This is a genomic window from Rhodococcus sp. AW25M09 (genome assembly GCF_000333955.1).
GTDB lineage: Bacteria > Actinomycetota > Actinomycetes > Mycobacteriales > Mycobacteriaceae > Rhodococcoides.
Window position 1 is genome coordinate 1 of the sequence record NZ_CAPS01000060.1, and the last position, 57,671, is coordinate 57,671.

Annotated in this window: 33 protein-coding genes and 1 pseudogene (1 of these 34 running past the window's edge); 25 read left to right on the plus strand and 9 right to left on the minus strand. The window is 61.2% G+C overall.

Going from position 1 to position 57,671, the window contains the following annotated elements; genetic code table 11:
• A partial coding sequence (locus tag RHODMAR_RS11570) for an IS110 family transposase (RefSeq protein WP_008714671.1) occupies positions 1-960 on the minus strand: 960 nt, incomplete at its 3' end.
• 277 nt (positions 961-1,237) lie between these two features.
• On the opposite strand from RHODMAR_RS11570, the gene RHODMAR_RS11575 reads away from it, so the two are divergent.
• The 3 genes from RHODMAR_RS11575 to RHODMAR_RS11585 are packed head-to-tail and all read left to right on the plus strand — an operon-like array spanning position 1,238 to position 5,042.
• On the plus strand, positions 1,238-3,688 hold the full coding sequence (locus RHODMAR_RS11575; protein WP_042938861.1) for an AAA family ATPase: 2,451 nt from the start codon (positions 1,238-1,240) through the stop codon (positions 3,686-3,688).
• Positions 3,685-4,041, plus strand: coding sequence for a hypothetical protein (locus tag RHODMAR_RS11580; protein ID WP_042938864.1), 357 nt, complete (start codon positions 3,685-3,687; stop codon positions 4,039-4,041). The genes RHODMAR_RS11575 and RHODMAR_RS11580 overlap by 4 nt, the downstream gene beginning before the upstream one ends.
• Entirely contained in the window at positions 4,038-5,042 is a 1,005-nt protein-coding gene (locus RHODMAR_RS11585) for an HNH endonuclease (protein WP_008714678.1), read from the plus strand. The genes RHODMAR_RS11580 and RHODMAR_RS11585 overlap by 4 nt, the downstream gene beginning before the upstream one ends.
• Before the next feature lie 212 nt (positions 5,043-5,254).
• Here RHODMAR_RS11585 and RHODMAR_RS11590 read toward each other — a convergent pair whose 3' ends face one another.
• From RHODMAR_RS11590 to RHODMAR_RS11605, 4 genes are all read right to left on the minus strand, one after another.
• Entirely contained in the window at positions 5,255-7,081 is a 1,827-nt protein-coding gene (locus RHODMAR_RS11590; protein WP_008714680.1) for a membrane protein, read from the minus strand.
• Between the two features lie 280 nt (positions 7,082-7,361).
• Positions 7,362-10,490 (minus strand): helicase, encoded by a 3,129-nt coding sequence (locus RHODMAR_RS11595; protein ID WP_008714683.1) that lies wholly within the window; start codon positions 10,488-10,490, stop codon positions 7,362-7,364.
• Positions 10,487-12,271: a phospholipase D family protein gene (locus RHODMAR_RS11600; protein ID WP_008714684.1), complete on the minus strand. Its 1,785-nt coding sequence runs from the start codon at positions 12,269-12,271 to the stop codon at positions 10,487-10,489. The genes RHODMAR_RS11595 and RHODMAR_RS11600 overlap by 4 nt, the downstream gene beginning before the upstream one ends.
• Positions 12,258-13,472 carry a DUF6361 family protein gene (locus RHODMAR_RS11605; protein ID WP_008714686.1) on the minus strand — a complete coding sequence of 405 codons (1,215 nt, stop codon included), beginning with the start codon at positions 13,470-13,472 and terminating at the stop codon, positions 12,258-12,260. Before RHODMAR_RS11605 ends, RHODMAR_RS11600 begins: the two co-directional genes overlap by 14 nt.
• 443 nt (positions 13,473-13,915) lie before the next feature.
• Between RHODMAR_RS11605 and RHODMAR_RS11610 the strand changes: the two genes are divergently transcribed.
• From RHODMAR_RS11610 to RHODMAR_RS11625, 4 genes are read left to right on the plus strand one after another with little or no spacing between them, the layout of a single operon-like run.
• Positions 13,916-17,095, plus strand: coding sequence for a helicase-related protein (locus RHODMAR_RS11610; protein ID WP_008714688.1), 3,180 nt, complete (start codon positions 13,916-13,918; stop codon positions 17,093-17,095).
• A complete protein-coding gene (locus tag RHODMAR_RS11615) occupies positions 17,092-17,865 on the plus strand; it encodes a DUF4391 domain-containing protein (RefSeq protein ID WP_008714690.1) in 774 nt (257 codons plus the stop codon). Before RHODMAR_RS11610 ends, RHODMAR_RS11615 begins: the two co-directional genes overlap by 4 nt.
• 26 nt (positions 17,866-17,891) lie before the next feature.
• Complete coding sequence (locus tag RHODMAR_RS11620) at positions 17,892-19,886, plus strand: site-specific DNA-methyltransferase (protein WP_008714691.1); 1,995 nt, start codon at positions 17,892-17,894, stop codon at positions 19,884-19,886.
• Position 19,887: 1 nt separating this feature from the next.
• On the plus strand, positions 19,888-23,040 hold the full coding sequence (locus RHODMAR_RS11625; protein WP_008714693.1) for a restriction endonuclease: 3,153 nt from the start codon (positions 19,888-19,890) through the stop codon (positions 23,038-23,040).
• Between the two features lie 713 nt (positions 23,041-23,753).
• On the opposite strand, the gene RHODMAR_RS11630 is transcribed toward RHODMAR_RS11625, so the two are convergent.
• Positions 23,754-24,965 carry an N-acetylmuramoyl-L-alanine amidase gene (locus RHODMAR_RS11630; protein ID WP_008714695.1) on the minus strand — a complete coding sequence of 404 codons (1,212 nt, stop codon included), beginning with the start codon at positions 24,963-24,965 and terminating at the stop codon, positions 23,754-23,756.
• Positions 24,966-25,408: 443 nt separating this feature from the next.
• Between RHODMAR_RS11630 and RHODMAR_RS11635 the strand changes: the two genes are divergently transcribed.
• The 7 genes from RHODMAR_RS11635 to RHODMAR_RS11665 all read left to right on the plus strand — a co-directional run bounded on the left by RHODMAR_RS11635 (position 25,409) and on the right by RHODMAR_RS11665 (position 34,794).
• Complete coding sequence (locus RHODMAR_RS11635; protein WP_232433638.1) at positions 25,409-28,141, plus strand: PD-(D/E)XK nuclease family protein; 2,733 nt, start codon at positions 25,409-25,411, stop codon at positions 28,139-28,141.
• A gap of 1 nt (position 28,142) precedes the next feature.
• Positions 28,143-29,801 carry a UvrD-helicase domain-containing protein gene (locus tag RHODMAR_RS29035; protein ID WP_008714700.1) on the plus strand — a complete coding sequence of 553 codons (1,659 nt, stop codon included), beginning with the start codon at positions 28,143-28,145 and terminating at the stop codon, positions 29,799-29,801.
• Entirely contained in the window at positions 29,728-31,392 is a 1,665-nt protein-coding gene (locus tag RHODMAR_RS29040) for a 3'-5' exonuclease (RefSeq protein WP_232433634.1), read from the plus strand. Before RHODMAR_RS29035 ends, RHODMAR_RS29040 begins: the two co-directional genes overlap by 74 nt.
• Before the next feature lie 117 nt (positions 31,393-31,509).
• Positions 31,510-31,872, plus strand: a complete 363-nt coding sequence (locus tag RHODMAR_RS11645) for a hypothetical protein (RefSeq protein ID WP_157226070.1) — start codon at positions 31,510-31,512, stop codon at positions 31,870-31,872.
• Positions 31,869-32,495 (plus strand): DUF6308 family protein, encoded by a 627-nt coding sequence (locus RHODMAR_RS11650; protein WP_008714706.1) that lies wholly within the window; start codon positions 31,869-31,871, stop codon positions 32,493-32,495. Before RHODMAR_RS11645 ends, RHODMAR_RS11650 begins: the two co-directional genes overlap by 4 nt.
• Before the next feature lie 665 nt (positions 32,496-33,160).
• Positions 33,161-33,607 carry a hypothetical protein gene (locus tag RHODMAR_RS11660; RefSeq protein WP_008714710.1) on the plus strand — a complete coding sequence of 149 codons (447 nt, stop codon included), beginning with the start codon at positions 33,161-33,163 and terminating at the stop codon, positions 33,605-33,607.
• A gap of 584 nt (positions 33,608-34,191) precedes the next feature.
• Complete coding sequence (locus tag RHODMAR_RS11665; RefSeq protein ID WP_008714712.1) at positions 34,192-34,794, plus strand: restriction endonuclease; 603 nt, start codon at positions 34,192-34,194, stop codon at positions 34,792-34,794.
• Positions 34,795-34,812: 18 nt separating this feature from the next.
• On the opposite strand, the gene RHODMAR_RS11670 is transcribed toward RHODMAR_RS11665, so the two are convergent.
• Entirely contained in the window at positions 34,813-36,831 is a 2,019-nt protein-coding gene (locus RHODMAR_RS11670; protein ID WP_051047967.1) for a hypothetical protein, read from the minus strand.
• Between the two features lie 960 nt (positions 36,832-37,791).
• Here RHODMAR_RS11670 and RHODMAR_RS11675 point away from each other — a divergent pair.
• From RHODMAR_RS11675 to RHODMAR_RS11720, 11 genes and pseudogenes are all read left to right on the plus strand, one after another.
• Positions 37,792-38,661, plus strand: coding sequence for a hypothetical protein (locus tag RHODMAR_RS11675; protein ID WP_042938871.1), 870 nt, complete (start codon positions 37,792-37,794; stop codon positions 38,659-38,661).
• A 134-nt stretch (positions 38,662-38,795) separates the two neighbouring features.
• Positions 38,796-39,371, plus strand: coding sequence for a TerD family protein (locus tag RHODMAR_RS11680; protein WP_008714719.1), 576 nt, complete (start codon positions 38,796-38,798; stop codon positions 39,369-39,371).
• 124 nt (positions 39,372-39,495) lie between these two features.
• On the plus strand, positions 39,496-39,900 hold the full coding sequence (locus tag RHODMAR_RS11685) for a hypothetical protein (protein WP_008714721.1): 405 nt from the start codon (positions 39,496-39,498) through the stop codon (positions 39,898-39,900).
• Complete coding sequence (locus RHODMAR_RS11690; RefSeq protein WP_008714723.1) at positions 39,897-42,722, plus strand: VWA domain-containing protein; 2,826 nt, start codon at positions 39,897-39,899, stop codon at positions 42,720-42,722. The genes RHODMAR_RS11685 and RHODMAR_RS11690 overlap by 4 nt, the downstream gene beginning before the upstream one ends.
• Positions 42,723-42,777: 55 nt before the next feature.
• Positions 42,778-46,380: a tubulin-like doman-containing protein gene (locus RHODMAR_RS11695; protein WP_008714726.1), complete on the plus strand. Its 3,603-nt coding sequence runs from the start codon at positions 42,778-42,780 to the stop codon at positions 46,378-46,380.
• The gene (locus tag RHODMAR_RS11700) at positions 46,380-49,082 is read left to right on the plus strand and encodes a hypothetical protein (RefSeq protein WP_008714728.1); all 2,703 of its coding nucleotides are present in this window, start codon (positions 46,380-46,382) and stop codon (positions 49,080-49,082) included. The genes RHODMAR_RS11695 and RHODMAR_RS11700 overlap by 1 nt, the downstream gene beginning before the upstream one ends.
• Position 49,083: 1 nt before the next feature.
• Positions 49,084-51,516, plus strand: a complete 2,433-nt coding sequence (locus RHODMAR_RS11705) for a hypothetical protein (protein ID WP_008714730.1) — start codon at positions 49,084-49,086, stop codon at positions 51,514-51,516.
• A pseudogene (locus tag RHODMAR_RS29590) lies at positions 51,516-52,265 on the plus strand (GAP1-N2 domain-containing protein); the annotation flags it as partial. The gene RHODMAR_RS11705 and the pseudogene RHODMAR_RS29590, both read left to right, overlap by 1 nt.
• 441 nt (positions 52,266-52,706) lie before the next feature.
• Positions 52,707-54,230, plus strand: a complete 1,524-nt coding sequence (locus RHODMAR_RS28240; RefSeq protein ID WP_157226071.1) for a hypothetical protein — start codon at positions 52,707-52,709, stop codon at positions 54,228-54,230.
• Positions 54,231-54,273: 43 nt separating this feature from the next.
• Positions 54,274-55,308, plus strand: coding sequence for a hypothetical protein (locus RHODMAR_RS11715; RefSeq protein ID WP_008714733.1), 1,035 nt, complete (start codon positions 54,274-54,276; stop codon positions 55,306-55,308).
• A complete protein-coding gene (locus RHODMAR_RS11720) occupies positions 55,305-56,459 on the plus strand; it encodes a hypothetical protein (RefSeq protein WP_008714735.1) in 1,155 nt (384 codons plus the stop codon). The genes RHODMAR_RS11715 and RHODMAR_RS11720 overlap by 4 nt, the downstream gene beginning before the upstream one ends.
• 59 nt (positions 56,460-56,518) lie before the next feature.
• Here RHODMAR_RS11720 and RHODMAR_RS11725 read toward each other — a convergent pair whose 3' ends face one another.
• A complete protein-coding gene (locus tag RHODMAR_RS11725; RefSeq protein WP_008714737.1) occupies positions 56,519-57,256 on the minus strand; it encodes an HD domain-containing protein in 738 nt (245 codons plus the stop codon).
• A gap of 46 nt (positions 57,257-57,302) precedes the next feature.
• Positions 57,303-57,671, minus strand: the 3' portion of a protein-coding gene (locus RHODMAR_RS29045; protein ID WP_232433635.1) for a hypothetical protein. The gene runs 324 nt beyond the window's last position; the window shows 369 of its 693 coding nt (coding positions 325-693); the start codon falls outside the window, past its right edge; its stop codon occupies positions 57,303-57,305.

A 57,671-nucleotide genomic window follows, 5' to 3' on the forward strand; every position in this document is an offset into this window, starting at 1 on the left:
CGAACGGCCGGCCGCTCTCTGTCGAGCTACGTAGGCGCGGGTGCGCGGTTCGGTGGACATCCGCACCAGAGCGATGCGGTAGAGGGCGTTGTTCGCTCCGCGATCACCACCTCGCGATAGCCGGTGGCGGATCGTCTTGCCCGATGATGCAGGCACCGGTGCGACGCCACAGAGCGCGGCCAATGCTGCCTCTGTCGTGAGCCGGTCAGGGTGCGAGCCTGCTGTGATCAACAACTGAGCGGCGGTGTCCGGGCCGATCCCGTGGGCCGCTCGTAGTCCGGGGTTGGTGGCGGTGACCACTGCGTCGAGGCGTGCGGTCAGACCGGCGATCTGAGTGTCGAGGAAGTGCACTCGTTGTGCGATCGCGGACAGTGCGATCAGTACGCCTTCGTCGTGGGATTCGCTCGATGATGTCGGGGTCTTCGCAAGTGCTGTGAGCATCGAAACAAGCTTGAGCACTGCATATTTCGTACGTATTGGCTCTGGTGCGGTGATGAGCATCGAGTGGATCTGGTTGATCGCGGCCGTGCGCGCCTTGACGGCGGAGTGCCGTGCGTTGTGCAGCGCGCGGAGAGGTTCGATCTGTTCGTTTTTCGGCACCGAGTTCGCTCGACCCGACTGCGCTGCGCGTGCCGCGAGGTAGGCGTCGATGGGGTCGGATTTGCCGACTCGGCGCCGTTCGGCACGGTCGGGTCGAGTCACTTCTACGACGGTATGCCCGCCTTGGCGGGCGGCTCGGGTGAACCCGGCACCGTAGGAGCTGGTGCCTTCGACACCGATGCGGTCGAGGCGACCGTGCTCGGCGATGAAGGCCAATGCAGCTCGGTAGCCGGCGGGGGTGGTGGGGAATTCGCGGTCGTCGAGATCTCGCCCTTGTTTGTCGATGACTGCGACGTGGATCGTGTCGGCGTGAGTGTCGACGCCGGCGATGATCTGGTCGCGTCGGGCTCTGCGTGTCATGCTGGTAACCGCCTTCCGAGTCGGATGGTCGACCTCGGCCGGGTGGGCAGACAGGACAGTGATGAGGCGCTTGCCAAGCTCTTATTAGGTCATGTCCGCCCGGCCGGAGCCGTATTCACATGCCCCGAAGGCTGGACGAAACAAGTGATGGACAGCCGCACCGCGGCGTCAGTCGGACCCTGAGTCACAGCCTTCGGAGCACGGGTTCCATCATCACTGTCGGTCCCATATGGAACTGTGGGGTCTGTTAGCCATCAGAACGAACAGGGGAGTGCCGGTGACTGTTGCCGACAATGCTGTCGACAGGCCACTCGTCGACGTGGTGATCGACGCCATCGATGCGGATGCCGAGCTGTCCGACGAGGTCAAGTACTTCGTTCTCGCTGCCCTGGAAGGGCCGACGTCACTGCAGGAGCTTCTCGACGGCATCTCGACCCCGCACGTTCCGGAGCCGTCGGGTAGTCAGCTCGTCGAAGAGCCGGTCGGTGCATTTTTGACCTCGATCGGTGTGGCGGGATTCCGCGGCATCGGGCCCAGAGCAGCGCTGCAGCTACACCCCGCGCCCGGCATCACGATCGTCAGTGGCCGCAACGGATCGGGAAAGTCGAGCTTTGCCGAGGCCCTCGAATTCGCGATTACCGGTTCGAGTTACCGCTGGGAGAACAAGGCCAAGCTGTGGGCCGACACCTGGCGCAATCTACATCAGGGAGACCCGTGTGAGGTGCGGGTGGGGCTCACGATCGAAGGGTCCGAACCGACGGTAGTCGGTGTCGACTGGACCTCCGATGCCGCGCTGAAGGGATGCTCCACCTGGACTCAGGTGGGAAAGCAGAAGCGCAGCACCGGTACCGATGCGCTTGGGTGGAAGTCCGCCGTCGAATTACATCGCCCGATCCTGTCCTACGACGAAATCGGCGGACTGTTCGACGCGACGCCGTCCACCCTGCACGACGCCCTGGCCAAACTCCTCGGACTCGACGAGATCACCGATGCCGAGAAGCGACTGGCAGCGGTACTCAAGGAGGTCAAGGGACCCCGGCAACGAGCAGCGGAGAGCCTGCGCCAGCTCAAGACCTCGTTGTCGGATGCGTCGGACGATCGCGTGAACAATGCTGCAGACCTGGTCAAGAAGCGAGTTGCGGATCTCGATGCGGTGTTGGCGCTCGCCACCGGTGCCGACGCATCGGCATCGCGCGCGCTCATCGGTTTGAAGAGGCTCGCAGCGTTGAGCGCCCCGACGCAGCAGCGTGTCGACGAGGTGGTGGCAGAGCTCCGGGCAGCTGCGGCCGATACCGCGGATTCTGCTGATGAGGCACTGTCGGTGGTGGAGCAGCGTAACGATCTGCTCGATGCGGCCCTGCGCCTGCACAGTGAGACGGGCACTATCGAGTGCCCGGTCTGCGCGACGGGGACGCTCGACGATGCGTGGGCCGGGCACTCGCGGGCGCAGCTTGCCGAGCAGAGCCAGAAACTGGCTGCCTACAAGCACAGCCGCCGCCGACTCGACCAAGCGCAACGCGCCGCAGTCGAACTGGGGAACGAAATCGCCGACGCCACCGCGGTGGAGGGCGTCGACCTGCCTTCCCTGTCCGATTATCAAAAGTCGGTCGCCGTGGCGCGCGAGCAACCTCCGAATCCCTCCGGTATGGCGGATCACTTGGCTACGACGATCCCCGCGGTTATCGAGTTTGCTGAGGCCCTGCGCACCGAGGCCAAGGAAGCGGCGGCTCAGCGTGAGGACACGTGGGCACCGATTGCTGGACGTCTGGCCGCGTGGGCCACCCTCGAGTCCGCGGCGCGAGAGGCGGATGAGGCTGTCAAGAACGTCGACGCGGCCAAGAAGTGGAGTGCCTCGCATGCCAAGCAATTGCGGGATCAGCGGCTCGCTCCGATTGCCGAGCAGGCACGCGACATTTGGGCGGAGTTGCGGCAGGAAAGCAATGTCGACATCGGTGCTATCAACTTGGTGGGCCACAACACCAGCAGGCGAGTGGTGATGACCGGCTCGGTGGACGGTGTCGAGTCCGAGGCACTGTCGGTGATGAGCCAGGGCGAGCTGCATGCGTTGGCGTTGGCGCTGTTCATTCCGAGGGCGACGACACCGAACAGTCCGTTCCGCTTCATCGTGCTCGACGATCCGATCCAGGCAATGGATCCCGCGAAAATCGACGGCTTCATCAAGGTGCTCTCGACGCTGGCAAAGACCCGGCAGGTCGTCGTGTTCTCGCACGACGATCGATTGGCCACTGCGATCAGGCAACTCGCAGTGGATGCGCGGATGGTCGAGGTGACGCGTGAGACGGGTTCGAGTATCAGCGTTGCTCAAACGCTCAACCAAGCCAAGAGGTACGTCGAGGATGTGAGGGCACTGGTGCAGGACGAGAAGGTGCCCGACGAGGTCAAGCGCCGTGCGATACCTGGACTGTTCCGGCTTGCCCTCGAATCTGCGGCACAGCAGCTCTTTTACGCAAAGCAATACAAGGAGGGCGGCGGTCGAGTAGAAACCGAAGAGCGGTGGTCGTCCGCGAAGACGACCAAGAAGCGGCTCGCGCTGGCCGTCTACAACGACATCGACAAGGACTTGTCGCAGTGGCTGAAGTTCCGGGAAGGGCGCGGCGGAACCGTGCACATCGCCAATGCGGGCTCTCACGGTAGCTCCGATGTGCCGATCACGTGGGGCGTAGTGAACGACTTGGAGAGAACAGTCGACGGGATCCTCGCCGAATGACCACGACGACATCAGCCGTTGTGTCGCTGCGCAACGCGGAACGGCTGTTGGACGGAACCGTCGGTGCTGCAGGCAGCTCGGCTCGCCTCGCGGCGTTCTTGGCGCGGCAGGCGTTGGAGGAGTTGGTGATGGAACGCTGCATGGCGCTGAATGCGCCCGCTCCGGGAGCGAGTATGCGTTCGCGTCTGACCATCCTGCGGTCATTGGACACCACTGAACGCGCCGACGCTGCGGCGGTGGCGTGGAACAGACTGAGCAATGCATGCCACCACCATGCGTATGAACTTGCGCCGACGGTGGCGGAAGTGCGGCACCTGTGCGGAGTGGTTGCCGTGTTGTTGGAGAGCGAATGACGACCGAACCGATGGGTGCCGGCGTGGCGGCATTCATCGACCCCACCGCCGAGATGCTGCGAGAGCAGTGGCTCTCTGTCCTCGCGCGCAAGGTTGTTCCGCAGGGCGTACGGCAAGTGCATTTCGTTCCTTGCGAGGTGGTCCTGTGCCATTGCGCATCGTTGTTGATCGATCACAGCAGGTATGGGAGCTCAACCGCGCACAAAGCCAAGTTTCCGGTTCAGCATTTGGCGCGAGTTTTCAAGAGGCCCCCGTCTTCGATCCTGGCCAAGATGGCGAATCTCGACGGCACACGCAGCAACGGCGGCAAACACGAGCTGGAAGTCGCCGCGCGGTTGGGCGACGTGGAGCTGCTGCAGGGGGTTTACCTGCGAATCCTCGACGTGGCGCGCAGTCTTGGAATCGATCGCGAGGAATTGCCTGATTTCTTGGGCCTGGAGGACGGTGAACGCTTCGAGCTCGAGGGACAGCATGAGCTGAATTCGAGCGACGTCGAATCCTCCCTCGTCGATGCCCTCGAGACGTGGTCGCGCAAGCGTGCCGACATCCCCATCCTGACGACCGCGAAGATGCTGACGTCAGCGGTGCGCGTCGGACAGCATCGGTTCGCCCAGTCGGTGTTGCGAAATCATCAGCACCGGTGCGTGTTCTGCGGAATGAGCGCGGTGATCGGCGGTAAGCGGCGACCACGCATGATGGCGGCAAGCCACATCAAGCCCTGGCGGGACAGCAACAACAAAGAGCGTCTGGATCAGCGAAATGGTCTGACGGCGTGCCCTACTCACGATGTCGCGTTCGATACGGGACTCATCACGGTCAACGACGATCTCACTGTCAGCTACGCACCCAGTGTCGAAGAGGATGTGGCAACTACCGCCCCGTTGAGGCACGCACTGGGAAGGCCCCCGCTGGGCGAACAAATCCTTCTCGGGCCGGAGTCGGTCGCTCCAGAGGTGTCGTATCTAAGATGGCATCGCACAAGAGTTTTCGTATCGATATAGGCCCGAAAAAATCTTTCAAGTGAGCATGACGGCGCAGTTCGGCAGCGGCAATTCTGGACAGCTCTTCGGTCGTGTTGCCCCACTTGCGTCCCTATACCCATCTAACCGGACACGCGGTCAGTCACGCCGGGCTCGTTGCCGGCGTGACTGTCGACGTTGCGGCGGCATTGATCAGCCGTTGATGGTCGGAGAACCTCGGCAACCCGCCAAACTCAGCTTGGCTTGCTTTCGAGTGCCCTGGTCTCCTCCAGCAGCAGTCGATCTGTCTCGGATTCGGCTGCAACTAAAGTCTTGGGACCCAGTCCCTTTTCCAGCATAAAAGCCAGCAGCCGGTTCACCGTGTATTGCCCGCTTCGCAGGGTCTCCAAGGCAGAAGATCTAGGGTCGCTATAGACCGAAAGTCTGTTGATCCGCGCAGATAGGTGCGTCTCAAGGTCGGTGACCTGATACCACAACGCCTCGTCATAGGGCAGAGCGAGCATTTTGTGGGCGTGCTCGACTGCTACGCGGAGAACGAGGGTGTTGGAATCATGAACGGGTTGGCCCTGCCCGCCGCTCGCTGTCGCAGCGGTTGTCGCAACAGCGGCACCCGTTCCGGCCAGTCCACCGAGCATGGCGAGTCCGCCAACCATTCCTCCGGGACCCAACGCCGCAAGTCCACCCGTAAGCGCGGCTGCCCCGAAGACGCCCGCGGGTGCAGCAACCAATAGGCCGACCGGCCCGGCAGCAACGATTGCGACACCCGCTGCAGCTGTCAACACGCGTCCCCAAGGGACGCCCCCTTTGCGACTGATATAGGACTGGACTTCCTCAATCGCTGCTCCGATTCTCGTTCCCGTGGATCGCTGAAACCCGAGCTCTACTGTGATGTCTGCCAAAGCATCTTTCGGTGCCCGGTCGACATCTATTTCGTACGGTTCGACCAAGTTCGTCATCGACAGGACCACGAGCTCCCTGACGGCCTCGTGTAGCTCCCAGCGGTGAGGGAGCCGGGGTAGTGAACCTTGGGCCAGCTCGAAGAGCTCAGGCGCCAAGGCTGTATTCGACGCTGTTGCGGCCAACTCGACTTGGGCCACGAGCTCGTCTTGCTGCGCGCTCAGGGCGTCGGCGTACCGCGCGGCGGCGTCCTTGTTCTTGACATGCCGCTGCACTGCATGTCCGAAGTGCAACGATAAAAGAACTGATGCTTCGGCGTCGGCCAAGCGCACCGCGATGCCCGACTCGCGCAGTGCGACAGCTTTGGTCGGGTACAGGACATCGGCGATCAATCCGGAGACGACTGGGTCGCCCAGGTAAACGCCGGCTCCATGCTTCCCGCCGATGTCTATGGTGAAATCTTGGGCACCAGGGAAAGTCGATGCGAGTCCGCGGCCACCGGTGACCAGGTCGCGGTTGTCGAAGAAGTTGGTCCAGTCGTCGACGCGCTCATATGGGAACTTCTTGAGCAGTCGATCGCTATTTTCGTGGAGTGGCCGTGAACTCGCCGGGCTTCCTATCGTCACGAAGCGACGCACGTGCAGGTTCTCGTGCAGGTTGTCGAGCAGATCGATGGCGATCACACTGCCCAGACTGTGGCCGACCAAAATTATGTCTCCAGACGAAGGGAGGAAGTCTAGGATGTGCTGGAGAATGGCACCGCGGGTGCCTTCGTTCTGCATGTAGCGCTTGACCTGCGGTAGGTCGTACCAAGGAACTGAGTTGATCGCTGCTTCCTGCAGAACTGACAAGGGAGCTTCTGGCAGCCGGTCGAAGCCGAAAGATCGCACGCCGGATTGGAGGCCGAGTTTGCGCTGCACCTTGCCCTGACGGCGCTCGAAACCTCGGCGCCCGCTGGAGTCATGCTTCGGTTTATAAGTGATCGGTGGAACCTTTGCCGAGACTGCACCGCTGGTCTTCAGTTTGGACTGATAGCGCGGAGCAATGACGCTTTCCGGGTCGACCGGCGGGTGCCCGGCCTGTGTGAGCCCTCGGTTGAGGCCCTCCAGCCAGCCCATCTTGGGATCTCCGTCGCCGATTCCATGTAAGAACACGATCCTCATCTACGATGCCTTTCTTGGAGCATTACCGGCGGTCAAGCCGGTCGGTTTGTTGGTCACTGTGCACTATGGGTACGACAACCAGATGAACGGGATGTCCTATAGGTCCTCGGTGTTCATTCGGCCGAATGAATGGCGGCGCAACTGATCGTGGGTGACGGGCTTAGCAAATCCCAGGTTTCATCAATGACGGCTCTATTCGCGGCGCTAATCTGCCGCGCACCAATGTAAGTGGTGTCGGGTGCCTAAAAGCAGGACGGCGCGCAGAGGTCTATAGGGGCCGTCATCGTGAGGCTCCGTTGGTGGGTGGTGGGGAGAGGTCGATGCGCATCTCGGCCAACACTTCCGGCTTGGCTTCGAGGCCCCGCTTGCGCAGCAGCGCTAGCATGTCCTCCTGACGCGGCTGCCCGAACGTCAACCGATACAACGCCAGGTCGCTCTTCAGGCGTTCCAGCCGGGCGACGTCGACGCTGAGCGGGTAAGGCGACAGATGTCGCTCGATCTTCGCCGGGCCCGGATACACCCAGTACGGCGCGAAATCTCCAAGAGCAGCCTGTTCGTCTTTGCCCAGCTCGTAGGCCGCGCGCCACGGGTTACTCGTCGCAAGCATGGCGGCACCGTGGCGGTGGGCTAGGTTACGCCGGACGGCATGTCCACCGAAGCGGTCGATGCGTCCCTCGCGCTGTTCGAAGTCGACAGGATTTGCGGGGGTATTCCAGTGAGTGATTGCCGAGCACCACCAATGAAAATCGATCCCTTCCTGCCCGACGCTGGTGCTTGCCAGCACGAAGGGCCAGAACGGGCTGTTGAACGACCGGCGTACGTCGGGCTGGCGGACAATCTCGTCGGTGTTGCCTCCTCCGTAGCGCAGCGCGAAGCGACTCGTCATTCGAATCGGATCGTCGGGGTGGTCCGGGTCGAATACCCGGTAGGTCGACGGTGTCAATGTCAGTGCAGTCGTGACGTTTTCCGCAATCCCCATCAATGAATCGTCGTCGAGCTCGGCTTGAGTCTCGCTGGCTATGTGGTGGAGGTATTCATCCATGACCGCTTGCAGATTTCCTGCCGCGCAGTAGCGAAGCACTTTCTGCCAGTACGCGCCGCTTTCATGCAACTGCTCGAGCAGCACGATGGTGTCGGGTCGGTTGAACAAGGATCGAAAGCCGACCGCGACGGTGGCCGCGGCACTCCAGAGACCGGCTTCGGTCACTGTTGGGTGGTCGGCCGCAAGCCGGTGCAGCGCACGCCAAGCGATGTTGCCCGGACTGTGGGCAGCGAGGGTGGCTACGGTCGGCGCGACGGACGCCATCGTGACGTCGGAACCCTCGCGTGCCAGTTCGAGGGCCTCGTCGACGTGTGTAGCCAGGCCTCGCTGTCCAGTCGCGTCATCGGTGTCGGCGGATGAATGTCTGCCGAGCGCTTCGATAATTCGGTTCCGACCACTTGGTCCGCCGTCCAGAAATGCCTGCGGCAGTGAGTTTTCGAAGGCAATCGCCGCGCGCGCCGCCTCCGCCACCGCGGACACACCGTACTTGGTCGTTCCCGAACGTAACTCCCGCGTCAGGCCTGCCTCCAGGGCCGCTCTACCAACCGGTGCGCGGTTGAGCTGAGCTGCAGCAAGCGGGTCGGCGCGCCTCGCGAGTCCCGGCATCGGCCAGAACAACGCCAGAGTGGTCATCGACTCCGCCCGACCACCCGCAACGCTGTAGTTGAGAAGACTGCGCTGGCTGCGGCGTCCGGAGTGCTCTCCCTCTTCGCGCGTGGACTCCATAGATGCTGCCCGAGAGGCACGTTGGCTCAGCAGGCTCGCGATCGCCGTTGGCGTCGCCGACCACGAAGAGAACACCAGGCGCTTCGTAATCCCTTGCGCCCACGGCTCGGCGTACGGGCCGCTCGGCTCCAGGTACGGCAGCGATGGCGGCATCCACAGCAGTTGCCACCAACCGTCATCGACTGTTTGCCGGGCGAGAGCGCGAAGCTTGCCGTTGCCCAGGTCGACCTCGCCGGTGCCCGATGCCGCGATGGGGTCGAGCCGGGACAGTGCACGGACAGCGGGGCGGATGGACTCAGCATCGCCACCCTTGAGTCGCGTCTTGAGCTGCTCGGAGAGCTTGTACCCGTCGCAGAAATTGGCGAAGTAGGGCGTAGATTTCCAATATTCCAGGCTGACATCGCCTTTGACTAGGCTTGAAAGATGTTGTAGTGCCACATAATCGAGCAGATCGGTAGCCGATAGATCATCCACGACTTCGATGTGTTCTGACAGCATTCCGCCGGCGACACCGAAGGGCCGTTCGCTGCGGCTCATCACCTGCAGCAGCGTCGCTCTCAGTCGGGCCGCGAGCTCGACGACGGAACGCCCCTGGGTCGCCGCTGTGCGGTAGTCGGCGAGATCGAGTCTGACATCTTTGGCGATGTCGGCGTCCAGAAAGATGATGGTGCGGAGGAAGTCTCGGTGGTGATCGTCGCCGGATTCCTCGGCATAAGTGAACGGCTTGTACGGCGTCGCGGAGAGCAGGAGTACTCGCGTGTCGGGGTAGGAGAACAGTTGATCAGCAAGCTCTCCCTTAGGGCTGCTCGCGTCGAGTAGGTCGGGAAATCGCTGAAATTCATCGAGGATGACGAGATCGGGACTCAAAACGCTGAGTCCGGCGCGGGCAAGCTCGCCGCGCATGTCGCTGATGAGTTGCCGTACCTCGTCGGCCATGTCGAGGGGGACGTCGCGCTTGCGGCCGATGCGCTCGAGCTGGTCAGTGAATCTGGCGATGAGGCCCTTGCGTTTACACGCAGCGAGGAATCTCTTGGAGATCTTGGGATCAGATGGACCTTCGAGTGAGGACTCGAACCACTCGGTGTGACTCTCGAATTTTTCTCGTGACCCGATTTGGCCTCGCAGCAGAACCAACGCGGCATGGCGGTTCCACCCCGTGAGGTCGATTACGTTGCCCAGCAACAGGAACACCAGCGCCCGCTCCTCTACCTGGCCGGACTGGTGGCCGGTGTGGAAAGAGGTACCCGGGGTGAACGAGACCAAGTTGACTTTCACACCTCCGGCGTCGAGGTCGGGTTGCAGCTCCCTGGTGTATTTGGCGAGGAGGCTCAGCCGGCTGGGTATGCCCTTGTGCCGGCCGCCGGTGACATCGAGACGTGAGAGGTTCTGCGCAGCGAGGTCGCTGTTGGAGCGCACGTAGACCACGTTTATCTGCTTGCGCCCCGGCTCGTCTTGCAGTTTCTCGATGGTCCGGGCGATGACGCCGCGGGCAACGAGGCTTTTGCCCAGACCTGTTTCGTCGGAGACGAGGAACCTCCTACGCGAACCAGATCGGTCGAATTGTGTCATCACGTGCTCGACGGTGCGCTGCTGAAACCCCTTGAGCCCTGAAATGACCGGGCCAGCATCGAAAGTGATCATGGGGTGGCCTCCGGGGTGAGTTTCATTCGGCTGGCGGTGACGACATCCCAGAACGAGGCGAAGCCATCCGGCAGATTGGCGGCGCCGTTCTCTGTGGCCAGCATTCGTCGGACGAGGCGGTCGAGATCGTCGATCGACTCAGGCGAGCGAGCGAGGGCGCGGATCACGATCTCGAACACTTGAGGCGCCGGCGCGAGTCCGCCGCCGGACCCGGCGGTCGCGTCACCGAGACCCATCATCGCCAAGGGGTGCGCCTGTCCGAGCCCGAGCAACAGCGCCAGGAAACGCAGGAATTTCTCCGGGGTGTCGATCTGCGAGGCGAGGACCTCGTCGAGCCTGCACTCCGGGTCGCCCCGAAGCTCGGCCCGCACCACGCACGCTGCCTCGCGTCCGGCGTCGTCGGTGAGGCGCAACCGCAGGAACGGGCTGACCTCGATCAGCGGGACGCACTCGACAGTGCCGTGGTTGGTGCGGCCGTCCTCGACGGCGCAGGCCACACCGGGGTGCGCCAGCGGCTCTACTTGCGCGGTCATATCCGCGGGCACCGTAGCGCCGTCACGCGTCTCGAAGCGAAGCGAGTATGCGCCCTCGTACCGGCCGACCGAGACCACCCACCTGCGCGATGCCAGCACGCGCAGCGCATTCTCGAGCTGCCACTGGGCCTCGGCATCGGGATCCGGAAGGGCACCGCCCACGGCGTCATACTGCTCGAGCATCCCAAGGAACGGCGAGCCTGGATCGAGCATGGTCCCAACCCCGAAGTTCTTTTTACCCGCGGTGAGCTGGACGAGAATCTCGACGTTGCGGTTCAGCGCGGCATCGGTCGCGTTGGCCGAGCCGAGAAACAGATGAGCTTGTTGGCCGCGCTCTACGACAACGAGTTTGGCGTGCAGATCGTTGAGCAGCGCAGCAGGCTTGTCGTCCTCGGTGGCGTCCCCGTCGTCCAGTCCGGCAACGGTGCTCACCACATAAGTGGCGTCCAGGCTGTGCACGGTCTCCGGTGCCAGTGAATCGAGCGACGATGCGCGCGAGACCACGGTCGCGCTCTTCGTTCCGGCCGTCAGCTGACCAAGGCCGGCGTCGTTGAGGAATGGCGAGACCACCAGGTGGCGGTAGCCGGTGAAATCCGGGGCGGCTCGCTCGTTGGCGACACCGAAAACATGGAACGCAAGCTCGGTCACGCCCTCAGGCCGCTCCCATTCCAGGTAGCGGACGTCCTCGGCCAGCTGGTCGATGCGGGCCAGTCGGTCGGCGGGCACCGGTTGTCGGGTTCGACTTGGCAAAGACCTGATGAGGGCACTCAACGGCCGGTTGGCGGCGGTTGCCCGCGTTCCACGCGAGGCGTCAAGGGTGAGCGAGACATCCCAGGCATGGTCCTCGGTGAGGTTTCGGCTGAGCACGACCAAGCGGTACGCATCCGCCTCTTCATCAGCCGTGAATCGGATGAGCCACAGTTTGGGGTGAAAGAGGCCGCGAGGAGGGGCCGGCACCTCGTGAAGCATCGGCTCCAGAAACGCCGTCAGAGCGGTGTATTTCGATGGAGCGCGGAGGTAGCCCTCCTGGGCAAAGACGTCCACGCGATCTGCGCAGGAGCGGACCGCCTCGAGAACACTCACTGGGTCGGTTGTGCTGCGGACCGCGAAGCTCGCGAAAGCCAGTGGAGGCACGAGCGCTGCGGTCAGGTCGAGGGTGAACGTGGTGCCCACCGCCGCATTCAGGCGATAGCCCGCAGGCGGGCGCAGCTGGTCGATCAGTGTCCTGCGGCTGTCAGGCGCCAGCATCGGCAATTCCCTCTCTGATATCGGTAACGATGCGCCGGACCTGAGGCCAGCGGTAGACCAGCATCGACGTGCCCGAGGCCCCGGACCAGGTGCGCAGCAACCGATCGTTGACCAAGCGAGACTGGGCGCCCTTCTGGCGGCGCTCTCGCATCTCCACCAGCGAGCGGATGTCCTTGTCGTCGGCGGCCGTGGCTCCCCGGCCGGCAAGGACAGCGTCGATCCACCCGTCCACGAAAGCGCGAGTGTGCAGCCCGATACGTGGGTTGGTGGTGCGCACCAGATCCCACATCTCTTGGCGGTCCCACGCGCGGAGCGGTTCACCGTCGGCCTGGATGCTCTCGACCCAGTCGCTCAGACGTTCCCGATAGCACTGAACGGGCTGCGATTGGGTGGTGAGGCCAGCAGCTTCGTAGCGCTCGGCGATGAGCAGGTTGTACAGAAGGGCAGAGCCCTGCATCACGAGGCTGAAGTGTCGACTGTGCTGCAGAAGCGAGGCGGGCGGCCCGTCGGCGGAGAGGCACGAAGGGTCGACCCAAGGTGGGGTGTCACCGTCGTCCAGCGGGGTGTCGTCGACGAGCAGGTGGGCGAGCATCGTGCCCGCGGCGGACTCCAGGATGCGCTCCCGTAGCCACACAGCTTCCTCGGGCAACAGGTCCATGCCGCCTTCGACGCCGGCGGGGAATCCTTCCGGCGCGGCGGGAAGCGTTGGGTGCCAGTCTTGTGTTCTGCGAGCGGCAAGTTCGTCGTCCGCTCCCACGGCTGGCCCGAGTGCGCCGAGCATCCCCGGTTGGACATCGCGGGTGAGAATGCCAAAGCGGCCTAGCGCTGCCCAGTAAATTGCGGACGGCAACGTCTTGACGCTGGGGCCGGCGACGCGCCCTATAAGGCCCTGGCCCGCACCTATACCCGCGTCCTTGAGTGCGCCGATGAGCTTTCGTTCCTGGTTGTCGGTCCAGGTCGTGAGTTTCGTGCCGCTGCGAGTCTTGGCACCCTGTGTGAAAAGCCATGGGATGAAAAGAAAGTAACGCGCCCGGGTGTGAATGGTCGAGGTGCCGGGAAAGAGTCCGTCGGCAAACGCGTCGCGGATCTGGCCGATGCCGAGCTCGTCGCGGCTCTCTGATTGGGTGTACAACGCGATGAGCTCACGAACGCGGCGCTGCTCATCGGCTGATGTGTCGAGCCAGGACAGTGTTGACGGCATGGTCGGTTCCCCAAAGGTTGCTTTCCCAAAGATACGAACCCTTAGAGTAGAGGCCGTGCGGCTGTTCAGAGATCAATTCGTATCCACACGCTCTGAAACTGCCTTGACCTCGTCCGTCCTCGAGTTCAAGCGGGTATTTGCTCCGAAGGGGAAGAAAGTCCTTGTAGCGCAACGAAGTACGCTGGTATCGAGATTCGGCACGAAGGGCCGGGAACCCGGTGCAGGTCGCCCTCGCCGACGGTCTCCCCTGGAGGCCTCCGACCGTCTATTGCGGGACACGGCCAGTGAAACTGACCGATCACTGGATCGTGTACTACCGTCGGCGCTGCACCTCGGCACCCGCCGAGGTGCAGGTTCTGGTCATGCATTGAGCCCGGACGCACAGGTCGAGTCTGCGAACACCGCTGGCCGGAACTTGCCCTACTCGGAGGGACGTGGCTCGAATGGCGCTAGATGACTCCCGGCCCATCGTCGAACGTCTACGACAGCACCTGGCTGATGCCAGGGCACTCGACGCGCTGTCGGACTCATTCTCCATCTTTGTTTTTGACGCGCTCCGAAAGGAGTTGAAAGACGTCCCGACAAGGTTGCTTCTTCGCAACGGGTCACTGGACGAGTTCCCGCTGAATGGGCTGGACGAGGAACACGTCCTCCGCGCCCGACTGGAGCAACAACGTATTGCCCGTGAGTTCTTGATTTGGGCTGAGGAAAAGCTTCAGGTCCGATCCCTCAAACGTCGTAGCCGGGACTCCTGGACCGTGGTGGACGGGCCTGAACCGTATGCGGTTCTTGGTGCAGGTTTCGAAGCGGAGAGTCTCGGTCTCGTTGCGTCTTCCTCTCTCCTCTTCCCCCGCGAGATCCACGACGCCGGCCAAACTTCAGAGCTGGCTCTGAACTTCGAACGGGTTTGGAACGACCCTGCCGCCTCTAGGCACTCGCAAGAAGACTTTCTGGAGGCCGCTCGTGTGCTTGCGCGCGACAATGCGCCAGAGTCTGTTTACCTGCGGATCCTGACGTCATTGTTCTCGGACTTCGTCGATGAAGCAGGAAAGATCGCTCAGGATCGAGGCCGAACAGGCTTCTTCGAAACAGCGGTGTGGTCGAAGCTGTACAAGTTCCAGCGTGATGGGGTTCTGGGCGCGATCGACAAGCTGGACCGCCACAACGGTTGCATCATTGCTGACAGCGTCGGTCTCGGTAAGACGTTCGAAGCGCTCGCAGTCATCAAGTACTACGAACTGCGCAACGACCGGGTCCTCGTCCTTGCACCAAAGAGGCTCCGGGAAAACTGGACGCTGTACCGAGCCAACGATGCTCGAAATCCGCTCGTTGCGGACCGGTTGAACTACGACGTCCTGAACCACACAGACCTCAGCCGTGAGACAGGCACCTCAGGGGATATCGACCTGGCGCACGTCAACTGGGGCAACTACGACCTCGTTGTGATCGACGAGTCCCACAACTTCCGAAACAACCCCCAGGTGAAGGACCGCACCACTAGGTACGAGCGCCTCATGAGCGCAGTGTTCGTGGCGGGTGTGAAGACCAAGGTCCTGATGTTGAGCGCGACTCCCGTCAATACGCGTCTGGCCGACCTGAAGAACCAGGTGCTCTTCGCAACGGAGGGCGACGATAGCGCCCTGGCGAACAGTGGGATCAGGAGCATCGAGAGCACCCTCCGCAAGGCTCAAGGGAGGTTCACCATGTGGCAGAACCAGCCCGACGGTCAGCGCACGACCGATGGGCTGCTCGGCGCGCTTGGCATGGACTACATCCGCCTTCTCGACCTCATCACGATTGCGCGATCGCGAAAACATATCGAGAAGTACTACGGGACCGCGGACGTGGGCCGTTTCCCGGAACGGGTGCCACCAGTCAACCTCTCTCCACCGATCGACTCGACAGGTCAGTTGATGCCGTTGGCTGACCTCAACGCGGCCATCCTGATGCTCAATCTCGCCGCCTACAAACCCACGTCGTACGTCCTCGAGAAGGCGAAAAAGAAGTACGCTGACCTGTACGACCAGAGCTTGCGCACGGGTGGGTCTCGGGTCTGGCGTCAGACCGACCGCGAGGACAACATCGTTCATCTGATGCGGATAGGACTTCTCAAGCGACTGGAGTCGTCCGTCCACTCATTGTCGCTGACGGTCGCCAAGATCCTTGGGAAGGTCGAAGCGGCTATCGACCGCATCGATGTCTTCGCGGCTCGTGGCGACGCAGGTCTTTCGATCAACAGCTTCGACGAACTGTCCGAGATCGATATGGAAGACCAGGAGCTGGAAGACGTCGTCGGCGGGAAGGTTCGGGTGTTTCTCGCCGACGTCGACCGGGTCAGATGGCGGCAAGATTTGGTGGAAGATCGAGACACATTGCGCGAAGTCCTCGCCGAGGTCTCGGCTGTGGATGTGAGCCGCGACGCGAAGCTCGCCGAGCTCAAGGGACTTTTGCTCGAGAAGGCCAAGAACCCCACGAACGGCGACAACCGCAAGTCGCTGATTTTTACGGCCTACTCCGACACCGCTGAATACTTGTACGCCAATGTCGCCGAGTGGGCTGTTGCTGATCTGGGGCTGCACGTAGCCCTCATTACGGGCGATTCCACAAGGACTACAGCGCCATTGGCGCGACACGGCATGCACGAGGTGCTGGCGGCCTTCGCTCCTCGTGCGAAGAATGGAGATCCCGACGGACCCCAGATCGAAGTAGTAATCGCGACTGACACCATCTCGGAGGGGCAGAACCTTCAAGATTGCGACACAGTCGTTAACTACGACATCCATTGGAACCCGGTTCGAATCGTGCAGCGGTTCGGACGTGTCGATCGACTGGGAACGACGAATGCCACTGTTCATCTGGTGAATTTTTGGCCGAACATCGACCTTGAGTCGTACATCAACCTGGAGAAGCGAGTCTCGAGCCGCATGTCGCTGCTCGACGTGTCCGCGACTGGGGAGGAGAACGTGCTGGACTCCGGTGACGCTGGGGCGATGAACGATCTCGATTACCGACGCCGGCAGCTCGAGCAAATGCGCGTTGCCGCGCCCACGATGGAAGACCTCGCGGGCGGGTTGAGCATCACCGACCTCACTCTCTCCGACTTCCGCATGGACGCTGCCGCAAGGCCTGCAACGGAGTTGGCGGAGATCGAGCACTGGCCGCTTGCCCTATTCGCAGTCAGCAGGTTCGACAGCGCCCTGGCCGACGACGGACTCGCGCCCGGTACGATTTTCCTGCTCAGGGCCCGAGAGGAATCTTCTGGAGTGCCAGCGGACTACCCGCTCGCGCCCAACTTGCTCGCCTACGTCACCGATGACGGGGTAATTGCGCACGCCATCGAACAGCCGAAGCTTGCACTTGATGTCTTGCGCCACCACGCGCTCGCCCAGACCGAGCCGGATGCTGACGCGCTTGCCGACTTCAACACGGCGACTCGGGAAGGTCGAGACTTGAGTCATTATCGCGAGCTGCTCGACGTTGCCGTGCGAGCGGTCAACGGCAAGGCCAAGGAAAGTGCCGTTGCGTCCCTATTCTCCGCCGGCGCATCGTCATACGGCGATGAGGCACAGGCAAGTGGATTGGCCGCGGTCGATCTCGTAGCGTGGATAGTACTCGTGCCATGAACGCCAGCGACGTCACTGCTTTCGCACCGCAGATCGTCCTGGGCCTCTCGTCGGCGGTGCACCAGCCCGGACGGATCCCCAAGAAGACATTGGTGGAACAGGCTGCGTCGCAGATGGTTGATGCCTCACTGATTACCCGAGCAGTCGCCCGTGCGACAGTCGAAGCGGTTCTACGCGTTGACAACCTGAAAATTCCCGCGTACGTCGACGAACAGAGACGCATCGACGACATTGCCGTGATTCATGTGGAGCTCTCAGAGTCAGCCTTATCGGCAGACCTGACAAGGCTAGTAGAACTGCTCCACCGCAGCATGCCCCGCCCATTGATCCTGTTCATTAGCTCGCCTCGTGACGGCGAATCGATCTCCCTCGCACTGACTCACCCCAACTTGGGCGATTTCGATCGCGCCACATCGGTCGTCGACCAGAGCGTCGTCGTTCGGCTCAAGAGCATCGCTCCGGGCGCGCTTAGGATCGACAATCTGAATCGGACCGACCTGTGGGCCCTCTACCGCGACCTAGTTCGCGTTGTCGCCGCCGAGGGCCGCCCCGCGTCTGCGGCACTCAGCGCGAACGAGGCGCTCCATCTGCGTGGGCGGCTGACCGCCTTGAACGCGGAGTTGGCGGTTGTAGTCCGCGATGCCAAAAAAGAGAGGAGCCACGCCGGTCGTATCCGGTTGAATAACGAGGCAAAGGTGTTGAGGCAAAATATAGAAGATGCTGAGGGCGCCCTCTACAGTCCGACTTCGGCCCAAACACCAATGCTCTGACAACAAACCGCTAGAAAGCAGACCCCTTGACTGACGACTTTACCCCGTTTGACGAGCTAACCGGCCCGGGCGAGACAGCTAGTAACGTAGCCGAACTGGCGAGGTTGTTTCCTGACGCCGTGGTCGACGGGGCGGTCGACTTTGACGTGCTGCGAGACCTGCTAGGCGAAGAGGCGGAGTCGAACGGCACCGAGGGCTTCGGATTGCGCTGGCCGGGCATGGCCGCAGCCCGTCGGTTGTCTACGCTTCCGGCGACCATGACCCTGCTTCCCAAACCCGACGAGTCGGTCGATTGGGAGAACACACGGAACATCGTGATCGAGGGGGACAACCTCGAAGTGCTGCGGCTCCTACGGCGCGCTTACACGAACTCGGTCGACGTTATATACATCGACCCGCCGTACAACACGGGCAACGACTTCGTTTACGACGACAAGCGTTTCGCTACTCATTCGGACCACGAAACTGAGGCGGGGCTGCGCGATGATGAGGGCGTACTTCAGGCTGGCGCGGGGTCCGATCGTGCTGCTGAGCGCAAAATTGGAGCGTCGCGACACTCTAAGTGGCTCTCAATGGTCTATCCGCGCCTACTCGTCGCCCACCACCTGCTCAAGGAATCCGGTGTCATCATCGTTGCCATCGACGACACCGAACACGCCCGGCTAAAGCTGCTGCTCGACCGCGTCTTCGGAGCAGAGAACTTTATCTCGAACGTTGTGTGGCAGGGTGGTAGAAAGAACGACTCAAGGTACGTCTCAAACGGGGCGGACTACATGCTTATCTATGCAAAGAGCGAGGGTGCGCTCGCGGCGGCCGGCATACGGTGGCGGGAACCGAAGGTTGGCCTGCCTGAGGCGAAAAAGAAGGCGGCGGATATTTGGGCGGCTCACCAGAGTTCCCCGGTCGCTGCGGCTGAAGCATGGCGTTCGTGGCTGAAGGAGCAAAAAGCTTCAGGAAAAATCACCGACTCGGTAGCCCGGTTTGACCAGTTACACACGTTGTCTGGACGCCCGATCAACACCTACGGGAACATCACCTGGCCTGGCGCAGGAGGCCCGGTTTTCGATGTCATGCATCCGAAGACCGGAAAGCCTGTGAAAAAGCCGACCACAGGTTGGCGCTTTAACGAAGTGGAAATGGCCCGACGCATCGAAGCTGGGTTGATCTGGTTCGGCACCGACGAGACCACCATTCCTCGCGGCATTTCGTATCTTGATGAAATGGAAAATCAAGTCGCTATATCGGTTTTTGAGCAGGACCGTAAGGCAGCGAGCACCGCGATGCGGAAACTTTTCGACGACGAGATTCCATTCGAGAATCCCAAGGACCATCGTGTGCTTGCGCGTTGGATCGGCTTAGTTGCTGCTGGTCGCAAAGATGTGACGGTCTTAGACTTCTTCGCGGGCTCTGGGTCGACAGGCCACGCGGTTATGGACCTCAATAAGGCCGATGACGGACAGCGCCGATACATCTTGGTCCAGCTGGATGAGCAGATTGGCAGAAACGGCTTCAAAACGATAGCTGACGTCACCCGTGAGCGGCTACGCCGTACCGGACAGCAAATCAGCGGGCAACGTGGTTTGGATACGACGTGGCTCGACACAGGGTTTCGTGCCTACCGCCTTGCCACGAGCAACGTGAAGCCGTGGGACGGCAGCGGCGAGCTGAACTTGCTGGCAGCGGTCGACAACCTCAAGGCGGGACGCACGAGCGACGACTTACTCGTGGAGATGATGCTACGGCTCGGGATTGACCTAGTCACTCCTGTGTCAATTCAAGTAGTGGCGGGAAGTAGCTTGTATAGTTTGGCCGGGACACTGTACGCCTTCTTCGGGACGGATATTACGCTCAAAGCGGCAGATGAGATTGCCAAAGCGATTGTTGCGTGGAGGGATGAGGTTTCCGTCGACTCCGACGTCACCGTTGTAGTACGCGACACCGGATTCAAAGACTCGTCGTCCAAGCTGAACCTAGCCGCTGCGCTCCAGCAGGCTGGCATCAAGACACTTCGGAGCATCTGACATGAAGTTCACCTTCGAGGCTGATCTGGACTACCAACGCGACGCGATCGACGCAGTAACGGGACTGTTCAAGGGGCAGGAGGCGCTCGCCTCGTATTTCACGGTTAATGCTCACGCTGCATTAAATGAGGGATTGTTCGAGGCATCGGGGGAGTCTCTTGGCATCTCCACCGAGGGCTATGGCAACCGCCTTCGTGTAGCTCCTGAAACCATTCTGGACAATTTGCGGTCGGCTCAGAATAGTATTGGGCTAGTTCCTGAGCCCACGTTGGACTCGATGAACTTCACTGTCGAAATGGAGACAGGAACGGGAAAAACATATGTTTATCTTCGCTCGATCTACGAACTGAACTCGCTGTACGGGTTTACGAAGTTCGTCGTTGTCGTACCTTCTGTAGCGATCAACGAGGGCGTTGCGGCATCAGTAAACATGCTCCGGGAGCACTTCGGTACCCTGTATGGGAACCCGCCGCTGCAGTTCTTCAAGTATTCCGGCAACAATGTATCGCGGCTAAGGTCGTTCGCGACGTCGGCCGGAATCGAAATTATGATCATCACGGTCGCCGCGATGAATAAGGCAACCTCTAAGATCAATAATCCTTCCGAGGACCTTGATTTTGAGGTGCCAATGGATCTCATACGCGCAACAAAACCTATTGTCATTGTGGATGAGCCGCAGAGCGTATACGGCGACGACGGTAATCCGCGTAAGAAGAAGGGTGCTGGCCGGCTTGCGGTGGAACGCATGAGTCCAGTTGCAACGATTCGGTACTCTGCCACGCACCCAAAGTTCGACAAAGGCAACTTGGTCTATCGGCTTGACGCAATTAGTGCCTACGAGAAACAGTTGGTTAAGCAGATCGAGGTCGACGACCTCGTTACTGAGGGTACTGGCGCAACGCCTTACGTACGCCTGCTCAGCACGAAACGAACTCGTAATAAGTTCAGCGCACGCTTGGAGCTCGACGCCGAGACCGCGACGGGCATTAAGCGGAAGGTTTTCACCGTCGGCATTGATGACAATCTGGGTGACTATGCGCGTCGCGATTTGTATCGCGATTTGATCGTCAGCAGTATCAGCGTAATACCTCGGGCGGAGCATGTCCGTTTCACCAACTACAGCGAGGTGAAAATCGGGGAAGCAATCGGTGCCGAGATCGGTTTTGGTGAACGCGCTCGACAGATGATCGCGCAGACCATCCGACAGCATCTGCGCAAAGAAGACGAGTTTGCGTTGCACGGCCGGAAGATCAAGGTCCTCAGTCTCTTCTTTGTGGATACGGTAGCGAAGTATCGCGTCTACGACGAGAACGGGGGAGCTCAGCCAGGCGAGTATGCGCAAGTCTTCGAGGAGGAATACGCCAAGATCGCCTCAGAATCAGAGTTCAACAAACTCCTCGGCGGCAGACCTGCTGAGTCCGTCGCCGCCGAAGCCCACCAAGGATACTTCTCGGTCGACCGAGGCCGCGGAGACGTGGATCGCCTCGTCGACACCAAAGAAACGACAGACAAGGGGCGACAGCAGGCGGGCCTTGCCTACGGCCAAATCATGAGAGATAAGGTCGGCTTGACAACACCGGGCAGCCCGATTCGCTTCATCTTCAGTCATTCCGCCCTTCAGGAGGGGTGGGATAACCCCAACGTCTTTCAGATTTGTGTGCTTAGAAATATGGGTTCTGAGCGCTGGCGCCGGCAGAGTATAGGGCGGGGTCTGCGGTTGTGTGTCGACGGGGACGGCAACCGTGTTCGCGGATTTGATGTCAACCGCCTTACAGTCATAGCCAATGAGTCTTATGAAGAATTTGCGGAACAGCTACAGCGCGAACTTGCTGAGGACCTTGGTATCGAGTTCGGCGTCGTGACGGTCGACGGGTTCGCGCGGATCACTTACAAGCCAGTCGGCGCTTCTGAGACCCAGCCTATTGGGAACGAGACTGGCCTTGAGATGTTCGCCGCCCTGGTAAAGGCGGGATATATCGACTCGCGTGGAAAGGTGCAAGACAGTCTCCGCAAAGCCGTTCAACAACATGCCGAGGAATTGCGCCGGCTGGTCGAGGCGACCATCGCGGACGAATGCGGTCAGGTCGAGATTCGACGGCTAATCAACAGAATCGCCAAACCCATTGACGTCAAGAAGGCGGGTTCCCGCATTTCTGTGCCAGTGGTGCAGGAGCGGTTAAAAAGTCCCGAATTCCAGGCTCTGTGGGAGCGAATCCGACACCGCACGGAGTTCCGGATGGTGGTCGACGAGACTGCACTGCGTGATGAGCTTGTGAAGGCTACACGTGAGATGCCACCGGTGCCAAAGCGAAAGGGGGAGTGGCTCACATACGTTGTCGATCGCATCGACCAGAGCGGGCTAAGCGCAGAGGCCAGCCATGCTCGGCCTGCCGATGTCCATTACGAGGACAGTCAGAATCTGCCCGACATACTCTCTTTGCTTGCTGATCGCACGCAGCTCACGCGGGAAACGATCGCCCACGTGCTGACCGATTCGGGAACCCTTCACCAGTTGAAGCTAAACCCGCAGGCATACATAGATGGGGTGACAGCCGCGCTGAACACAACCAAAGCTCGGTTCCTAATCAACGGCCTCAAATACGACATGGTCGACACGAGCCGCCCAGAATCAGAGCGGAGGTACCCGTTGTCATTGCTTGAAGAAGCCGACCTCTCCGGCTACACGGGGAGCAGTGGGAATATTGTTGTAGACGTTGATAATATTCCAATCTCATTCGATGCGAAGTCCCCATATCGATACCTAGTAGTTGACTCAGGCGTGGAGAGGGAATTTGCTTTACGGCTTCAGCAACGCGACGACATCAAAGCCTTCGTCAAACTGCCAAAAGCATTCCTCATTCCTACTCCGCTTGGTGACTACAACCCGGACTGGGCGGTGATGGCGGAGCGCCCTGACGGTAGCCAGTACATCGTCTTTGAAACAAAGAGTAAAACGGACCTTGCGCTTCTCAGGCCACTTGAGCGCGGCAAAATTCTTGCTGCCCGATGTCATTTCGATCGAGTCCGCGAAGATGTCGGCTTTACTGACCTCAAGTACGCCGTCGTCGACACAATGGACGCGGCTGACGCTATTTTCGATCACACCGCTGACGAAACCTATTGGGCGGTCAATAGCTTGTCGGGAACGTCTTGAAACCAAATTTTCAAGAACTGGATGCCATCGAGATGAAGATGGCAAAAACGCGCGTCGCTTGGGTTACCCGTATTGGGAACAGTAGCGTCGTCGCTGGGGACGGAAGCGAATGGTTTTGAGTTATGCACACGGCTACACGGTAATAGCAATCAAAGTGAGATCGGGTGAAAGGCTGAGCTAGCTATGGAACGTTGTGTCCAGTCATCGGGCATCTGCCATTGCGGCTTTCCTCGGTGTTCGACGCGGCGTCCAAGGGTAAGTCTTGTTCACAACGGCGCAGATCACGATCATCGTCTCCAAGGTCAGCCCCCGTGAGTCATCCAGTGCGTCACAACAAGCGGTGCCGTCAGCGTCGCAAAGGCCAAAATTCCAGGTTCGGATCTTGTCTTTGTGAAGCGCTCGATAAATCCGCTGGCACACACAGGACAGTCCGAGCTTGGGATGGTGGCATGAGAAAACTGGTGCCGTCAATCCGGCATTTTTCGTCCCTGGTGGACACGGTCGGCCAGCGCGCGGAGGTGACCGACAGCTCCACTGACCGGTTCGGACCCTGCGCGAGTGACGGCCGCCGACTCCCTGAAGGTGATGGTGCACACCACCTTGCGAGCCGAGAACGCGAAGAAGAGGGCAGTTCTCTTTAATTGTTCCTGGCGTGTGCTCGATAGTTGACGTCGAGCGAAAAACGTCGGCGCGCGTAGGCCAGGCGGTAGGAACTAGCAGGCACCCGTTTTGCTGCGGTCTGCTGCGGCAAGCTCCTCGGCCAGTAGCTCAGCGAAGGTGAACGTACCCGTGGGTTGGTCGTCCTGGCCTAGTAGATAGAGCCGCTTCACCGCAATGAGGATTGCCTCGGCGATGATGTCCCGGGAACGGGGGTCACCTAATACGCCGACGTCGCCCCTATTGGTGAGGTAACCGAGGTCAATCTGAACAGTTGGCATATTGGTGAGCCGCAACATGTCCCATGTACGTCCATGGCTGCGGCAATCCAGAAGCAATGTGCGCGCCACGATTTCCCGCTGGATGTAACCGGTAAGTACCTGGCCAATCAGCGAAGTCGATCCGTGCGAGTTGCCGAAGTGGAAGCTCGCGATGCCGTTGGCCGCCGGACTTGCGCTCGACGCACACCGCAGCGAGATCATCAAGTCCGCATTGAAAGCATTCGACGTCTCGGCCCGTTCTGACACGCTGGGGTTTGTGCCCCGCGCCCTTGAGAGAAAAGTTTCCATTCCGGTGGCTGCCATGCGGCCCTCCAGGCGGCTCGCTACATCCCACAGGATTTCGGCCTCTGAGATTCGACCAAAGATGCCGTCGACGATCATTCCTGTGTCGCGGCCACCGAGATCCGGATCGATCACTATGCGCTTCCCCGTCAATTGGGGGCCGGATTGGCGTACCAGCTCTTCTTCGCTGATCGCGTGGGGTGAACCTCCGGTGACGTGTGTACCGAGTAGGTCGAGGGAACGCAGGGTGGCGGGGCCACAGATGCCGTCTGAAGACAAACCGATCTCTTGCTGGAACGAGGACAAGCCCTCATGGGTCCTGGGTCCGAAGTAGCCATCGACGCGCTCGCTGTAGAAGCCGAGATCCTGCAGGCGGGTCTGCAACGTGGCGACATCGTCACCGTATAAGGGTGCCGAGAGTTGGTAGATCAGCGTGCGAGCGCCGAGCCGGTACGACGCTTCCTTCAAGGAACGGTATGTTGCTGGCCCGACGATTCCGTCGACCAACAAGCCACGGTGCTGTTGAAATGCTTGAACGGCACTGCCAAGCGCTGCGTCGTACTCCGAGGTCGGGGCGTTCCAATTCAGCGGGTCGTGAATCGCCTCAGACTTGACAGCGTCATCGAACAGAAACCCGAGACCGATCAGACTGCTCCGAATCTCCGCGACGGCGGGACCGGATTCGCCGTGACTGAGTCGGTACATACATTGGGACCTCTCGCCGAAAGAACGACCCGGTGCCCAGGTCCGATCCTGTCGGTTCGGCTAGTGAGCACAGATGCCGATGTGTCGACCCTGCGTCGACGCATCAGACCATTGTCGCAGAATGTGGCCAAAGAGACGCAATTCATAGGGCTAAGGGCTGGTCAACAGCCCGTCGGTGGTTCGGCACAGGACGGCTTCAAGCTGCTTCAGCAACATTCTTTAGCATCACTATCTTCCTGGTGCTTTCGCTGGTCTCTTCGCTAGTGCCGCAAGGCAGGTGGTGATGACTAAGAACCCCCCGCGTGTCTGCGTTGGCCAAGCGTCGGACGTGGAGTATGACAGTCGGACATGATGTGAGGGTGGGAAACGATTTGTATGGCCGCCTCGTGGACGCCGTTACCCGAGCGAAAGGGGGCCGCCCACTTCGGCTCGTCACGTTGATCGTGCCTAGTCGAGGTGCCATCCGAGACGTTCTGCAGTACCTCGCCCGGCACGGCGGGGTCGCCAACACTCGAGTCCTGACACTCGATCTGGCTGTCGACACGCTGGTTGCCCCTGCACTGGCACCCCGCGTCCCACTGCCGTTCCCGTATCTCGCCGCGTCAGTGCAGAAGGTGCTCGCCGACGAGCCCGGAGTGTTCGTCGATGTTGCAGATCAGCCCATCACCGCCGAAGCTCTGGCCGCTGCCTCACGCACGCTCGGTGCGGTAGCTGACCCATCACCCGCCGACGCGACTCCTCTCGTGCGAGACATGCTCCGTGTCCACACTGCCGCGACCGCCGCGTACACCGATACGCACTACCTTCCGCACGAGGCATACGCCGCTGCAACATCGCGTATCCATGAGTTGGGTGAGGTGGTGGTGTTTCTCCCGACAGCTGCGGACGCCGGAGCATCGCAGTTTCTCGATGCCCTTACGAACCGTGGTCAGCTGGTCGAGAGCGATGTTGAACCGCTCGGCACCATAGTGCTTCATGCATCGGACGCCGACGACGAGGTTCGGTCGATCACTAGGCTTGTACGCCAGCATCTCGCTGCCGGAGTTCCCGGACACCGGATCGGTCTGTTCCACGCGAACGCCGATCCTTACCTACGTCTGATCCACGAGCACTTCGACAGCGCGGGAATCGAATTTGCCGGCGAACAGTGCCACACCATGAGAAATCGGCCGGTCGCACGATCATTGCGCCGACTGCTTAGTATCGACACCGACGTCATGTCCCGACGCGAATTGCTGTCGATACTGTCCGAACGCGTCGTGACCTTGTACTACGGAACTCCTATCGCAGCTCTTCCACTCCGGCGCGTCGAGCGTCTGACTCGCGCAAGGATCAAGATTGTCGGCGGCTCCGACTGGGAAAGACTCACGGAGCTGGACCCCGGGGACCGTGACGCCGACGTCGCCACAGCAGTGCATTCATTGGTGACCAGTCTCCGCGATGATCTAAACGCGGTCGCACACGCCGCGACGTGGTCTGAGGCATCGCGATGCGTGATCGACGTTCTAGGGCGGTACTTCAACAGCCGGTCGAAACAGCCAGATAATTCCGCCACCAAGGACATACGCGACTTGATGACGATCTGCCAGGAGCTCGGCGAGCTGGACGGCGTGGCACCGCCGCCCACCCTGCCGGGAATCGTCAATGCGATCTCCGTGCGAATCGATGCGGTACCGGAGACAGTCGGAACCACGACATCCGCCGTCACAGTCGGCCCACTGGCCGCCGGCGCAGCAAGAGACTTCGATGTCTGCATCGTCGTCGGTGCAGCCGAGGGCATTCTTCCCGCCACACGGAGCGAGGATCCGCTGCTGCCGAGCGCACTCGTCGGCCGCGCTCTCGCCGACGAGATCCAGAACCAGAAGTCGCAATTCCTCGCCACGCTGGCGTCGGGACAGAAGTACCGCATCGTGTCCTTCCCCCGCGGGAGTATGCGCGGGGGAGCGGAGAAGGTGCCGTCGCGCTGGCTCATGCCCACGCTCGATGCCCTGTCCGGAAACAAGATCGGCGTCGTCGACTGGCAGAAGCAGACCGCCGACGTCGAGTCCATCGTCACGGTCGAGTCGTTCGACGTCTCGACGCAGACCGTCGATCCTCGTATCGGCGTCAGTGCCGCCTCGGAGACCGAATGGCGTTTGCGCGCACTGGCAGAGCACGCAGCGGATGACCGCCGGGGTGCCCTGGACGACTCGATCGTCGATGCGGGGATGGAACTTCGCAGCGACAGACTGCACGGCCGGTTCACCCGCTTCAACGGCAACGTCTCCCACATCGAGAACGCCGTGACGTTCTTCGATAAACCGGTCTCGGCGAGCAGGCTCGAAGACTGGGTCGACAGCCCGTACCGATTCTTCGTAAAGACAGTCCTCGGTGTCGACACACTCGACGATCCTGACGACGCCGCGCAGCTCGATCCGCTGACCCGCGGCAACCTGATCCACCTGTCCCTCGAGCGCTACGTGCAAGGAACGATCGACGGCATCGACGCCACGCTCGAGCACCTCGTCGAAGTCTCCGAAGAGGTCCTCGCCGACGCCCGCGTCGACGCTCCCGGATGGTTGCCGCAGCTGTGGGAGAAAGACAGCAGCATCATCCGGCACGAACTCGTCGAGTGGTTCGCACTCGATCGAGCCGATCGTGACGACGGTTGGACACCACTGCACGTCGAACGAAACTTCGGCGTCGAACCCGATGGCCTGGTTCTCGATGTAGTCGGCGAGAAAATCGCGTTCGCCGGGAAGATCGACCGGATCGATCGTCACTCCGATGGGCGTATTCGGGTCACCGACTACAAGTCCGGCCAGGCGACGTCGTACGGAAAGCTCTCCGAGTCCGAGCCAACCGACAGCGGCACCAAGTTTCAGCTCCCCGTATATGGACTGTTGGCGCTGCCGATGGGCAACGACGTCACGACACGGTATTGGTTCGTCAACCACAAGGCGAATTACAAGACGATCGGCTATCCGCTCACCGATGCCGCGGTCGAAGTGCTGAAGGCGGATATCTTTCGGGTGCACAGGATGATTCGAGCCGGGTATTTTCCGCCGCGTCCACCGGACAGTAATTGGGCCAACCCGCTGATCGACCTCATCGGGAAAGCCGGACTGGAACGAGCGTGGTCGAGCCTACGAGACGTGCCTGAGCTCGCCGACTACCGCGCGAAGTACGGAGACTGACATGGCAGACGAAGACACCCTTTTGGTCGACCGCGTCGATCGAGCACGCATCGCAACCGACACCTCTGCAACGCTGTTCGTCGAGGCCGGCGCAGGAAGCGGCAAGACGCACTCACTCGTCGAGCGAATCTGTCACCTCATACTCGTCGATGGGGTCGAACTCGACCGCATCGCGGCCATCACGTTCACCGAGAAGGCTGCGGCCGAACTCCGCGAACGAGTCCGCACACATCTCGCGTCTTTCTCGGGCGATGCTGCCGAGAAGGCGATGGAGCAGATCGATACAGCCGCGATCGGGACACTGCACTCGTTTGCCGCACGCATCGTCAGCGAACATCCGCTGGAGGCAGGGGTACCGCCGCGTGTGGCCGTCGTGGATGCGATGGGTTCGCAGCTCTCGTTCGAGCGCCGCTGGCGGAGAATGCGGGCTGCGCTCTTCGCCGATGAACACGCCGCGCCCAGCGGCCTCACGGACGCACTGCGCATCATCCTGGGTGCGGGAGCGTCGCTGGATCAGGTACGAACTCTCGCCGACGCGCTCGATCGAAGCTGGGACCGATTGATCCTCGACGACGTTGCGCCAACGATGGCCGTCGCGGATATTGATGCTCTTCTGCGTGCCGCCGATGAGGTTGTCGATTCTGCTAGGGACTGCACGGATCCGTCCGACGAACTTCTCATGCGGTTGTCCTCGATCGCCGAGTGGCGAGTCGCGATGGCCGACGCCCGATCTTCCACGGCCTGGATCGCAGTCGCGGCGGAATGTCCGACGAAAGGCCGCGGCGGCAGGGGGCCGAACTGGGTCGGCGGCGCTGCAATGGTCAAGGACATCAAGAGCTCGATCGACGAGTTGAACGCTGCTGCCGTTGCAGAGCGGACGCGGTACGTTGCGTCTGCGTTGACGATCGTCGTGCACCATCTTTCCCGGGTGATTGTCGACGAGGCCGCCGAGCGTCGTCGACGGGGCGAGCTCGAGTTCCACGATCTGCTCGTCTACGCCCGAAACGTGCTGCGTCATGACGACGTTCGTCGGATCGTTCACAGCTCCTATCAGCGGATCATGCTGGACGAATTCCAGGACACCGACCCTCTGCAATTGGAGATTGCGCGGTTGATCGTCGACGGTCCCGACGAGCCGGGCCGACTGTTCACGGTGGGAGATCCGAAGCAGTCGATCTACAGGTTCCGTCGCGCGGATATCGCGTCGTACATGGCGGCGCGTGATGCCACGGATACCGCCGACGTGGTTCGACTCACCACGAACTTCCGATCCACTAAACCTGTTTTGAGTTGGGTCAATTCGGTGTTCGGATCCCTGATCGTCCCCAACGCCTATGTCCAGCCCGACTACACGCCGCTCGATCCAGCACCAGGCCGACCGGAATGGTACGTCGGCACAGGGTGGGGCCCGGCTCCCTTCGTCTTCGAAGACTCCGGCGAGGCAGTCGAAGACGAGCACCTGCTGACGGCGTCAGAAGTGCTGCGCGCCCGGGAATCACGGGACGTCGCGCGCATCATCGCGACCGCGCTCGACCAGGGGTGGCAGAAGGAGGCCGGTGGGTTTCGGCGAATACACCCATCGGCCAGTGAACCTCAGCGATATCTGCATCCTCATCCCGTCGCGCGCAGTACTGCCGTTTCTCGAGAGATCACTCGATGACGCCGGTATCGAGTTCCGTTCCGAAGCATCATCGTTGGTCTATTCGACGCAGGAGGTCCATGATCTGCTCGTCACTTGTCGCGCCCTCGCTGATACGGCGAACGAAGCCGCGGTCGTTGTTGCATTGCGGACGCCGCTGTTCGGTTGCGGGGACGATGATTTGCTTCGGTGGAAGGCAGCGGGAGGACGGTGGGACTTCTTCTCTGACGCACCAGTGGGTCTGGAAGAATCGCCCGTCGCGGCGGGGCGTGCGTATCTGAAATCGGTCTGGTTCGAGCTGGGGTTGTTAAGCCCCGGTGCGCTGCTGAGTCGTTTGGCTGCCGACCGTCGGGTGTTCGAGGTGTCGATGGATTCACCACGGCATCGGGACGTGTGGCGTCGACTGCGGTTCGTCATCGATCAGGCTCACGCCTGGTACGGCGAGGACGGCGGCGATCTGAGGGACTACCTCGCGTGGGCACAAACCCAGCAGGACGAGAACGCGCGTGTCACCGAAGCGGTGTTGCCTGAGGTCGGGGTCAATGCTGTGCGGATCATGACCATGCATGCCGCCAAGGGACTGCAGTTTCCGATGGTCATCGTCGCGGGAATGAGTGGTGGATTCCGGACGACGTCCGATCCGGTGGTGTGGGGCGATGACGGGTCGATGCATCTGAACGTCTGCGCCGCAGTGCAATCCGTCGACTACACGAGCGTGTCCACGACTGAGAAGGCGCACACCGAGGCCGAACGCGTTCGTCTCCTGTACGTGGCGTGTACGCGGGCGGAGAGTTTCCTTGCTGTGTCGGGCTATATCGGAGCGAAGGGAAGTTGGGGCAAGACTCTCGCTGCAGGAACCGCGGGTGTTCCCAACGCGGTTCCCGATCTGATCGAGCCAATGCGGGTCGAGGACAGAGGCCAGTCGAGTTCGGTTGCGTCGCAGAGCTGGGACGAATGGCAGGCCGAGACTGCGCAGGTGGCTGAGATCTCTGCGTTGCCGTCGACGGTGTCGGCGACGCAGATTGCGCATCCGTTTCTGCCGATACACGAAGCAGTGTTGTCGGAGTATTGGTTGGCGGGTCTTGTCTTTCCTGCGAGCTCGATCGAGGTGGTTGCGCCGCTGGTCGGGTCTGTCGAGAGCGGCACGACGCTGGGTATCGCCTTGCATGCGTTGTTGGAGACGGTGCCGCTCGATTCGGCCCTGGATTCTGAGTTCGACGAGAAGGCCCGGAATGCGGGCACTTTGGCTGGTTTGGTCGATCTCGATCGGTTCGCTCTGTTGGCGAAGTCTGTGTTCAGCTCTGAGCCTGTGCAGCGAGCTGCCGCGCGCGAGCATTGGCAGGAAATGCAGCTCGCGGGCATGTCGCCAAACGAGACCATTGTGGTCGAGGGGATCGCGGACCTGGTGTATCGCGAAGACGACGGGTCGCTGGTCATTGTTGACTACAAGACGGATGTCGGGGTGACAGCGACGACTCTGGAGGCCTACTGGACCCAGTTGTCGGTGTATGCGGACCTGCTTGCAAGGGCGACTGGGGAGCAGGTGAGTCGGGTTGTGTTGGTGTTTGCGCGACCAGTTTCTGCTGGCGTTTTGGAGAGACGTAGATTTTAACTCCTTCGCGTCCCAGTGTGCTCCTGTGGCGCAAGGTCAGCACGGCCACGTTCGCCGATGATTCTTCTAAATCTTTGTGCTGCGTGCATGTCAGTGCCGTATGGCAGCCTGCGCACCATGAACAACGACGACGCCTTGCGGAGAGACTTACCCCCCCTCGTTAAGGTGCGTGTAGCGCTAAATCAAGATGTGCTGGACGGTACGCATGTCGTCGTCCACGGCGTACTCGCGGAAGTGGCAGTCAGGGCAACAGAAGAGGGCGGTGACTGGGCCGCAGGTCGTGTTGTCGATGGGCAGGACTCGATCGAGTTCATCACCTTTCCGCGAGCGTTCGCGCGTATCGACCGTTCGTGCTTTCAAATCGACCGCCCAGTCGCGGTAACTGCGTGGGTGTCGATCTCCGCTGAGCGAACAACGCTCGTAATCAACAGTATTGTGCACACCGACTACATCGGGATCGGGCATGATCGACCGCTATGAACGCCACACTTCCTCCACCATTGACGGTATCCACCGACGATGACGCGGTCGATCTCCTCCGGCTGTATTACGGTCGCCCGTATCTCGATTCCGGTTGTTACGCGGGCGCGTACTTCGACAGCTGGGCACCACGGGACCGCGCAGCGAATACCAATCGATTTACCGCCGACGATCTAGTGGCAATCACGTTTTTGTCTGTGAACATCAAAGCCCGTGCTGCACGTGAACTTCTCGTGACTCGAGCTGCGCGTTTCACTGAACTGTTGGAAGCTGTGGGCCCTGATCGCGACCTCGTAAACGAGGGCGAGGCGCTGACAGCCGACACGCCAATCTGGGTGCTAGAGCAAGAGCTGAGGAGCATCCACGACATCGGCCGCACCAAGGCCACGAAATTGATGGCCCGCAAGCGCCCGCGCCTCGTACCGATCTATGACGTCGTCATTGGCCGCGTTCTGAACACCAAGATGCTTCATCGCGAGCCAATTAGGGAGCTTCTCCGTACCGACAGCGGGGCGTTGCACACGAGACTTGAGGTCATCAGATCCAAAGCAGGCCTGCCCGAGGAGATCAGCGCGCTGCGAGTCCTTGACGTCATCAGCTGGATGCACGGCAAGTCGAATTGAGGTGGCCCCTCAGCCAGGCAGCCCTTGAGTCCCACGGATTGACGTCCAAGCGCTGACCGTCGACGATGAATGCGTCGATGAGCGAGCCGGGCCCGCCCGGCGCTTCCCATGCATCCTTCGCCCAGCCGTCGTCTGCGCTGGTCGCGACACCGCTCTGATCAGCCCAGATGCAACCGAAGGTGAAGGCACTCCCTAGTGATAGTGCCCTCGGCATCCGCACTTTCCACGCCCAAACCCTCCAAACGGACGCGACGGTCGATGACAACGACAAACCGGTGGCCCTCGTTATCGATGTCGTTATGCCACTGCGGGACCCGAGGTACGGCGACAGCTCTGACGAGAGCTCGCGAGAAAATCTCGCTGCGGCAGAGGATTGCACGGATCGAATCCACTTGTCGGCCAACGAGGGCCTTCCCTTGCGATTGGTAGAACCGTCCAGAAATCGGTCACGGTGGACTACAAGAACCTGATGTCGCAGGTTGTCGAGACCTTCGGCGGGCAACGTGCGTCACTGGAGGTCAAGACTCGTATGGCTGAGGTCTTCGAGTCGCTGATTGGAGACGGTCTCATCGCACGCGATTCGCTTGGGGATCCGAGGACCAGTTCATTTTGCACTGAACGCGATCTGTACAAGGGTATGCAATTGTCACTACAATCTGAAGGCCATGGGAGTAGACCTGGCTAAAGACGACGAAGATGACGCTGAAGATTTTGAGGTGGAGTTTACGCCTAAACTGGTGCGGAGTTTGTTGCGTGACATTAAGTTGCACTACCCAGGGTTCGTCGGTACATTCAGCCTGGTTGCGGGGCACTACAGTGCGCTCGACACCAATCTTCCTGAGGCGTACATCCGAAACCCGCGGACCGGTCAATGGTGGACCTTGGAGGAAGTGCAGGACGCTAGCGTTGAAGTGACAGATCACGAAATCCGCTCCGCCAAAAGAAGTCTTTCGCCGAAGGCTGGAGGAGGCGTAACCCTGAGTAAGGATATATTCAATGTTCTCACTGCCCAAACTGGGGCAGGAATATTTGAGTACAATCCTGTGCTCGGTAATTGGTTCTTTGTTCCTGATGACACCCGATACGGTGAGTCGGGGGTTCGTGCACGCTAAGGCGAATGCACTGACGCGCGGACATGCCAGGCTGTGTTGGCGCAGAAATGGCCGGATGGCGTGTGTGCGGGTGGAGTTTCTCAGGGCGGCAAGAACATGTTGAGACTTTACCTGCTTTGTATGTTCCTACTGGAGTCAATCTTTCGTGACGCTGAGGTGGTGACCTGAGCTGCGCGAGATTGTGTATTTCAGCAATCGTGCACGGCGGCGCGACCGATGCCGGCCGGCGGCCGCTTGGGTCCACGGACCGAGGCGAGGGTCTTTCGGGCCGTTTGCGCAGGTGGCATGTCATCAGCCGGGCGCGTGAAGCGCCGCCAACAAATGCGATGTCGCAGTTTGTCGAACTATTTGATGGCCAGCGGGTTTGCGCGGAATCTGAAGTTCTGATGAGCTCGGTGGCGGACTTGCTCATCGAAGACGGCCGTCTTCACCGAGATCAATCGCGGGATCTCGTAGCTGCGGTTGCTGAATAGTATTGACGGTCTGTCGGCTCTGAACGCGGAGGCGGTATTGGCCGGGTGGAGGGGCTGCTCGTCCTAAGATTGGTCAACAAGAACCCCAGCTGAAGAAGAGGAGCACATTCATTGGCGAGTTACGAGCTGCGTCAGCAGGAGTCTGAGAAACAAATGGCCCGCGAGATGCGGGAGCTTGGGTACAAGTACGTTCGCTCCTCAGACGATCGAAGCGATTACGGGACGATCATTCGTTCGAGAACAGCGATAGCTCAAGTCAAGAGTGACCAAGCGGCAGTTGAACGGGCGGCACTGACAAATCTGTTTCTTGCCCGCGGGATGGAGAAATCGATCGACCTCGTCTATTTTTCGCGTGGTGGCTACACCGCAGAGGCTTTCTCATACGCTGAGCACACTGATGTCGCGCTTTTCACGTTCGATTCCCAGTGGGAAAGCAAACCGGTGAACACTGCGGCGGTCATGATCTACGATCGCTACGCCAGACGACTGGCCAAGAAGCAGGCGGATGTCCGCCTGGTCAGCAAAGCGAGGCCGAGCCCGCCCCCTCCAACTGGAGGCGGACGGCTGAACGGACGCATTGTTGGAATTCTCGGACTACTGATAGTAGTGAACGTGATCGGGGCTGCCGCATTCCCTATTCCAGCGGGATTTTGGATAATCTTCTGGATCGTTGCGCTCGCGTACCTGCGAACGACGATCGAATCTGACGACTGACGGACGATGGCTCGTCTGTCAGGTAAGCGAGACTTCCGTTTCTGCTGCCGCTGCTTCGACTGCAGCAGCGACGATTTGCAGAAAGGTGGTTGATTCCGAGTTTTGTCCTTCCCCGTGCACAGTGACGTTCTTAGCGAAAATGTCGTGGGAGATGTGGGCGGCCCGCAAAACTGTAGATCCGGTACCGCTGTAGTTGTAGCTGATCTGCCAGTCTGAGCGTGGTAGCTCGGAAAGTCGCTTCTGGATCGGATCAACCAACCGTTGAGCAATCTTGTTCGCAAAGTGGTCTATCGCCACGGCTTGGTCTTCTGCGGTCTCCGGCGGCCGCCCGTTCCATCGAGGTCTTTCCAATGCCTTGTAGATCTCTTCTTTCAAGGATTCACGAAGCTCAGCGTTGGGCCGCAGCGTCTCGTATTGATCTGCGCTGCCTTCGGCAAATCTTTTGGAAAGAGCCTTTATCTTTTGCCACGACTGCTTCTGGACTTCCTCAACTTCGGCGGTACCCAGAATTCCACCCCAGCGGTAGTGAAACTGGCGGATTCCTGTCTCGATAGCTTCGATGAGTGAAGCCCTCTCGTATGCCGGAGTTGTCAGACCTGATTCCGGTGCAGTTGCACTTCTTTCGATCATTTCGAGTAGTTTTTTGAACTGCGAAATCGACCATTTACCATTGCGATTGCCAGGTTTCAGCTGCTGGTCGATACCCGCAAGGAACACGCGATTATCGGCAAGTCTCTCGCGGACCGACTGCTCCGGCCGCTGACCGAAGTCGTTGCGAATCGCGCTGATCACATTGTCCACGCTCGCGAGGATGTGATGCGCCCGGTCGCTCGCACTTGTGAGATTGTCTCCCTGCACACCCTCGAAATGGGTGAAGCAGAAGATCAGCTTCTCGATGTTGCCGGACGTCAGGATAGATCGGATGGCGGCGGTAGGTGCCGCCTGCATCGGCTGTTGGGCGTTGTCCACCAATACTACTGCGTCCACCTGGTTGATCGTGTGTGCAACCGTGGTCGGGAGCGCGGCTGAGGACTTGGCGGTGTGACCGAGTCCTTCACCGTCGATGAGTACCACCTTGGGAAGCTCACCGTCCGTCCAATCCGGTAGGAATGGCCCGGATACGCGGATGCCGTCGACAAGTGGCGTCAGCAGATGACCGAACAATGGCGCGTAGTTGGATGTGAATCGATTGACCGTTTTCAGGAAGGTCGCGCGATCGTCGGACTCGAAATGCCACGTCTCGGGCCAGCCCGTGTGGTCGCGCGACAGGGTCCCGATGTGCTGGACACGGAATCTCTTGTCCATGTCGTCCAAGAGGCTGTCCACTATGCCGTGGAACATTTCTTGCTGACGCAGCCACGAGTCGAGTTTCTCGTCGGCTTCACCGTCATCGCTAGTTGAAGCGTGACTCGAGACCAGGAACTTCAGGCCCTCGATTGCTGCATCGATTTGGCTCGAACTGAAGTCGAGGTCGATGCCTTCGAGTGGAGTTGGTTCGGCGTCGAACACGGGGTTGGCTCCAGGCGAAGAGTCGGACTCCTCGAATTCGTCGAACTCATCGAACTCACTGGGTTCTACGGCTACAGGAACCGCCGCCTTGACGTTCTGCTTTCGGCCGAGGACGTAGCTGAAGCGAAAGCGCTGGTTTTCGTGGTCCAGGAGCGCAGACCGAATCGCATCGGGTGCAGCACCGCTTCGGATCAATAAAGCTGCCCTGACGCCATTTTCGAGGAGGTGGTCGGTCACCTCGTCCGAGGAGAAGAAGGTGACGACTGCCTTGTACGTCCCCTCGGCGACAATGATCTCGGTGTCAGCCACGGTCGTTTTTGCGGTCGACGTCGATGGGAACCGGTCGCGATCCGGATCCGTACCCAGTATCTGACGAATGACGGTCGTCTTGCCGGCCCCCGTGGTTCCGATCATGAGAACGCGGCGGTAGTCGTCTTCGATGGTGGGCAAGGGGAGATGGTCGTCGCGAAGTGTCACCGACGCATCAAGGCGTCGAGGTTCGGCGCTGTCGTAGAACGCCGAGATCACGGTAGGGCTGAATGCCTTTTCTGCTTCGAGGCGAGCTGACGAGTCCCACCATCGCTGTTTTTGCAGCAATGAGTTGAGCTGACTGACAAAGACTTCAGCAGCATCCGCATCCGATGTTCCGATCGACCGACGAATACGACGGCCGGCGAGGCCGGTGGACGGATCCTCTCGTGCCGGGTGCCGGAACGTGACCGTGAACGGCTCATGAGTGCTGTTTTGCGTTGCTGTCGCCGTGTAGATGATTGTTCTGCCTTCGCCCGAGAATTTCGTGTTCGGGCATTACTATCTCGTGACGCTGCCGCCGCGTCAATTGAGCCGCCTCAGCTGCTCTTCCACCGGAGTCGCCCATCGGAGCCAATTCCGCAGACCATTGCAGTGCCCTTGTTGGTAACTCCTGGCAGGCCGGGAACATCGCAGAATGAGCCCGGGTGCACCACGCCGCCCACGGACTCAGGCACCTCTACCGGCGGTGGCGTGTAGACGGGGGCCGGCGGGGTGTAGGCCGGTTCGGGGGTGTATTCGGTCGTCGGTGGCACGTAGACAGGGGGTTCCGTGGTGACAACAGGCGGAGTGGTTGCGACGGCTGTCGTGGTGGTGGCTGTCGTTGTGGGTGTCGTAGTTGCCGCTCTAGACGTTGTGTTCACTTGGGGGAGCGGTGGGACGGTGACCTGCACTGCGTCGCCGGTGCCACCGGCTTCGTCGCTCGAGCATCCGCCCACCAGAACAACGATCGGTAGCACCGCCGTGAAAGCTATTCCTGCATAACGTCGTACAGCACTACGTCGGCTCGATGCTGCTCGGTAGTTCACGGTGTTCTCATAACGGTTGCAGGCGTGTGGCCGCGTTCGCTGCGCCACACTAAGGGTAGTTCGCTTTGCTTGCGGTGTTGCAGGCTTCGGCGAATCGAAACGTTTCCGGCGGGCTGGGCGATGAACAACCACACGCTGCCAATTCGACAGGATGATGATGCTGCCATCGCTCGGGCCCACGCTGAAGGAGAAGGACGCCACCAAATGGATGGCGTCGCTGCGCGAGTACCTTGCTCCAGGCGAATCAGTGAGGGCGCTGTCTCGGTTCAACACGATGCGGCCTCTGACCGACGCGATTGCGGTGACCGATCGACGAGTGATCGCATTTTTCAGCGCGAGCGTCAACAAGAAGGGTCCACTCGTCGAGATCGCGTCATCCGAAATCGGCAGTGCGGACTCGAACACCAAGTTTGGTGGACGCACGCTCACCGTGCACGCCCCAGGTAAAGACCCGCGCCATGTGGGCACTATGCGTCCGGATGACGTGAGCTTCGTGGTCGGCCAAGTGAATGCGATCGCGGCGGCCACGGAGCCGGAGGTGCCCACGGTCGACGTGTACGACCCGTTCTCGAAGCCATGGGAAGCGCCAAGCGCGCCCGATGAAGGGCCCCGGCCGCAGTTTGCAGCACCAACTCCACCAAACCATTCGCCTCAGCAGGCCTTCGATGAACCGGTCGCGACGGAACCGTCGTATGGCGCACTCGACGCGGAAATCGGGAGGAAGAAGCGGCTCGTACCGCTCTGGAAGTCGATCCCTGTGTACGTGATCTCCGGTCTTTTTGCGCTACTTGTGGTCGTCGCGGTGATAGATCCCGACGCTGGGGCGTCTATCGCTCTTGGCATGCTTTTCGTGGCCTTCATCCCGGTGCTCGTTTTGACTCGTGCGCGCCACAATGCAACGAAGCGACGAGCCGCTTCATCGGGCTCGGAGCCCGTCTTCGGGCCTTTCGAGCGGAACTGGCTACCGGTGGGGATACCTGTGGCGATTCTGCTGTTCATCGTGTCGGTAGCGCTCAGTTGATAATCATTCAAACGCACGACGTAAGAGCGTTCGTCACGAATCGGGCCATTTGGTCTGCTAAAAGTAAAGGGTTGTAGTTTTCGGATCGCAGGACCCCGGATGGATCGGTCTCGGATGGATGAAGGAGTCGAATCATGAGTGTGACCCTGGCCAAGGGCGGAAACGTCTCGCTGAGTAAGCAGGCCCCGCAGCTGACCGCCGTGACAATCGGTCTGGGGTGGGATGTCCGATCGACCAGCGGCGGTGACTACGACCTCGACGCGAGCGCAATTGCTCTGGGCAGCAACAAAAAAGTGCTGAACGAGCTGTTCTTCGTGTTCTACAACAACCTGCGTTCACCCGACGGCGCGATCGAGCACACTGGCGACAACCGCACCGGTGAGGGCGAAGGCGACGACGAGTCCATCGACATCGAGCTGTCAGCGCTCTCGCCCGAGATCGAGTCGATCGTCTTTCCGGTCTCGATCCACGCCGCCGACGAACTGAATCAGAACTTCGGACAGGTCGTCAATGCGTTCATTCGCGTGGTCGACAAGTCCGACAATCGAGAACTGGCACGCTTCGACCTCAGCGAGGACGCGTCTACCGAGACCGCGATGGTCTTCGGCGAGCTTTATCGTCACAACACCGAGTGGAAGTTCCGCGCTATCGGCCAGGGCTATGCGTCCGGTCTCGCCGGCATCGCGCGGGATTTCGGAATCAACGTCTGACATCGACGTACTCGAATACCGTTGAGCCGTAACATGTCGAGTGCAGACGCGTATACCCCAAGGGATGATGTGTACTGCGTCGTCGTCAGCCGCACGCACACGTCACTCTGAGGGGATTTCGCACTTGTCATCATCACCGGATCCGTTCGGCTACGGCAACGACAGGGGATCCGGATCGACCCCGCCGCCCCCTCAGTCGGCTGGTACGCCGCCCGTATCGAACCTCTCGGTGGCGGGCCCACCCACGATCTATCTGATTGTCTCCGGTGCGCTGGCGTTGATCGGGTTGATCATCGGCGCGGCGCTAGGTGGTTCTGGCCCCCTCGCTGTGGTCGGATGGGTGTTGGCGGGGCCAATTGCCATCGGCGTCCTCTCGGCGTTCACGCTGCTCGATACCAATCGCCGAGCGCGGCCGATTTATGCGGAACCGACGTGGGTCAAACCCGCGTACTGGGCCGTCATCATCATCGCGGCTGTCGGGATCATCATCTGCGCGCTGCGCATCGCTGACTGGATTGGTCGACTGTGAACAAAGTGAAAGCCGGCGCACTCTTCTCGGCGACCCTGGTGGTCGCATGCGCCGCGATCTCGGTTGTTCTCGCCCCACCCGCCGCAGCAGCACCGGGAGGTGCCGCAGTCTCGGACTTCGGTGCCTGCCTCGCGGCACAACGCAGCGGAGATCTGCTGCTGATGATCGACGAGTCGTCGAGCCTGCAAGCCTCCGATCCGGATGGTGCCCGCATAACGTCGGCGAACTACTTGTTGGATCAGCTCACCAAGTACAAGGAATCCTCCGGAATCGACCTGGACGTCGCAGTTGCCGGTTTCGCTGACACCTACTCGGTGAAATCGGATTGGTCGGCTCTCGACTCGGGTTCGTTGCCGTCGATCAAGAATGCGGTCGAAGGATTTCGTGACCGCAACAACGGCATCGACACCGACTACTGGTTGGCGCTCGACGGTGCTAGGCAGACCCTTGCCGACCACACCCAACCCGTCGATGGCGTCGATCCATGCCAGGCCGTCGCCTGGTTCTCGGACGGCAAAATCGACTTCACTCCGCGCGCAGACACCAACAAGCCGTACGCGCCCGACCTGCCGCTCGATACAGCGGACGATGTGACGCGAGTAGTCGGCGCGGCAACCGAATCGATCTGCCGCCCAGGTGGCGTCGCCGATCAACTGCGGTCGTCCGGCATCGTGCTCTTCGGTATCGGCCTTGCCGCAGGCACCGCGCAGCCGGCCGACTTCGATGTGATGCGATCCATCGCCACCGGAGAACCGGCAGGCGGCACAGCCTGCGGCAACATCGCCAGCCCGAGCCCTGGCGACTTCTATCTCGCGGGCAACATCGATGACCTGCTGTTCGCGTTCGATGCATTCTCCACTCCAGGGCAAGCACCCCTGACCCGCGAAACAGGCGTCTGCGTACTGACGGTCTGTGAAGAAGGCAAGCACCGCTTCGTTCTGGATAACTCGATAGACACCGTGTCCGTCCTAGGATCGGCTGACGTCTCCGGGTTGGTACCCACGCTCGTGGCTCCCGACGGCACAGAAGTGCCGCTGCCGTCATCTGATTCGGACCTGACCGTCGACGCTGCCGGAGTGAGCGTCACCTATCGGTGGCAGTCGCAGCGCACTCTCTCGTTCGACATGAACAATCCAGACTCGCCCCGGTGGCAGGGCGTGTGGGCGTTGGTGTTCGTCGACCCCACTGGTGAAGCCGCAGGCGCTCGCACACGCTCGAACATCCACATCTCGGGAAATCTCTTCCCCGAGTGGAAAGGGCAGCGGACCACGGCAATTCACAGCGGTGAGTCCGACGTGCCTATCGATCTGGGGATAGTCGACGCCTCGCGCACCGAAGTAGACCCAGAGTCTCTGCTTGGAACCGCAACGCTGGCAGCCACACTTATCGAGAGCGACGGCACGCAAACCATCGTCGGCTCGGATATCCCGAAGGAACAGATCAGCGAGCCGCTGCGCCTCGATCTCTCCGACGTGGCACCCGGCCAGGCGTCGGTTCGGCTCACCCTGAACGTGACGACCGCCGACGCAACTACGCTCGACGGCACCGTCGAGCCTGGAACTGCCCTTGCTCCGCAGTCAGTGGACGTGCCGCTCACCATTGCACCGCCGATCGGCTTCCCCGCCCTGCCTCGGACCATCGATTTCGGAACGGTCGAGGGTGCCGGGCAATTCAGCGTCGACCTGCCGATCTCCGGCCCCGGTTGCGTATGGCTCCCTGCCGACGCTGGAACTTCCATCGTTGCATCTCCCGATGGCGTGGGTAGCCTCGGACTGTCGACGTCGGGAGCTACATCAGTCGACTCTTGTCAGGCGCTCGATGATGGACAGGAAGGAACGCTCCCTATCGCTTTGCAGGTGGAGAACGCAGCGAACGGTCCCGTCAACGGCACGGTTGCACTGATGGTGGCACCCAATGGCGAAGCCGATCGTGCCCTGCCTATCGATGTGGAGTTCACCGCCGACCTCGAGAAGCCGCTCGACACCGGCAATGCACTCCTGGCGCTCATCGTGGCGCTGTTGCTGGGGCCTGGCATTCCGCTGCTGTTGCTGTACGGCGCAAAGTGGTTCACGGCCAAAATTCCCGCCCGCACCCTCAAAGGGCAGCAGTTCCCGGTCACGATCTCGGGAAATAGTGTGCTGCGCAACGGCTCCCCATTCGCACTCAACGATCGCGATCTCATCGAGGTCGTCCGCGGACTCGACTCTCCGGCCCGATCCCTCGACGTGGCAGGCGTGCAGCTGCGCACCCATGTCGGATGGTCGCCGGTCGGAGCAGGATTCGTCACCGCAGTCGCCCCGGGCCGAGTCGGAGCGTCGTCGACGCTGCCCGCCACCCACGGCAAGAATCACGAGGCGCGACTGCCACTCGCCGTGCACAACAGGTGGTTCGTTCTGCACGACCTGCAGGGACCGGCAGACAGTGCGGTCGTGGCGTTGCTCATCGGTGACGACGCGGGCCCGACAGTCCGCAAGTCGGTCGTCGACGATATGACCAATCGCCTGCCGAATGTGCTGGCGACACTGCGGACGTCGACCGAGACCGGTTCCGGTCCGTCGAGCCCCAGCTCCCCGCCATCGCGGCCCGCACCGTCCGGGTTCGATCCGTTCGGCGGTGGGGGCAACACGCCGCCGCCTGCTGCCGGAAACTACGACCCGTTCGGTGGAGGCAGCACCCCGCCGCCTGCCCCGCGCAACAACGACCCGTTCGGTGGGCCGCCGAGAGGTCAGGGCCCAGGACCCAGCCAGGGGCCGGGACCGAGTCAGCCGCCGGGGCAGTCCGGCCCGTCGAAACCGTTCGATCCGTTCGGAGACGGACGATGACGGCACCGGCACGACTCACCATTTCTCGACAAACAGCAACAGGAGAGGTTGACGAATGAGGCGCTTTCTCGTCGTCGGATGCGGCGGTTCCGGTGGAGCCACGCTGGCATACATGATGGACCAGCTTCGCTCCGACCTCGCCTCACACGGCATCGACGCCATTCCGGCGGGATGGCAGTTCATTCACCTCGACGTTCCGACGGCGCCGTCGCCGGGCCCCGACGGTATAGGGCACGTCCGCGAACAGGGCGGAACCTACGTCGGCACCGGACCGCAGAGCGATAGCTACTCGGTGTTGGACAACGCGATGAGCCAGCAGTTCATCGGCAAGCAGCGCCTGGACACCATCGCTACCTGGGCACCACGTGACCCGTCGGCCGTGCACACTCCGCTCAGTACCGGTGCCGGTCAGTTCCGCGCTTTGGGTCGCATGATCACGCTGAGCCGCGCCGGCTCGGTCCGTGAGCGACTCGAAACTGCCTGGGGCAAGCTCAATCTGGTCGATACCGATTCCGAGATGCGTAGCCTCGACATCCCCGGTGCCGGAAAATACGACCCGGGTGAGCGGCCAGTCGTACTGGTCGTGTCCTCGATGGCCGGCGGTGCGGGCGCGTCGATGGCACTGGACATCTGTCGATTACTGACGCTGATCACCGGTGTCGATCCGCGCCTGATGGGCGTGTTCATGGTTGCGCCCGACATCTTCGACGGTCTCGATGCGTCGGCCACCACCGGCGTCCGGGCCAACGCGCTGGCGATGCTAGGCGAAATCGTAGCCAGCCAGACAGGTTCGGCGCGTGAGCACGACGTCGCGATTCTGCGCGCGCTCGGACAGCAGAACGGCGAAGGCGAACTCATTCCCTTCGCCCGAGTGTTCCCCGTCGGCCGCTATGTCGGAGCCGAACAGACGTTGTTCGGTGACGGCACCCCGAACGCGATCTACCGCGGCCTCGGACGTGGGCTCTCGGCACTGATGATGAGCCAGACGGCAACGCAGCAGTTCGTCGAGTGGGACCTGACCAACGGCGGCGGTATCGCCGGAAACCGCGAGTACCTCGGCTGGGGCAATCAGCAGTGGAACACGTTGCCGTGGGGATCTTTCGGGTTCTCCAGCCTGAGCATGGGCCGTGATCGGTACGCGGAATACTCGTCGCAGCGACTGGCTCGCGCGAGCGCGGACAAACTGCTGCGCGGGCATGTACAGCCCGGCAATCGCGCAAGCGAGGACGAGCAGGCTGCGGCGGTACTCGACAGTCAGTGGCCCAATATCTGTGCTGCACTGGGTCTCCCGGTAGGCCACACCGACGCGAACTCGGTGCCCTACGACATCGGCACCTGGATCACGAACACCGTGCTGCCGCGGTCCGAGGTATCCACTTTGGCCACGCATGTCATCGATACGACACTGCGCGACTACATTCCGTCGGGCAACGGTTTGAATGCGTCTGCCTGGGTGCCCGAAGTCAACCGCAACCTCAATGCCCGACGCTCGGCGATGCTCTCCAGTGCGCAGAGCGCGGCGTACTCGAAGGCCTTCGGCTGGCATCTCCACTTCGCGGACAAGCTCGAAGATGTGGTGGGGAGCGCCATCGCAGATCTCGGACTGCCGTACGCCACGGCCTTGGTCAAGCGGGTCTCGAAGTACATGCAGAACGTGGTACTGCCTACTGCACAGGATCTTTCGAAGCAGGCCCCACCGGACATCTCCGAACCACCGGAGGATGTTCGGGCCACTCTCGCAGCACTGAAGGGCACGTTGTCCAATGCCCAGGAAGTTGTGTTCGCGGTCCTCGACGGCGCGCGCCGCATCACCGAAAGGCAGATCTACGCCACCCTGTCCACGCACCTGAGTGCGGCGGCCGGAGCGATGGTGGCGGAACTGTTCGACCCGCTGATCGAAGCACTCAACGAATCTCACACCTTGCTTCGGCAGGCCTCGGTAGAACAGCCCCGCGATCTTGGATTGGCACGCCTGCACACCGACCAGTACGCGGCATGGCCTTCGGACCGGGACGAGCGGGTGCCCTCGCGGTTCGCCGAGGCGAACAACGAAGTGATGCTCACCAGCTCGAGTGACTTCAAGATGAGATACGAACTGGACCTGCCGGCAGCGATCGGCAGCGCCAATACCGATCAGCGAGCGTTCGGCGATGCCGTCATGCGCGCTGCCGCTCAAGCCATCACCGGCAAGTGGGACACGAGCGACGGAACCACCGCTCCCGGATACACCGTCAAGCTCGTCGAGCGGACGGCCACCTGGCGTTCCCGGGTGTTCCCGACCAACCCAGCCAGCGGCGAGTCGATCATCTCCTCGCCTTCGGCTTTCGATGTGCATACGCGGCCACCCGAATTGCTCGCACGGGCCCGAAAGTTCGTTGCCCGAACCGGCGAATCGTTCGACAAGTTCTGCTCGGTGTCATTGCACGACTACGTCACCGGTGGCGGAGCCGCCGAGTCCGAACTGTCCGGTCGTCGCCGAGACCTCGTAGCGAAGTTCGGCCAAGCCATCGCGCTGGCACGTCCACTCGCCAGCGTGAACGAGACAGCGATGCAGGCAATCCACAACGATCAGCAGATGCAGTATCGCTTCAAGTTCTCGGCCATCCCTTTTCAGGGCCAGCGTATCGCCGAGGAGCTCTCGGCAGAACTCGAGCGCAGCGTTCGCATCGATCAGACGACCAAGGACGTTCTGGTCAACGCGCTGACCGATGAGAAGCAGATCAAGCGCATCGATATCTTCGGTTCCTACCCGAACTACTCACCGCTGGCCTACAACTCGGTGATCGGGCCTGCCTCGCGACAGTGGAACACGTCATCCCCGTCGCAGCGGAAGGCGTTCTGGAATCTGCGCCGCGCGCGCCCTCTGGCCGCGTCGTTGCCCATGCACAAGTCGGAGCGCCAGGCGATGGTCGGCGGCTGGTTCCTCGGTCATCTGCTCGGCCGAGTTTCGCTACCGAAGGCACCGTTCATCGAGCCGGCGCGGATCTTCGACGGCGAGTTGGGTAGATGGCTCGAATTCCCCAATCCGTTGTTGACACCGCCATCCGAGTTCGCCGCGGATTACGACTGGCTACCGGCCATTCTCGAATCCGTATTGCTGGCCATCGCGCAATCACATGAGCCACCGGTGATGTCGTCCATGCAGTCGTACCGTGCCCTGCGGCGCATCTACGATTCCTCCGCCGAGGACGAGGTCGGCGGAATCCTCGGGCTCGCTGCATCGGCGCACCTGACGGAATGGCTGCGTACCGGCGCTACCGGAACCGGTGTCGCATCGGTAGTGGCCGATACCGGTGAGAATTCCACACCCCAGGATCGCGCAGCGAAAGCCAAGTCCTGGCTCGAGGAAGAACGCGACTTCGCGGGCAAGCACTACATGCCGCCCGGCTCCGGCGGTGGCGTCGGTGAAGCGGGTGCTGTAGGCGGTGGCGTGTTCTCGAACATCACCGTGCGAGCGCAAGCGACCAAAACTCCGATTTACCGCGACATCGCGCCCGATGTGTTCTGGGCAACCAACAAGCTGATCGCGCTGATCGACGACAGCCTCGCGGCAGCATTGCGGCCCGCTGCGGCGGATGAATTCACGGCAGCACCGCCGACATCGAGTTGGTCGGCGGGCGCAGACTCGTTCGAGATCCCACAGCGAGGAAACCACTGATGTCCGACCTGACTGTGTTCTTGGCACCTACCGGCGTGGCCGAGGGAGTCAAGGACGTTCTCAAAGATCTCTCTGCAGTCGGCATGGTTCGGCCGTTTCTGTGGGTCGACGGCGCGGACGCTGATCGCGCTCCCACCGCCGCCTGCTGGGTACAGGGCGGTCGGGAGTTCGACACCACGGTGCAGGAAGTCGTTGCCTCGCAACGTATTTTCGTCCTGCGGCTCTGTGTTTTCGTGCCTCTGACGGGCAGCCTTCCGGCGCTGGAGGTAGACACCGAACGGCGGTTGGCGGAGCTGCTGGCATCGACATCGGGCGGAGCGAACGTGGTTCGGCTACGACTGCTGCTAGGACGACCTGGAGCTGCTCCTCCCGCAAACGCCGTTCTAGCCCTAGATGGTTGGCACAACATCTTGGTTGCACCAGAGGATGCGCGCGGCCCGGGCATGGGCCACATCGCGCTGACCGCCACCGACAACACCCTCGAGATCGGACGCCACGCTGCACCCGTCGTCGCAGCGGTGTCCGGGCTGTGGGCCGACGTGGAACACACACCGTTCGATGCCAAGCCCGTTCTTCCTGGAAATCTCGTCAGCTTGGCCAGATCCTTTTATCGACGGCTCGACACTTCCGAAGTGGAGAACTCTCTGCGACGGCAGATCTTCGAGCAAGACGGCGGACTGCCTCTGCCGCGAGAAAGCGGAGCCCCCGTCACGTATGTCGATGACGTGCCGCTGGCGACGCAGACGATGGCGAGCAACCTGTGGGGCAAGCACCGCGCGGTCCTCAAGGGTGACCGGGTGCCGTATGAGGCCGAGCAGACCCAGACCATCGGATTCTGGGCCGCGCTCAAGATGTTCTTTTCGTTCTTGGGAGCGGCGCTGCGTAATGCGCCCGCTGCCTGGTACGCGCGAGTGGTGAACAGCGTGTCCGCCTCGGTTGCCGGAGCAGTGCATTCGACGGTCTACGGCAACAATCCGTCTGCCTATGAGGTGGTCGCCAACGGGCGCACCTCTCAGGGCCGGCAGGCAAGCTGGAAACAAGTCGGATCCGCGACCCACCAACTGCGTGATTCTCTGGAATCCACCGACAGCGAGCGTCACCACATCGCGCGCGTCGACCTGTCCGATCTGTGGCAGGACTACGCGAAGGCCGCGATGACTCTTGCCGACGGCGGTGCGCGATCCGCCGAATTGCCACCTGTACAGATCGGAGCCAGCAGGGGAGTGTTGCGCCGGGCAGCGGACGTCATCCCCGGGCCCGCAGAACGATTCGATCGAGTGCCCGGAATCGTGGCTGCCACCATTGAGGTCGATGGAGTGGACGCCACCGATGTGATCGGTGCAAATCAACTGCGCGGCAAGCTCGGTGAACTCGATCAAGACGCGGCGCTCGGACTCGAGGCGAGGCGGACCGGTTCTGCTCTCGATGAATGGCAGTCGCGCGGTGGCAACAGTTTCGGAGTTGCTGTCGGACGAACACTGGCGCAAAATTTCCATGAGCGCCACAACGAGGTCCGAGATCTGATGGCACGCCTGCGTGCACATGCTGATGCCGCTCCACCTGCCGAAAGTAAAGGGCACAACAAGCTTGCGCGTTGGATTCAGATCACTTCGGTGATCCTCGTGCTGATTGTCGTCGCGTCGGCGGTAGGCATCGCGCAGTCATGGTTCGACTGGTGGATCGGTGCACTGATCATCGTAGGTTCGATCGTGCTGTGGATCGTGGTCTTGGTGTTCGTATTTCTCCGGGGGCAGCAGGATCTGTTCCAAGACTTGAACAGACGCAAGGCAGCGGCGGCCAACGCCTCTGCTGACGAAGCCAATCTCCGCACGGCCCTTCGCGACCTCGACCGGTTGGCCGACGCGTACTCGCAGTACCTCTCGTGGAGCCGCGCTCTGGGTGCATTCTTGGCAGAGCCGCTGGGACCGAACAGGTTTGAGCGCGCAGCCGAAGGCCGGATTGCCTGGGGATTGCCCAAGAGTACTGGCATCGGATACGCCAATCCCCAACGCGATCAGCTCTCCAGTACTGCTGAGTACTTACGGCAGGATCTGTTCGGCCTCGGTTGGTTGACGCCTCCCTGGGAAAGCGCACTCGGTAATGTCGGAGACTTCCTAGGAAGTGATGGGCGTGACGTCAAAGCCGACCCGACGCTGCTGTGGCGAGCCCCCGGAGCCGGTTCGATGTCGTCGTTGGATCGGTGGTCCGGAGAGTTCTTCGACGGTGCATTCAGGTCCACCGGTTCAGAACTGATGTGGGAAAAAGCTCGTATGAATCTGATGGGACCCAAGTCCGAACTCGTGCAGTCCCTTGTTGGACAGATCGAAGTGCTCGCCAACGGCACCACGACTTTCGTACCGATGGTCGACTTCATGGCCGGGGTCGGCGACGAAGCAGGACAGGGCCGGGTCGATCATTTCGACCGGTCGATGGTCACCGACCTTGCGGTGACTCAAGGCCTGACCGCCGTCAAAGACGATGTCCGCCAACGTGGTTGGGCCGGTATCGGTACAGTCAGTGTCGCGACGCAAATCAGCGACGGACTGTCTGCTGACCAGCTGAGGCTCGAATCTGCCGAAACGCCGACCCAGACGCAGGACTGGAGCGTGCCCGAGATGCCCGATCGTCGCAGTTCGACAAATCCCGCACCGTCGGTAGAACCGGAGACCTACGACGCGCCGAACAGAGAGTTCCGATTCTGACATGGCGACAGACAAGCAGGCACGGCGCACCAATGCGCTGACCGACTGGGCCAACGCGGCAAAGGGCGTCGGGTTCGAGGTACCGACACCCGCCGACATTCTCACCATCGCTGCCCATCCCGATAGCTGGGAGACGGAATTCGTTTCGTCGGCAGCTCGTGATTGGTCGGCGACGATTGCGCACATCAACCATCAGATCAAATTCGGTATGGACCCGAACGAAGTGCTGCGCCATCTGCCCGAAGAGCTGCGGACGCCGCGCAGTGGGCCGGTGAAACCCAAACCTGCTCCTGTCGCGGAGCCTGTTTCCGCTCCTGTCGAGGCGGCCGAAGTTTCCGACGAGGAGCCCAAGCCGATCGACGCGCTGTTTGCCTGGCGCGCCAATCGAATTGCCGACGGTGATGCCGCTGCCGCGTCCATCAAAGACGTCACATTCCACAATTTGATCAAGTACGGCCACACCTCTGCCGCTCAGATTCGTAAGCAGCTGCGCGGGCCATCGGTCTCGTTGGCAGGCAATATTGCCGAAGTGTTCGCTACCTTTAACCGCACGCAGGACGATGCTCCGCCGGCTGTTGTTTCTGAGCCCGAATCTGCCCAGGAGCGCGCCGTCGGACGCGCAGCGCGACGGGCGAGCCACAGGCGGCAACCGGCGACGGAGCCAACCCCCGCGCCGTCACGTCCTGCGCCGTCACGTCCTACCCCGGAGCCAGCTCCCGCGCCGGCGGCTGCCCCGTCTGCAGGGGCATCGGAGTTGGACGGACTCGACCACTCGGACTTCTGCGAGTTCAATTTCGAGAGCACGTTCGTACCGATGTCATTGACGCTGACCAAAGTGGGCGAGAGCCAACGATTGTCGTGGTCCCCGCATCCCGACGCCGAGGGATCTGTCGCGCTGTATCGAGTTGTGTCCGGTGAGAACTCGGCACCGTACAAACCCGAAGCCGGCGAACTTCTCGGCGTCACAACAGGAACGACGTGGATCGACGAACGATTCCCCACATCGGCCGTGCGCAATTACCAAGTGTGGTGCCACCTCGGCCGCGACAACGCCGACGCGACGATGCAACAACCGGACAAGCTCGCTCAAGGCGAGGCTGTCAGCCCGGTGTCGGAGTTCGTGCTCAGCGAAGACGAGGGCCGCGTCATCGGCCGTTGGTCCGCGTGGTCCGGCACTCGCGCGGTACGGATCTTCCGGATTCCGTTGGACGGCGCGTCACCGGTCAGCAACGATCCTAGATATCAGATCGAATCGCATCAGGACAATCTGACTGGGTTTGTCGATGAGGGCGTCGCACGCGGTCAGCGCTACCTCTACCGGGCGCTGTCCGAAGTCGTCGTGGGTGAAGGGACCCGCCAATCTTCCGCGTCTCAGGGCGAAATCCTGGTGTCTGTGGTGCTCGAGCCGGTCGATGACCTGGCTGTGCACCCTGATGATCACCCGGACAAGCCCTCGTTCGATCTTTCGTGGAAGACCCCCGAGTCGGGAAATGTATTCGTCTACCGCACCCAGTCTCCGCCCGACGCCGGTCTTCGCTTTGCAGCGCTACCCGAGGCGGCCATCGAAGTTGAGGGCCTGACGCGAGCGATGCAGCTGGCGCACCCGATCGAGGCAGGGGAGGCCGGCACGTCCAGGATGCGCCGAATTCCTTGGCCGACAGGCTGGGATCGCGCGTACCTGACACCGGTCACCGTCCTCAATGGTTCTGCGCGAGTAGGTAAGACGACAGTGCAGACGCGGCCGATCCCGCCGGTGACCGACGCGAAGATCGTGGAACGTTGCGCCACGCAACTCGTCACGTTCGGTTGGCCGAAATCAGCGGCCAGCGTGCTCGCGTATCTGGGTCCACGCAATCACACGCCGGAGGATCTCCTCGAGTCCCGGTCCGAGCAGGAGATCTCCTCAGCTCAGTACAAAAACGCTGGTGGGTTGACCTTCCGGCCACTCCCGCCCAATGGTTGTGCCGTGCATCTGATTCCGATCGCCTACTCGCGTGGGGAGCGGGTGACCGGCACCGTCACGTCGCTGGATTACCCCGGCCTGACCAGAATTTGGTACACCCTCGATCGAACTTCGGGACCCAACGGAGGTACACGCTTGGGGGTCACTCTCTTTGCGGGTAACGAACTGGAGCCACCCGCTCCGCTGATGTTGGTTCATAATCCCGAGCGACTGCCACTGAGTGCTCGGGACGGTGAGTCGCTGCCGCTGAGCGATCAGAACGACCCATCTGGACGAGGAATGCGTCAGTTTCTCCCGCCGAGGTTGGTGCCGCAGTGGACGCCAACGGGGTGGAGTGCGGACGTGACAGGTCGCCCGGGCTACGTACGACTGTTCCTCGACATCGACCCGGTACGCGCACGTGGCTTCGCGATGTTGGACCCGGCCGTGTCGGAATTGATGCTCGACCCCAACTCTGGTCCTGATCGGTGATGCCGGCAGACCGTGGACGTTTTGCACACCTCATTTACACCTCGTTCGACGACGGATCTCGAACCGGTGGCGGATGGCAGGTCAAAGACGTCTCCGGGGGAATCGACTCGACGGAGCGGGAGATTCTTACCGCTTGGGTAGCGACGCGCTTCGACCTCCTGCCGGCGCTCGACAGGTATCCGACGCCTGCCGATATCGACGATCGGCAGCGCCGGCTGATGTACGCGAAGGTATCGTGCGGTGCCGGCTACTGGCACACGGTGGAAGCGGGAACCGACGGGTCGGGGCGGCCGGGAAATGTCTTCGCCCACGTCGTGCTGGATCGTGAATTAGACTCAGCCGAGCCACCGTTCAGGCCTATCGAGCTGTGGAAGTCGCCGTCATGGTTGATTCCGTACGGGCCGGTGAATACGAGGGCTGCAACCCTTGACTCAGTCGAGTTGCCGGCACTCGGGGGAGTCGTCACGCGAGACCGCGTCATTGATTTCTTGTTGGATGCCAGTGTTTTCCGACTGGGCACGTTCCAGGTTCTGCTCGATGCCGTTGCACATTCGTGGGACGGAGGCCCGCCAGTTGTTCTGCTGGTGGAAGACTCAGCGTCCGCCGTTTTGTGGATCGGGGCGGTCGAATACTTCATGTCTCCGGGGACCAGCCGGAACTTCAGTTGGAGCACGCACGACCGCGCCGATGCGATCGGTGAGAGCATTCGACGCAAGATCCATCTGACAATCGCACCCAGTTCCGAGCGTGATGCGCTCACCGGGCGAGGCGACATCGTGTTACTCGACGACACCGACGACCCCACCCTGGGCCTTCTCGACGAAGACCCCCACAAGACCCAAGCGGGAACGGCCGTCGCGGTCACGCCCTGGTCGATGCTGGCGCAAGCCGTGCTGATCGACCACTCGACAGCGATTCTTGCACTTGGATCACAGGACTCGATCGCCATCGAGGCCGGTGACACTGCCCTGTCACCCATGTGGCCGCTGGCTGTGGCCGTCGCGTCGATGCCAGGCATGGACGACGTCAGAAAGGAAGCCGCACGGGTCATCTCCGAACAGCGTCCGGCGGACCTCGCGCCGGGGTCTCGCCTGGCAATGTTCTCGGATCAGGTGGACGAGGAATCGGCACCGAAAACCACTGCGGGAGCAGTCGCAGCGTTACGACGAGCCCAATCACGCTCTCTCAGGGTGTCGACACCGTTGAGCTACGCTGTGCGCCTCGCGATTGTCGATGCTGATTGGTTGATCGCCCACCGGGCCGGCGAGATCGGGGCCGAGTTCACCGGCTCCGCACCCGCGACTCTGTCGCCGACCATTCAAACCGTTCTTCAGGGCTATATCGGCGCGACGCATGACAAGTTCACAAAGAAGATCGACCAGGCGGTACGCATTCTTCGGATTGCGGACCTCCTCGTGATGACCAACTGCGATGCGGCAGTGGACGTCGACGTCATCGACTTGCTGTGCAATGCATTCGAGACGGTTGTCGCGGAGTTCTCGGACACCGCTTCGGCTACGAAGATCATCGAGAAGGCGGGTGGTCTCGACGAACGGACGCTGCACTTCGTCGTGAGACCGATACTTGCGACGTCGCCAGTTGCGCAGCAAAGTCCGTTCGGCCACCGCTTTGATGAAGTTGTGCTCCGGTGGGTCTTCCCAGCTAATCCGAAGATTCCCGTACTGCGAAATGTTGCGGACGCAACGGACGCGCCAGAACTTCGACATGATGTTGCCCTGTTCTCGGAACTTGTTTACGGCATGCTTGTTCGATCCTGGGCACCGGAAAACGGCAACTTCAGTACCCATAGCCTTGGGGATCTCGCATTGTGGGGGGTCTTGAACGATGTGCGCGAAACGGGAGCGGCAAGTCGACTCGATGACGTCCGCACGCTATGCCGCTTGAACACCCTGTCCTTCGACGATGTGGATGTGCTGTTCTCACGCTTCGGCACGGCGGTCCCGCCCGAATCGGCGCATTTCGCGGTGGTATACGAGAAGGATCCACCATGCCTCGCGTCTGTCCTGGCACAGCTCACAGCTGCCGGCCATCGAATGGTCGCCGACCCCGATGCCTTCACCAGCCAGGACCGCGCGACTGTGTCATGGGCAGCGCTGAGGGGTGTCGCAGCGTGGACGGATCTGAAACCCGATGAGTTCAATGAGTTGGTCGATAAGCACTTCGATGTCATAGCCGCCGACCTGGGAAGCAAGAACACCAGGAAATCCACCGCACCCGTCGAGATGGCCTCGGATGTTCTGCAGAATCTCGCGGTCCTCTTCTACATTGCACAGTCACGTGGTCGTGACGTGTCTGCGGTGCCGGCAGTCGATAGGGGCAAGCTTCAGGCGGCACTCGAAATTCAGTCCACTGTTCTGGGCGGGTTGATCGCGGCGGGTGTTGTCGACGTTGCGGGTATCGCCGCGCGTTCGTTCTTCAATTACGCGAAGCAACAGTCCAACCGGATTGAAGCGCGACGCTCGCACGAAGATGACATCATCGCCGATCTTGCTCGCCGCCAGCTCTATACGGGGCCCTCGAACTGGGAGTCCTTGCGCGACGCGATGTGGCCGATCATCCGTGAACTCTCAGCAGCCGAGGCGGAGATCGTCTTCGCGTCCTATGGGCGGTACGTGGAGGAGTGGGTCGCCCGGTTCGAGTTGCGGACCCGGCCGGACCAGCCATGGCCCGCATTCAGGATCGAACAGCAGTGATACACAATGAAGCCGTGCACGAGCATCGAGAGGACACCATCTGATGGTCACTTACGTACTGGATGGCAAGAGCAAAGCTCACCTGCCGAAGCGGCCGTTGATGGTGACGATGTCGGTGGTCGGCGCACCCGGATCGGCTGCTCTGGACGTCCGTCGCGGTGGAGCGTCCGATCCTTCGGTGATCGCGCATAGCGCAGGCATGCTGATTCTGCCTAGAGTCGAGCACGAGATGTTGCTCGTTGCCATTCCTGCGCAGGGGAACTCGACCTTTCCCAGCGGAACCACGCTGCACGTGTCGGTTGCCGTCGACAGTTCTCAGGATACGGACCCCGACAGGGCCCAGCTGACTCCCCGCGACGTGTCGGGTCTGAGTTACCTCGAACTGGCAACGATAGGGCCGGACGGTGACCGCATCGCTGTGGTGACGCGGTTGGAAGAGCCGGAGGTAGAACTCGGCCCATTGGCGTCCTTGGCAAGGGCCGCTGCGAGATCGGTACTGCGTGTCGATCAGCTCTCGGACAGTCAGCAAACAATGCTCGATGTCCGAGTGGACTCGAGTGCGTCGATGCTGCCTGCCATCGCCGATGGAACAGTCCGCGCGATCCTCGATATTCTGGCGGGGATCTCCACGGTCATCTCCTACGATCGACAGCCTGCGGTCAGCATCGTAGGAAACCGTTCCACTGCTGCGTCGTTCGAGACCGCCGGAGACTTGGCCGACACTGTGCAGCAGCAACTGTCGAGTGCTTCACCCGGTGTCGGATTCGGAACTGGTGAGCAGTTCGGGCAAGCTCAGCCGGATTCCATGATCGTGTTGGTAACGGATTCTGCGACCGATTCGATTGTCAGCGAACATGAGTCGGCGAACTCGCACTTCGCCACGATGATCGCGTCGCCTTCCCGCGCGGCGCTGCGCGCACCCAGTTTTGCGGGCGCAATAGTGTCCCCAGCGCCGGACGGAAGTGATACGTCGGAGTATCTGCGTGCCAACCCTCATGAAGTCGACAGCATCGTCCGGTCGTTCTTGCAGGAACTCACCGGACGAATCACAGCCGACGTGCGGGGATCCGCGCAATGACCAAGTGCCCGCGCTGCTTCAACTTCTTGACCCATGAATGGTTTGCGTGGACGGAAGAAACACCGACGCGAACCGAGGACGACGAACGCGCCTCGGCGTTCGCAGGCGTGCCCGTCACGATGGGCCGGACAGTGGAGCTACGCAAGCCCGAAAATGCGGCGCCAGATTGGACTCCTCCTGCGACTTATGGTGAAGAGCAGTTGGGTGGGCCCGTCGTCGATCTGTGCCCGATCTGTCATTACAGATTGCCGTCGTCGTGGAGGTGGGGAAATGCCACCTGTATCACGATGGCCGGTGCGCGTGCGACGGGTAAGACGGTCTACATCGCCGTCATGATCAAACAGCTTCAACGACTTGCCGAGCTCCGTGGGCAGTCCGTCGAACCCGCGAACTCCGAGACCGAGCGAAACTACGGCGAGTTCTACGAGAGGCCGCTGTACGAGGAGCGCGGGATCTTGCAGCCCACTCCGACCGTCAACACGGGGAGCTCTTACCAACGCGATCCGCTGATCTTCAGTCTGGGCAATTGGGGCAATGTTCGCCAGTATCTGGTGATCCGCGACGTGGCGGGCGAGGATCTAGAGAACGCGAACACCGACGGATACCCTTGGCAGTTCTTCGGTCTCGCCGATGCGGTTCTATTCATGTTCGACCCACTCCGCGTCGAAGAGATCGCAGACCAGCTGCGCGATCTTGTTCCGATGCAGGGGAATTACGGCGGCGACCCGAAGGTGGTCTTCCGTACGGTTACCGGTGTGATCGATCGTGGTACGCCGCGGGTGGCCATGATTCTCTCCAAGTTCGATGCGCTACATGAACTTCAATACGTCAACGGGAGTAACTGGAGCCAGATCATGTCCAATCCCGGTGCGGCGTTCTCCCGGGACCCCGGCATCGGTGCGCCCTATGACGAAGAAGACGGAAGGCTACTGCACGAGGAAGTCAAGAGCATGCTGCAGAAGCTCGACGCGGGGCCGATCATCAGGTCGGTCGTCAACTCGAACACTGGACAGCCTTACGTGCACAGGTTCTTTGCTGTCTCGGCGCTGGGTGATTCGCCAGTGGGCAGTCGACTGCATGAGAACGGTATTTCACCGTTCCGGTGTCTGGATCCCATCCGATGGGTGTTGTCGGAGAACGGCATTTTGTAGAACAGGACATACGGTTTCGCGTTGAGTGCCTAGACGACATCTGGTAGTCGCGCTGCACTTTACGGCAGGGCCAACGACGTCGACAGCGAGGTGAGTCGGGCGTCGATGGCGTCGAGACCGCTTTGATTCAGTCCGAGCAGGCTGCGGTTGACGTTCAATGCCGTGATGAAGACCTCGACCACCGGGGCGTACTTGGCTGCAAGTTTCGTTCGCTTGGCGTCGTCGTCGAGGTACTTGACGCTGCCGGCATTGTCGACGAAGTCGGCGAACTTGACCAGGAAAACCTTGGGGTCCTTGATGACCTCTGCAACGTGCGCGGCGTAGGCGGCGTTCTTCTCGGCCTTGGACAGCACTCCATCAGTCGGCGGATTGGTCACTGCAGCAACCAATCTGGAGGTCTCTGTGTTGAAGTGCTCGGTGATGAGATCCAGTGCCGCCTGTTGATTCGGTCCGTCCGTCAGCCGTGACTCATTCAGAATCGACACGATCTCCCGCGGTTGGTCCTCGACCGTGTCGTGCAGAGCTGTCGCGGCGAGAACATCGGTGTCGGTGCAACCGAGCCTGATCAGGCGCAAGACATTCCTGAGTGGATGGACGATGTACGGGTCTACCGGGTATGCGGCTCTCCCGATCCGCTTCTGGGACAGGTGAGCAGCCGTCGCCAACTCGAGGGCGTTGCGAAGCTGTGCTGGGTCGACATGGTCGGTGTCGATCTCGTGCATGATCGCGAACACCAATGCAGCCGAGTCCATGTCCCTCAGCTTGGTTGCGCGGTAGATCGATCCAAGATCTTTCATTTTTATCTCCTGTCGGTTGGGGTGAAAGTAGCTACTCGGTGGTGCGTCACGAGGACCGGGGAAGCTCGTCGGCGAACCGGTAGGAACAACCGATGTTGCCCGTCGTGTTCACGCCGGCATTTACTCGGATCCAGGCGATGCACGACCGCGCTACCAGGCGAATGTCCTTGGTGAACAGATATCCGTCGGTGCAGTCCTCGAAGTGGCCGTCGTTCTGCCACTCGTCGAGAGGCAGGCCCGCGGACGAATAGTCCGCGAGAAGTAGGTGGCCGAGTTCTGTGCGCGAGCGTCTGAGCATCACCACACCGTCGCTCAGGACGACCACCTGTGAGCACACTACTGGCGTGTCATCGGTGGAGTCGGCAACATAGTCGCTGGGGCCCACCTCGACGATGAATCCGACCGGCTTGTCGTA

Coding starts and splice junctions, on each gene's coding strand:
- RHODMAR_RS11580 (WP_042938864.1), top strand. CDS start 3,685: ATGACCACGACGACATCAGCCGTTGTGTCGCTGCGCAACGCGGAACGG.
- RHODMAR_RS11585 (WP_008714678.1), top strand. CDS start 4,038: ATGACGACCGAACCGATGGGTGCCGGCGTGGCGGCATTCATCGACCCC.
- RHODMAR_RS11590 (WP_008714680.1), bottom strand. CDS start 7,081: ATGAGGATCGTGTTCTTACATGGAATCGGCGACGGAGATCCCAAGATG.
- RHODMAR_RS11595 (WP_008714683.1), bottom strand. CDS start 10,490: ATGATCACTTTCGATGCTGGCCCGGTCATTTCAGGGCTCAAGGGGTTT.
- RHODMAR_RS11600 (WP_008714684.1), bottom strand. CDS start 12,271: ATGCTGGCGCCTGACAGCCGCAGGACACTGATCGACCAGCTGCGCCCG.
- RHODMAR_RS11605 (WP_008714686.1), bottom strand. CDS start 13,472: ATGCCGTCAACACTGTCCTGGCTCGACACATCAGCCGATGAGCAGCGC.
- RHODMAR_RS11610 (WP_008714688.1), top strand. CDS start 13,916: ATGGCGCTAGATGACTCCCGGCCCATCGTCGAACGTCTACGACAGCAC.
- RHODMAR_RS11615 (WP_008714690.1), top strand. CDS start 17,092: ATGAACGCCAGCGACGTCACTGCTTTCGCACCGCAGATCGTCCTGGGC.
- RHODMAR_RS11625 (WP_008714693.1), top strand. CDS start 19,888: ATGAAGTTCACCTTCGAGGCTGATCTGGACTACCAACGCGACGCGATC.
- RHODMAR_RS11630 (WP_008714695.1), bottom strand. CDS start 24,965: ATGTACCGACTCAGTCACGGCGAATCCGGTCCCGCCGTCGCGGAGATT.
- RHODMAR_RS29035 (WP_008714700.1), top strand. CDS start 28,143: ATGGCAGACGAAGACACCCTTTTGGTCGACCGCGTCGATCGAGCACGC.
- RHODMAR_RS11645 (WP_157226070.1), top strand. CDS start 31,510: ATGAACAACGACGACGCCTTGCGGAGAGACTTACCCCCCCTCGTTAAG.
- RHODMAR_RS11650 (WP_008714706.1), top strand. CDS start 31,869: ATGAACGCCACACTTCCTCCACCATTGACGGTATCCACCGACGATGAC.
- RHODMAR_RS11660 (WP_008714710.1), top strand. CDS start 33,161: ATGGGAGTAGACCTGGCTAAAGACGACGAAGATGACGCTGAAGATTTT.
- RHODMAR_RS11675 (WP_042938871.1), top strand. CDS start 37,792: ATGATGATGCTGCCATCGCTCGGGCCCACGCTGAAGGAGAAGGACGCC.
- RHODMAR_RS11680 (WP_008714719.1), top strand. CDS start 38,796: ATGAGTGTGACCCTGGCCAAGGGCGGAAACGTCTCGCTGAGTAAGCAG.
- RHODMAR_RS11695 (WP_008714726.1), top strand. CDS start 42,778: ATGAGGCGCTTTCTCGTCGTCGGATGCGGCGGTTCCGGTGGAGCCACG.
- RHODMAR_RS11700 (WP_008714728.1), top strand. CDS start 46,380: ATGTCCGACCTGACTGTGTTCTTGGCACCTACCGGCGTGGCCGAGGGA.
- RHODMAR_RS11705 (WP_008714730.1), top strand. CDS start 49,084: ATGGCGACAGACAAGCAGGCACGGCGCACCAATGCGCTGACCGACTGG.
- RHODMAR_RS11715 (WP_008714733.1), top strand. CDS start 54,274: ATGGTCACTTACGTACTGGATGGCAAGAGCAAAGCTCACCTGCCGAAG.
- RHODMAR_RS11720 (WP_008714735.1), top strand. CDS start 55,305: ATGACCAAGTGCCCGCGCTGCTTCAACTTCTTGACCCATGAATGGTTT.
- RHODMAR_RS11725 (WP_008714737.1), bottom strand. CDS start 57,256: ATGAAAGATCTTGGATCGATCTACCGCGCAACCAAGCTGAGGGACATG.